The 54,650-nt window shown below is 66.9% G+C and carries 57 protein-coding genes (2 of these 57 only partly in view); 29 read left to right on the top strand and 28 right to left on the bottom strand.

Going from position 1 to position 54,650, the window contains the following annotated elements; genetic code table 11:
- The 3 genes from THPRO_RS12795 to THPRO_RS12785 all read right to left on the bottom strand — a co-directional run.
- Positions 1-1,292, bottom strand: the 5' portion of a protein-coding gene (locus THPRO_RS12795) for a PAS domain-containing sensor histidine kinase (protein ID WP_052064356.1). The gene continues 259 nt to the left of window position 1, outside the view; 1,292 of the gene's 1,551 nt are visible here — the first part of the coding sequence; the start codon lies at positions 1,290-1,292; the stop codon falls past the left edge of the window.
- Between the two features lie 151 nt (positions 1,293-1,443).
- Positions 1,444-2,229, bottom strand: a complete 786-nt coding sequence (locus THPRO_RS12790; protein WP_038090235.1) for an exodeoxyribonuclease III — start codon at positions 2,227-2,229, stop codon at positions 1,444-1,446.
- A 55-nt stretch (positions 2,230-2,284) separates the two neighbouring features.
- Positions 2,285-4,114, bottom strand: coding sequence for a cation:proton antiporter (locus tag THPRO_RS12785; RefSeq protein WP_038090231.1), 1,830 nt, complete (start codon positions 4,112-4,114; stop codon positions 2,285-2,287).
- A gap of 70 nt (positions 4,115-4,184) precedes the next feature.
- Here THPRO_RS12785 and pyrE point away from each other — a divergent pair, with 70 nt between their 5' ends.
- The gene (pyrE, locus tag THPRO_RS12780) at positions 4,185-4,829 is read left to right on the top strand and encodes an orotate phosphoribosyltransferase (RefSeq protein ID WP_065089719.1); all 645 of its coding nucleotides are present in this window, start codon (positions 4,185-4,187) and stop codon (positions 4,827-4,829) included.
- Between the two features lie 4 nt (positions 4,830-4,833).
- Entirely contained in the window at positions 4,834-5,421 is a 588-nt protein-coding gene (locus THPRO_RS12775) for a DUF4124 domain-containing protein (RefSeq protein WP_052064355.1), read from the top strand.
- Here the strand turns inward: THPRO_RS12775 and argB are convergent.
- Genes argB through THPRO_RS12750 form a run of 5 tightly spaced genes read right to left on the bottom strand, consistent with a single transcriptional unit; the run spans position 5,418 to position 9,816 of the window.
- Positions 5,418-6,287, bottom strand: a complete 870-nt coding sequence (argB, locus tag THPRO_RS12770; RefSeq protein ID WP_065089718.1) for an acetylglutamate kinase — start codon at positions 6,285-6,287, stop codon at positions 5,418-5,420. The genes THPRO_RS12775 and argB overlap by 4 nt on opposite strands.
- 28 nt (positions 6,288-6,315) lie before the next feature.
- Positions 6,316-7,695: a phosphomannomutase/phosphoglucomutase gene (locus THPRO_RS12765; RefSeq protein WP_065089717.1), complete on the bottom strand. Its 1,380-nt coding sequence runs from the start codon at positions 7,693-7,695 to the stop codon at positions 6,316-6,318.
- Positions 7,696-7,729: 34 nt separating this feature from the next.
- On the bottom strand, positions 7,730-8,185 hold the full coding sequence (dut, locus tag THPRO_RS12760) for a dUTP diphosphatase (protein WP_038090224.1): 456 nt from the start codon (positions 8,183-8,185) through the stop codon (positions 7,730-7,732).
- Entirely contained in the window at positions 8,172-9,404 is a 1,233-nt protein-coding gene (gene coaBC / locus THPRO_RS12755) for a bifunctional phosphopantothenoylcysteine decarboxylase/phosphopantothenate--cysteine ligase CoaBC (RefSeq protein WP_038090215.1), read from the bottom strand. The genes dut and coaBC overlap by 14 nt, the downstream gene beginning before the upstream one ends.
- A gap of 55 nt (positions 9,405-9,459) precedes the next feature.
- Positions 9,460-9,816, bottom strand: a complete 357-nt coding sequence (locus tag THPRO_RS12750; protein ID WP_065089871.1) for a hypothetical protein — start codon at positions 9,814-9,816, stop codon at positions 9,460-9,462.
- Between the two features lie 96 nt (positions 9,817-9,912).
- On the opposite strand from THPRO_RS12750, the gene THPRO_RS12745 reads away from it, so the two are divergent.
- Together THPRO_RS12745 and radC are read left to right on the top strand one after the other, a co-directional pair.
- On the top strand, positions 9,913-10,404 hold the full coding sequence (locus THPRO_RS12745; RefSeq protein WP_145930859.1) for a Crp/Fnr family transcriptional regulator: 492 nt from the start codon (positions 9,913-9,915) through the stop codon (positions 10,402-10,404).
- Positions 10,405-10,490: 86 nt separating this feature from the next.
- Complete coding sequence (gene radC / locus THPRO_RS12740; RefSeq protein ID WP_065089716.1) at positions 10,491-11,162, top strand: RadC family protein; 672 nt, start codon at positions 10,491-10,493, stop codon at positions 11,160-11,162.
- A 12-nt stretch (positions 11,163-11,174) separates the two neighbouring features.
- Here the strand turns inward: radC and bioF are convergent, their stop codons facing one another.
- Genes bioF through THPRO_RS12725 form a run of 3 tightly spaced genes read right to left on the bottom strand, consistent with a single transcriptional unit; the run spans position 11,175 to position 13,746 of the window.
- Positions 11,175-12,347 (bottom strand): 8-amino-7-oxononanoate synthase, encoded by a 1,173-nt coding sequence (gene bioF / locus THPRO_RS12735; RefSeq protein WP_065089715.1) that lies wholly within the window; start codon positions 12,345-12,347, stop codon positions 11,175-11,177.
- A 3-nt stretch (positions 12,348-12,350) separates the two neighbouring features.
- Positions 12,351-13,346 (bottom strand): biotin synthase BioB, encoded by a 996-nt coding sequence (gene bioB / locus THPRO_RS12730; RefSeq protein WP_038090206.1) that lies wholly within the window; start codon positions 13,344-13,346, stop codon positions 12,351-12,353.
- A 1-nt stretch (position 13,347) separates the two neighbouring features.
- Positions 13,348-13,746 (bottom strand): hypothetical protein, encoded by a 399-nt coding sequence (locus THPRO_RS12725; RefSeq protein WP_038090203.1) that lies wholly within the window; start codon positions 13,744-13,746, stop codon positions 13,348-13,350.
- Positions 13,747-13,821: 75 nt separating this feature from the next.
- Here THPRO_RS12725 and THPRO_RS12720 point away from each other — a divergent pair, with 75 nt between their 5' ends.
- Positions 13,822-14,553: a ComF family protein gene (locus THPRO_RS12720; protein ID WP_065089714.1), complete on the top strand. Its 732-nt coding sequence runs from the start codon at positions 13,822-13,824 to the stop codon at positions 14,551-14,553.
- On the opposite strand, the gene ubiA is transcribed toward THPRO_RS12720, so the two are convergent.
- A complete protein-coding gene (gene ubiA, locus THPRO_RS12715; RefSeq protein WP_065089713.1) occupies positions 14,535-15,446 on the bottom strand; it encodes a 4-hydroxybenzoate octaprenyltransferase in 912 nt (303 codons plus the stop codon). The genes THPRO_RS12720 and ubiA overlap by 19 nt on opposite strands.
- A gap of 105 nt (positions 15,447-15,551) precedes the next feature.
- On the opposite strand from ubiA, the gene gorA reads away from it, so the two are divergent.
- Positions 15,552-16,910 (top strand): glutathione-disulfide reductase, encoded by a 1,359-nt coding sequence (gene gorA / locus THPRO_RS12710; protein ID WP_038090334.1) that lies wholly within the window; start codon positions 15,552-15,554, stop codon positions 16,908-16,910.
- Positions 16,911-16,956: 46 nt separating this feature from the next.
- Here the strand turns inward: gorA and THPRO_RS17440 are convergent, their stop codons facing one another.
- Genes THPRO_RS17440 through THPRO_RS12665 form a run of 9 tightly spaced genes read right to left on the bottom strand, consistent with a single transcriptional unit; the run spans position 16,957 to position 26,192 of the window.
- Positions 16,957-17,625, bottom strand: a complete 669-nt coding sequence (locus THPRO_RS17440) for an OmpA family protein (protein WP_082954644.1) — start codon at positions 17,623-17,625, stop codon at positions 16,957-16,959.
- A 50-nt stretch (positions 17,626-17,675) separates the two neighbouring features.
- Positions 17,676-18,524 carry a shikimate dehydrogenase gene (gene aroE / locus THPRO_RS12700; RefSeq protein ID WP_038090201.1) on the bottom strand — a complete coding sequence of 283 codons (849 nt, stop codon included), beginning with the start codon at positions 18,522-18,524 and terminating at the stop codon, positions 17,676-17,678.
- A 10-nt stretch (positions 18,525-18,534) separates the two neighbouring features.
- The gene (gene hemB / locus THPRO_RS12695; protein ID WP_038090199.1) at positions 18,535-19,542 is read right to left on the bottom strand and encodes a porphobilinogen synthase; all 1,008 of its coding nucleotides are present in this window, start codon (positions 19,540-19,542) and stop codon (positions 18,535-18,537) included.
- 21 nt (positions 19,543-19,563) lie between these two features.
- Positions 19,564-20,493, bottom strand: a complete 930-nt coding sequence (gene hemF, locus THPRO_RS12690; RefSeq protein WP_038090197.1) for an oxygen-dependent coproporphyrinogen oxidase — start codon at positions 20,491-20,493, stop codon at positions 19,564-19,566.
- Between the two features lie 11 nt (positions 20,494-20,504).
- Positions 20,505-21,080, bottom strand: a complete 576-nt coding sequence (locus THPRO_RS12685) for an L-threonylcarbamoyladenylate synthase (RefSeq protein ID WP_038090196.1) — start codon at positions 21,078-21,080, stop codon at positions 20,505-20,507.
- A gap of 3 nt (positions 21,081-21,083) precedes the next feature.
- Positions 21,084-23,540: a DNA topoisomerase I gene (locus THPRO_RS12680; protein ID WP_065089712.1), complete on the bottom strand. Its 2,457-nt coding sequence runs from the start codon at positions 23,538-23,540 to the stop codon at positions 21,084-21,086.
- Positions 23,541-23,563: 23 nt separating this feature from the next.
- Complete coding sequence (locus THPRO_RS12675; RefSeq protein ID WP_038090185.1) at positions 23,564-24,040, bottom strand: DUF494 family protein; 477 nt, start codon at positions 24,038-24,040, stop codon at positions 23,564-23,566.
- Positions 24,037-25,152, bottom strand: a complete 1,116-nt coding sequence (gene dprA / locus THPRO_RS12670; RefSeq protein WP_038090180.1) for a DNA-processing protein DprA — start codon at positions 25,150-25,152, stop codon at positions 24,037-24,039. The genes THPRO_RS12675 and dprA overlap by 4 nt, the downstream gene beginning before the upstream one ends.
- Before the next feature lie 5 nt (positions 25,153-25,157).
- Positions 25,158-26,192, bottom strand: coding sequence for a LysM peptidoglycan-binding domain-containing protein (locus THPRO_RS12665; protein ID WP_052064354.1), 1,035 nt, complete (start codon positions 26,190-26,192; stop codon positions 25,158-25,160).
- Between the two features lie 293 nt (positions 26,193-26,485).
- On the opposite strand from THPRO_RS12665, the gene def reads away from it, so the two are divergent.
- The 11 genes from def to THPRO_RS12610 all read left to right on the top strand — a co-directional run bounded on the left by def (position 26,486) and on the right by THPRO_RS12610 (position 38,860).
- Entirely contained in the window at positions 26,486-27,019 is a 534-nt protein-coding gene (gene def / locus THPRO_RS12660) for a peptide deformylase (RefSeq protein ID WP_038090176.1), read from the top strand.
- Positions 27,020-27,181: 162 nt separating this feature from the next.
- The gene (gene fmt / locus THPRO_RS12655) at positions 27,182-28,120 is read left to right on the top strand and encodes a methionyl-tRNA formyltransferase (protein ID WP_065089710.1); all 939 of its coding nucleotides are present in this window, start codon (positions 27,182-27,184) and stop codon (positions 28,118-28,120) included.
- Positions 28,098-29,429, top strand: a complete 1,332-nt coding sequence (gene rsmB, locus THPRO_RS12650; RefSeq protein WP_082954643.1) for a 16S rRNA (cytosine(967)-C(5))-methyltransferase RsmB — start codon at positions 28,098-28,100, stop codon at positions 29,427-29,429. The genes fmt and rsmB overlap by 23 nt, the downstream gene beginning before the upstream one ends.
- Positions 29,426-30,016, top strand: a complete 591-nt coding sequence (locus tag THPRO_RS12645) for a DUF4390 domain-containing protein (RefSeq protein ID WP_052064353.1) — start codon at positions 29,426-29,428, stop codon at positions 30,014-30,016. Before rsmB ends, THPRO_RS12645 begins: the two co-directional genes overlap by 4 nt.
- Positions 30,001-32,205, top strand: a complete 2,205-nt coding sequence (locus THPRO_RS12640; RefSeq protein WP_038090174.1) for a sensor histidine kinase — start codon at positions 30,001-30,003, stop codon at positions 32,203-32,205. The genes THPRO_RS12645 and THPRO_RS12640 overlap by 16 nt, the downstream gene beginning before the upstream one ends.
- Positions 32,202-33,569 (top strand): sigma-54-dependent transcriptional regulator, encoded by a 1,368-nt coding sequence (locus THPRO_RS12635; protein ID WP_038090318.1) that lies wholly within the window; start codon positions 32,202-32,204, stop codon positions 33,567-33,569. The genes THPRO_RS12640 and THPRO_RS12635 overlap by 4 nt, the downstream gene beginning before the upstream one ends.
- A 16-nt stretch (positions 33,570-33,585) precedes the next feature.
- A complete protein-coding gene (trkA, locus tag THPRO_RS12630) occupies positions 33,586-34,959 on the top strand; it encodes a Trk system potassium transporter TrkA (protein WP_038090172.1) in 1,374 nt (457 codons plus the stop codon).
- 48 nt (positions 34,960-35,007) lie between these two features.
- Positions 35,008-36,459, top strand: coding sequence for a TrkH family potassium uptake protein (locus THPRO_RS12625; protein ID WP_038090171.1), 1,452 nt, complete (start codon positions 35,008-35,010; stop codon positions 36,457-36,459).
- 5 nt (positions 36,460-36,464) lie between these two features.
- On the top strand, positions 36,465-37,910 hold the full coding sequence (locus THPRO_RS12620; RefSeq protein ID WP_038090168.1) for a TrkH family potassium uptake protein: 1,446 nt from the start codon (positions 36,465-36,467) through the stop codon (positions 37,908-37,910).
- A 6-nt stretch (positions 37,911-37,916) separates the two neighbouring features.
- A complete protein-coding gene (locus THPRO_RS12615) occupies positions 37,917-38,504 on the top strand; it encodes a class I SAM-dependent methyltransferase (RefSeq protein WP_065089709.1) in 588 nt (195 codons plus the stop codon).
- 26 nt (positions 38,505-38,530) lie between these two features.
- The gene (locus tag THPRO_RS12610) at positions 38,531-38,860 is read left to right on the top strand and encodes a hypothetical protein (RefSeq protein ID WP_038090163.1); all 330 of its coding nucleotides are present in this window, start codon (positions 38,531-38,533) and stop codon (positions 38,858-38,860) included.
- A gap of 59 nt (positions 38,861-38,919) precedes the next feature.
- Here the strand turns inward: THPRO_RS12610 and THPRO_RS12605 are convergent, their stop codons facing one another.
- The 3 genes from THPRO_RS12605 to THPRO_RS12595 all read right to left on the bottom strand — a co-directional run bounded on the left by THPRO_RS12605 (position 38,920) and on the right by THPRO_RS12595 (position 41,664).
- On the bottom strand, positions 38,920-39,894 hold the full coding sequence (locus THPRO_RS12605; RefSeq protein ID WP_052064351.1) for a molybdate ABC transporter substrate-binding protein: 975 nt from the start codon (positions 39,892-39,894) through the stop codon (positions 38,920-38,922).
- Positions 39,895-39,985: 91 nt separating this feature from the next.
- Positions 39,986-40,876, bottom strand: coding sequence for a lysophospholipid acyltransferase family protein (locus THPRO_RS12600; RefSeq protein ID WP_052064350.1), 891 nt, complete (start codon positions 40,874-40,876; stop codon positions 39,986-39,988).
- Between the two features lie 5 nt (positions 40,877-40,881).
- A complete protein-coding gene (locus tag THPRO_RS12595) occupies positions 40,882-41,664 on the bottom strand; it encodes a tRNA 2-thiocytidine biosynthesis TtcA family protein (RefSeq protein WP_236717316.1) in 783 nt (260 codons plus the stop codon).
- Between the two features lie 97 nt (positions 41,665-41,761).
- Between THPRO_RS12595 and pip the strand changes: the two genes are divergently transcribed.
- A complete protein-coding gene (pip, locus tag THPRO_RS12590) occupies positions 41,762-42,718 on the top strand; it encodes a prolyl aminopeptidase (protein WP_038090160.1) in 957 nt (318 codons plus the stop codon).
- On the top strand, positions 42,715-43,161 hold the full coding sequence (gene dtd / locus THPRO_RS12585; protein WP_038090158.1) for a D-aminoacyl-tRNA deacylase: 447 nt from the start codon (positions 42,715-42,717) through the stop codon (positions 43,159-43,161). The genes pip and dtd overlap by 4 nt, the downstream gene beginning before the upstream one ends.
- Before the next feature lie 20 nt (positions 43,162-43,181).
- Here the strand turns inward: dtd and fnr are convergent, their stop codons facing one another.
- The gene (fnr, locus tag THPRO_RS12580) at positions 43,182-43,940 is read right to left on the bottom strand and encodes a fumarate/nitrate reduction transcriptional regulator Fnr (protein ID WP_052064349.1); all 759 of its coding nucleotides are present in this window, start codon (positions 43,938-43,940) and stop codon (positions 43,182-43,184) included.
- Between the two features lie 147 nt (positions 43,941-44,087).
- On the opposite strand from fnr, the gene hisB reads away from it, so the two are divergent.
- The 10 genes from hisB (at position 44,088) to gpmI (ending at position 51,230) form a co-directional block, all read left to right on the top strand.
- Positions 44,088-44,681: an imidazoleglycerol-phosphate dehydratase HisB gene (hisB, locus tag THPRO_RS12575; protein ID WP_038090307.1), complete on the top strand. Its 594-nt coding sequence runs from the start codon at positions 44,088-44,090 to the stop codon at positions 44,679-44,681.
- A 35-nt stretch (positions 44,682-44,716) separates the two neighbouring features.
- Complete coding sequence (gene hisH, locus THPRO_RS12570; protein WP_038090155.1) at positions 44,717-45,370, top strand: imidazole glycerol phosphate synthase subunit HisH; 654 nt, start codon at positions 44,717-44,719, stop codon at positions 45,368-45,370.
- Positions 45,371-45,416: 46 nt separating this feature from the next.
- Positions 45,417-46,160 (top strand): 1-(5-phosphoribosyl)-5-[(5-phosphoribosylamino)methylideneamino]imidazole-4-carboxamide isomerase, encoded by a 744-nt coding sequence (gene hisA, locus THPRO_RS12565; protein ID WP_038090153.1) that lies wholly within the window; start codon positions 45,417-45,419, stop codon positions 46,158-46,160.
- Positions 46,161-46,164: 4 nt separating this feature from the next.
- The gene (gene hisF / locus THPRO_RS12560; RefSeq protein ID WP_065089708.1) at positions 46,165-46,938 is read left to right on the top strand and encodes an imidazole glycerol phosphate synthase subunit HisF; all 774 of its coding nucleotides are present in this window, start codon (positions 46,165-46,167) and stop codon (positions 46,936-46,938) included.
- 47 nt (positions 46,939-46,985) lie between these two features.
- The gene (gene hisI / locus THPRO_RS12555) at positions 46,986-47,390 is read left to right on the top strand and encodes a phosphoribosyl-AMP cyclohydrolase (protein WP_038090150.1); all 405 of its coding nucleotides are present in this window, start codon (positions 46,986-46,988) and stop codon (positions 47,388-47,390) included.
- Complete coding sequence (locus tag THPRO_RS12550; protein ID WP_038090147.1) at positions 47,387-47,707, top strand: phosphoribosyl-ATP diphosphatase; 321 nt, start codon at positions 47,387-47,389, stop codon at positions 47,705-47,707. The genes hisI and THPRO_RS12550 overlap by 4 nt, the downstream gene beginning before the upstream one ends.
- 113 nt (positions 47,708-47,820) lie before the next feature.
- Complete coding sequence (tatA, locus tag THPRO_RS12545; protein WP_038090143.1) at positions 47,821-48,078, top strand: twin-arginine translocase TatA/TatE family subunit; 258 nt, start codon at positions 47,821-47,823, stop codon at positions 48,076-48,078.
- A 45-nt stretch (positions 48,079-48,123) separates the two neighbouring features.
- Complete coding sequence (gene tatB / locus THPRO_RS12540) at positions 48,124-48,615, top strand: Sec-independent protein translocase protein TatB (protein WP_052064348.1); 492 nt, start codon at positions 48,124-48,126, stop codon at positions 48,613-48,615.
- Positions 48,616-48,697: 82 nt separating this feature from the next.
- A complete protein-coding gene (gene tatC, locus THPRO_RS12535; protein WP_052064359.1) occupies positions 48,698-49,600 on the top strand; it encodes a twin-arginine translocase subunit TatC in 903 nt (300 codons plus the stop codon).
- A gap of 79 nt (positions 49,601-49,679) precedes the next feature.
- Positions 49,680-51,230, top strand: a complete 1,551-nt coding sequence (gpmI, locus tag THPRO_RS12530) for a 2,3-bisphosphoglycerate-independent phosphoglycerate mutase (protein WP_038090140.1) — start codon at positions 49,680-49,682, stop codon at positions 51,228-51,230.
- On the opposite strand, the gene fdhD is transcribed toward gpmI, so the two are convergent.
- The 3 genes in view from fdhD to fdhF are tightly spaced (at most 3 nt apart) and all read right to left on the bottom strand, a layout consistent with a single transcriptional unit that may run on beyond the window.
- On the bottom strand, positions 51,227-52,045 hold the full coding sequence (gene fdhD, locus THPRO_RS12525) for a formate dehydrogenase accessory sulfurtransferase FdhD (RefSeq protein ID WP_082954641.1): 819 nt from the start codon (positions 52,043-52,045) through the stop codon (positions 51,227-51,229). The two genes, gpmI and fdhD, sit on opposite strands and share 4 nt — an antisense overlap.
- Entirely contained in the window at positions 52,042-52,473 is a 432-nt protein-coding gene (locus THPRO_RS12520) for a DUF1641 domain-containing protein (RefSeq protein WP_038090135.1), read from the bottom strand. Before THPRO_RS12520 ends, fdhD begins: the two co-directional genes overlap by 4 nt.
- Positions 52,474-52,476: 3 nt before the next feature.
- Positions 52,477-54,650, bottom strand: partial view of a formate dehydrogenase subunit alpha gene (fdhF, locus tag THPRO_RS12515; protein WP_038090133.1) — the 3' portion only. It continues 787 nt past the right edge of the window; only the last 2,174 of its 2,961 coding nucleotides appear in the window; its start codon lies off the right edge, out of view; it ends in the stop codon at positions 52,477-52,479.

The following is a 54,650-nucleotide window of genomic DNA, read 5'->3' as shown; positions in this document are numbered from 1 at the left end:
TCGTCCTGATAGACGAAGATGATCGTGTCCGACTCGCGTCGCAGTTGTAGCGTGATGTGCCCGGGTTGATGCTCGATGAAGCCGTGGGTCAGCGAGTTCTGTACCAGATTGATCAGGATTTGCGCCCAGGCATCCGGATAGTCGGTCAGCGTGACGGGATCGGCGCAGTCCAGCGTCATCGCGACCGGCCGGTGCCGCGTCAGCGGCCTGAGCGTGTCGAGTACCTCTTCAAGGTAGCCGCACAGCTCGATGCGGCGGGGCTCCGCCGCGCGCTGATCGGCGGCGACCTGCTTGAATTCGCGGACGAGGCGCGCCGAGCGCTGGAGGTTGTCGGCGATGAGTTTCGCGGCCTGTTCGGCCTCGTTCATATATTTTTCGAGTTCGCTGCGCGTCAGGGTGCCGGCGATCCAGGCCTCGCGCGTGCGTTGCGTGGCGTCCTCGAGGTGGCTTGCGGTGGTGTTGGCGATGCCGATGGGGTTGTTGACCTCGTGCGCCACGCCGGCAACCAGCCCGCCCAATGCCGTCAATCGCTCGCTGGCCTGGATTTCCATCATGCGCTGCGCGGTCACGTCCAGGGCGAGTATCAGCACGCCACGGACTTCGCCGTCGGGCGCACGGTCGGGCGTGTAGCGGATTTCGAAGCGCCGGATTTCGCCGTCCGGCTCCGGCAGATCGGCCTCATAGGCCTGCTCTTCGCCTTGCAGCGCCTTCCTGAAATAGGGCTCGACCACGGCGTAACGTGCTTCGCCGAGAATTTCGCGGACCTGGTGGCCGGGCACCTGGTCGGCGGGGAGGGACGAAAAGATCGAGTAGGTGGCGCTGGCCAGCCGATAGCGCTCGTCGGGCGTGACATAGGCGACCAGGGCCGGCACGCGGTTGATGACCAGGTTCAACATGTCGTGCTGGGTCTGGAGCTGCTGGCGATGCTGGTATTCCGACGTGAGATCCTGGATGAGGGCGATGAAACGCCAGCCGTCGGATTTGCCGGCGCCCATGTCGCCGAGCGCCAGGCGTACGGGGAAGGTGCTGCCGTCGCGCCGCATGGCCTCGGTCTCGCGGCCTTTTCCGATCAGGCGGGCCTCGCCGGTGGCCAGATAGCGGTTCAGGTAGCCGTCGTGCGCATCGCGATGTGGTGCTGGCGCCAGTTCGCGGACATTGCGTCCCTGCCAGTCGTCGTCACGATAGCCGAATAGGCGCGATGCCGCGGGATTGGCGTACAGGATGTCGCCTCGCGTATCGGCCGCGATGATGGCGTCGGGGATGACCGGTGCAACCAACCGCAACGTTTCCATTCGGGCCTGCGCTCCGGGAGGGATTGCCCATGAACCGTGTCCGACACGCCGTATGTCAGGGGGTAAGCCGTTCTTATGGCGTGTCCGGTTAAGCCTAGTCCGTATGAGCGTAACGTCAAACAGGACAAAGACTTGAGCGCCGTCCGTCGCGTCAGGTCAGCTCTCGGTCGTAGTCGATGGTCAGCGGGGCGTGGTCGGAGAAGCGTTGCTCGCGGTAGATCGCGGTGGCGCGGACCTTGTCGGCCAGCGAGGGGCTGACCACCTGATAGTCGATGCGCCAGCCGACGTTCTTGGCCCAGGCCTGGCCGCGGTTGGACCACCATGTGTACTGCTCGGGCGCTTGCTCGATCCGGCGGAACGCATCGACATAGCCGAGTTCACCGAACAGGCGGTCCAGCCAGGCGCGTTCCTCGGGCAGGCAGCCCGAGTTCTTCTGGTTGCCGCGCCAGTTCTTGATGTCGGCGGCGGTGTGCACGATGTTCCAGTCGGCGCAGATCACGTACTCGCGGTCGCTGCCGCGCAGCGCGTCGAGGTGTCGGTACAGGCAGTCCATCAGGCGGTATTTGATCTGCTGGCGTACATCGCCGGAGGAACCCGACGGCATGTACAGGGAGATCACGCTCAGGTTGCCGAAGCGGGCTTCCAGCCAGCGGCCCTCGGCCTCGAACTCCGGGCATTCGGGGCAGCCAAGCACGGCTTCCACCGCATCGGGCTTGCGCCGCGCGTACAGCGCGACCCCGCTGTAGCCCTTCTTTTCGGCATCGGAGTAGTAGCAGTCCCAGCCTTCCGGCCAGAACGCCGCATCGGTGAGCTGCGCGGCCTGGGCCTTGGTTTCCTGGATGCAGACCACGTCCGCATGCTGCTGCGGCAGCCAGTCGAAAAAACCCTTGCGGGCGGCGGAGCGGATGCCGTTGGCGTTGAAGGTGATGATGCGCATGCAGGTAGAAGGTTGTGGCTTGGCGAAAGTCGGCGAGTCTAGCATCCGTTCTGCGTTACGGGGGGGCGGCCGCTTCCTGTTCGCCGCCTTTGTCGGGCAGCGTGAGGGCCAGCAGTGTCCAGTCGCTGCCCGGCCGCGTCTCGCTGTCCGCGGTGAAGATGCGCAGCGCGCCCTTGGGCGTGATGGCGAACAGCGGCAACGCGCGGGCGCCGTGCTGTTTGCGCCAGTCTTCCAGCCCGAAGCTGTCGGTCAGGGTGGTGGTGCGGATTTCCGCGCCCTGGCTCAGCAGGCTCTGCAGCTTGCGGTAGGACACGTCGGCACCGAACAGCGGTCGGCCGCGGAACTCGGCGGCGACCGTGTGCTTGTGCCGACGCTGTTCGCTGTCCGAACTCGTGGGCAGCGTGTAGACGCTCTGTTGGCCCAGCTCGCGGCGATAGTACTGGGCGGCGAGCACGTTGAGATCGCCCTGCGGCGAGAGTCCGAGCAGGCGGCCGATGCCGATCAGGTCGAGATGGCGGTCGGCGTGCTCGGATACCGGATTGCCGTAATAGGTGCTCAGGCCGTCCATGCGCGCGGCCTTGACGTGTTCCCAGTAGCTGTCGGCCAGAATGACCTGAAAGCCGCGCTTCTGCAGGGCGCGTCCGACCATGCGTGCGACTGGGTTGGCGCCGACCAGCAGCAGGCCGCGCGGCTCCGGCTCCGCGATGCCGAGAAAGCGCGCGAAGGGCCGTGCGGTCAGGCTCTGCAGCACCACCGTGCCGATGATGACGAGGAAGGTCAGCGGTACCAGCCGGTTGGCGTCGGCGTAACCCAGCTCGGTAAGCCTCAGCGCGAACAGCGCAGAGACCGCCGCGGCGATGATGCCGCGCGGGCCGATCCAGGCCAGCAGCACGCGTTCGCGTCCGGTCAGAGGCGAGCCGAGCGTGGATAGCCAGACCTTGAGCGGGCGCGAGACGAGCTGCAGAACCGCGAGCACCCCGAGCGCGCCCCAGCCGATGCGCAGCATCTGGCCGAGGTCCAGGCGCGCGGCGAGGATGATGAACAGGCCGGAAATGAAGAACACGCTCAGGCTTTCCTTGAAATCGAGGATGGCCTCGACCGGAATGCGCTTCATGTTGGCCAGCCACATACCCATCACCGTCACCGCAAGCAGCCCCGACTCGGGTGCCAGGTGATCGGCCGCGGCGAACACCGCGAACACGGTGGAAAGCGTGGCGACGTTGTGCAGGTATTCTGGGATCAGGTAATGCCGCAGCAGCAAGCCGAGCAAATGTCCGGCGAGCATGCCGAGACCGCCGCCGATCAGCAGGATCAGCGCGAAGGTGGCGAGCAGGTGGCCGACGGCGCCAGTGCCCTGGCTGGAGATGATGAACTCGTAGATGACGACCGCCAGCAGCGCGCCGAGCGGGTCGATGACGATGCCTTCCCAGCGCAGCGCCTTGGCCACCGCGGCATTCGGGCGCACGGTGCGCAGCATGGGGATGATCACTGTGGGGCCGGTGACGGTCATCATTGCGCCGAACAGCGCGGCGAGCTGCCAGTCCAGGCCGACCAGCCAGTGCGCCGCCAGCGCGGTGACCGTGCCGCTGATCACCAGCCCGAAGCTGACCAGATTGCGCACCACGCGTTCAAGGCCACGGATTTCGTCCAGGCGCAGGGTCAGGCTGCCTTCGAACAGGATCACGGCGACCGCCAGCGAAACCAGCGGAAACAGCAAATCGCCGAACAGACTGTCCGGGTCGAGCCATCCGGTCACCGGGCCGAGCAGGATGCCGGCGAGCAGCAGGAACAAAATGGCGGGCAGCTTGACCCGCCAGGCGACCCACTGACAGGCGACGCCGAGCAGTCCGATGGCGGCAATCGCGAACAGGGCGGATTCGTTCATGGGCGCGCGGTGGTTGTCAGGGAAGCTGGGGCTACTCTAGCATGTGGAGGTGTCCTCCTATGGAAATGAAATGAGTACCCACGACCAGCAAGGTTTCCTGGATTTCGCCATCGAGCGCGGCGTGCTGCGTTTCGGTGAGTTCACGCTCAAGTCGGGGCGCATCAGCCCCTATTTCTTCAACGCGGGGTTGTTCAACAGCGGCGCCGCGCTGGCGCGGCTCGGGCGTTATTACGCGCAGGCCATCGCCGACTCCGGCGTGGCCTTCGACATGCTGTTCGGCCCCGCTTACAAGGGCATTCCGCTGGTGTCCGCAACCGCCGTGGCGCTGGCGGAGCACCACGGGCGCGACCTGCCGTGGTGCTTCAACCGCAAGGAGGCCAAGGACCACGGCGAGGGTGGCTCGCTGGTCGGCGCGCCGTTGTCCGGGCGCGTGCTGGTGGTGGACGACGTGATCACGGCGGGCACCGCGATCCGCGAGTCCGTGGACATCATCCAGGCCGCTGGCGCCACGCTGGCCGGTGTCGCCATCTCGCTCAACCGGGAGGAACGCGGTCGCGGCGCACGTTCGGCCATACAGGAGGTGGAGGAATCGCTCGGCGTGCCAGTGATCAGCATCGCCACGCTCGGCGACCTGGTGGCGCATCTGGCGCACGATCCCGCGCAGACCGAGACGCTCAAGCGCGTGGAAGCCTACCGCGCGGAATACGGGATATAGTCCGGTGAGCGTCCGGCCGGCGGTCGATCATGGTTTCGTTCGCCGCCGCCGGCTGATCCTGCTGGTTACGCTGCTGGCGCTCGTGGTCTGGCAGGCTTTTTCGGTATTGTCCGCGCAGGCGGCCATCTACCGCTGGCGCGACGCGAAGGGCACGGTGCATTACGACCAGTCGCTGCCGGACGCCGCGGTCGCACGCGGTTACGAGGTGCTGGATGCCGGCGGGGAGGTGATCCGCCGCGTGCCGCCGCCGCCGACGGCCGAGCAACGTGCGCATGACGAGGCCGAGGCCAGGGCGGCGGCGCAGGCCGAGGCCAAGGAAGAGGCGAGAGAGCGGCATGACCAGATGCTGCTGCAGACCTTCAGCAGTGTCGGCGATATCCGGCACATGCGCGACGAGCGGCTGCGCGCGCTCGATGTGCAGATCCAGCTGGCACGCGATCGCGTGGCGCAACAGGCGGGCGGGGATGCTGCGGCGCGCGCCGCAGCACGATCGACCCTGCAGGATCTGTTGCACCAGCGCGAGCAGATCAAGCTCGAATTCGAGGCGGATGTCAGGCGCTTCCGCCAGCTCAAGAGGCTGCCTTCGCCCTAGCCGCGGATCTGGGTGCCGACGCCCTGGTCGGTGAACAGCTCCATCAGCACCGCATGTTCGACCCGTCCGTCCATGATGGTCGCGGTCTTGACACCCGAATTGACGGCGTCGAGGGCGCATTCGATCTTGGGCAGCATGCCGCCGTGGATGGTGCCGTCGGCCACCATCGCCGCCACTTCGCGCGCGCTGACCGAGGTGAGCAACTCTCCCTGGCCGCCGAGTACGCCGCGCGTGTTGGTCAACAGAATCAGCTTGTCGGCGCCGAGAATGGCGGCGATCTTGCCGGCCACGAGATCGGCGTTGATGTTGTAGGCGGCGCCGTCCTCGCCGACGCCGATGGGCGCGATCACCGGGATGAAATCGCCGCTGTCGAGCATATGCACTACCGCAGGGTCGATGGACGAGACTTCGCCGACCTGGCCGAGATCGCCTTCGCCGGCCGATGCCCGGGTTTGCAGTTTGCGTGCGCGGATCAGGCCACCATCCTTTCCGGTCAGGCCTACCGCGCGCCCGCCCTGCTGATTGATCAGGTTGACGATCTCCTTGTTCACCAGACCGCCTAGCACCATTTCGACCACGTCCATGGTTTCGTTGTCGGTCACGCGCATGCCGCCGATGAAGCGCGATTCCTTGCCCAGGCGTTCCAGCAGCCGGCCGATCTGCGGGCCGCCGCCGTGCACCACCACCGGATTGATGCCGACGTGTTTCATCAACACGATGTCGCGCGCGAAGCTGCGCTTGAGATGGTCGTCGATCATGGCGTTGCCGCCATACTTGATGACGACGGTCTTGCCTGTAAAGCGTTGGATGTAGGGCAGCGCCTCGATCAGAACGTCGGCGGCGTGCGTGGCGGCGGTATGGTCCATGGCGTATCTTCCGTGTCCGATGGAGCGCTCAGAAGGGGAGCGCGAGCGAGGGATCCGCGGCCAGCATCTGCGTGCGGAACACGCCCTGGATGCGGGCCAGCGCGGCCGCGTCATCGGCCTCGAAGCGGACGACGAGGCTCGGCGTGGTGTTGGACGGGCGCACCAGCCCCCAGCCGTCGGCATAGTCGGCGCGCAGGCCGTCGATGGTGGTGAGCGTGGCGCCGGCGAAGTCGGCTTGTTCGCTCAGCTTGAGCATGAAGGCGAAATGCGCGCCCTCTTCGGCAAAGTGCACGTTGAGTTCCGGGGTATTGAGGCTGTCGGGCAGGGCGGCGAACACCTCGGTCGGCGTGCGCGCGTCGTGGCTGAGGATCTCGAGCAGGCGTGCGGCGGTGTAGAGCGCGTCGTCGAAACCGTACCAGCGCTCCTTGAAGAAGATGTGCCCGCTCATCTCGCCGCCGAGCTGGGCGGAGGTCTCGCGCATCTTGGCCTTGACCAGAGAATGGCCGGTCTTCCACATCAGCGGCTCGCCGCCGTGCGCGGCGATCTGGTCGCCCAGGTGTTTCGAGCACTTGACGTCGTAGAGGATGATCGCGCCGGGATTGCGCGAGAGCACGTCGGCGGCGTAGAGCATCATCTGGCGGTCGGCCCACACCACGCGCCCTTCGGCGTCGACCACGCCGAGGCGGTCGCCGTCGCCGTCGAAGGCGAGGCCCAGGTCGAGCCCGTGGTTGCGTACTCGTTCGATCAGATCGGCGAGGTTCTCGGGCTCCGACGGATTCGGGTGATGGTTGGGGAAATGCCCGTCGATTTCGCAGTAGAGCCGCTCGACGCGGCAGCCCAGCCGTTCGATCAGGCGCGGGGCGAGTTCGCCGGCGACGCCGTTGCCGCAGTCGACGGCCAGGCGCAGCGGACGCGCGAGCTTCACGTCGCCGGCGATGCGCGCGAGATAGCGTTCGGCGACGTCTTCCTCGCGGCGCGTCCCGGTGCCGTGGGCGAAGTCGTCGTTCTCGATGCGCGTGCGCAGATTCTGAATGGTATCGCCGTAGAGGGTCTCGCCGCCGATGACCATCTTCAGGCCGTTGTAGTCGGGCGGGTTGTGGCTGCCGGTGACGGCGACGCAGGTACGGGTGCCGAGGGCCTCGGCGGCGTAGTAGACCACCGGCGTCGGCACACAGCCGACATCGATCACGTCGATGCCGCTGGCCAGCAGCCCCTCGGCGAGCGCGGCGATCAGCCGCGGGCCGCTGAGACGCCCGTCACGCCCGATCGCGACGGCCTGCTGGCCGCGTGCCAGCGCGGCACTGCCGAAGGCCTGGCCGATGAGCCGGGCGGCGGATTCGGTGAGGTCGCGGTCGACCACGCCGCGGATGTCGTAGGCGCGGAACAGGGTGGGACTGATCTGGCTCATCGGGCTTCCTTGTGTCGCTCGGTTGTCGCGGGGATCAGTGGCGGCCGGTGTGGCCGAAGCCGCCGGCGCCGCGAGTGCTGGCGTCGAACTCGTCGACGATGTCGAACTCGGCCTGCACCACGGGCACGAACACCAGCTGGGCGATGCGTTCGCCGGGCTGCACGGTGAAGCTGTCCTGGCCGCGGTTCCAGCACGAGACCATCAGCTCGCCCTGGTAGTCGGAGTCGATCAGCCCGACCAGATTGCCGAGCACGATGCCGTGCTTATGGCCGAGGCCGGAGCGCGGCAGGATGGTGGCGGCCAGACCCGGATCGCCGATGTGGATGGCGATGCCGGTGCGGATCAGCGCGGTGTCGCCCGGCGCGAGGTCGAGCGGCGCGTCCAGGCAGGCGCGCAGGTCCATGCCGGCGGCGCCGTCGGTGGCGTGCGCGGGCAGCGGGAAGTCGCGGCCGACCCGCGGGTCGAGAATCTTGAGTTCAATCTTGCGCATGGCGTGCGGGATCTTCCTTGAGCGGATGGATAAGGCGGTAGCGCTCGGCGACGAGCGCGACGAGTTCGCGGGCGAGGTCTTCCTTGGAAGCGCGCGGCAGACTGCGGGCGCCCTCGTCCCACAATACCTCCAGCGCATTGTCGCTCTGCTCGATGCCGAGACCATCGCCGACGCGGTTCGCGGCGATCATGTCCAGCCGCTTGGCGGCGAGCTTGGCGCGGGCATTGGCGAGCAGGTCGTCGGTCTCGGCGGCGAACCCCACGCAGAAGGGCCGCGGCCGGTGCGCGGAAACCTCGGCGAGGATGTCCGGCGTGCGTTCGAGTGCGAGGGCGAGCGTGTCGGCAGTCTTCTTGAGCTTGTGCGCGCTGGCGGCGGCGGGCCGGTAGTCGGCCACCGCGGCGGCGGCGACGAAGAGATCGGTCGACGGCAGCGCGCTCAGCACCGCACGGTGCATGTCGGCGGCGGTCTCGACGTCGACGCGGGTCACGCCGCGCGGCGTTGCCAGGGCGACGGGACCGGCGATCAGCGTCACCCGCGCCCCGGCGGCGCGCGCTGCGGCAGCGATGGCGAAGCCCATGCGGCCCGAGCTGCGGTTGGCGATCACGCGCACCGGGTCGATGGGTTCCCGCGTCGGGCCGGCGGTGACGGTGACGCGCACGCCGCCGAGCGGGCCCTTGTGCTTGCCCAGTGCGGCGAGAATCCCGGCGGGTTCGAGCATGCGCCCGGCACCGACCTCGCCGCAGGCCTGATCGCCTTCGGCGGGGCCCAGCAGGGCGATGCCGCGGGATTCGAGCAGCGCGCGGTTCGCCTGCGTCGCTGGATTGGCCCACATCACGCGGTTCATCGCCGGGGCGAGATACAGCGGCGCCTCGGTGGCGAGGCACAGGGTGGCTAGCAGGTCGTCGGCCAGGCCATGCGCGAGGCGTGCCATGAAGTCGGCGCTGGCCGGGGCGACGAGCACGGCGTCGGCCCAGCGCGCCAGCTCGATGTGCCCCATGCCGGCCTCGGCACGTTCGTCCAGCAGCGTGGTGTGCACGGGATTGCCGGACAGCGCCTGGAAGGTCAGCGGGGTGACGAACTCGCAGGCCGCCGCGGTCATCGCCACGCGGACCTCGCAGCCGGCCTTGACCAGCAGGCGCGTCAGTTCGCAGGCCTTGTAGGCGGCGATGCCGCCGGTGACCCCCAGCAGGATTCGGGAATGCGCGAGTGGTGTCGACATGAGAATGGCCCGGCATGGTACGCGCGCAGTGTAACAAATGCGCGTGCGTCGCCGTTCAGCGGTGCCAATGTCCCCGGTGATAGAACCAGCGGTCCTCGCCATGGCGTTCCCAGCGCCCGGGCGCCCAGCGGGCATGCGGGTACGGCGGTCTGGCCCAGTAGCCACCTCGCCACTGCCAGCGGCCGCTCCAGATCCAGCGTCCCGGTATCCAGACCGCGCCGGCATAGGGACGCGGCAATACCACTTCGTAAGGTGGCGGTGGCGGACCGATGCGGACATAGACGGCTGCCCGACCGGGGCCGACCGGAGCCAGCGGTACGCAGCCCGCCAGCAGCAAGATCGTCAGCGCGCCGGTTGCCAGAGTGGGCAGAACGGGATGCACGAGGGAAAACAAACGTGGCGGGTAGCGCATGTTGAACGCCTGCACTGGTTGTGTGGTCTATCTGCGGTTACAGTGGGATTGGGTGATGGCAAACCCCCATAACCACCTATAAGGAGTAGTGTAATCGTGGTCCCCGAAAATATGCATTTGCTCGATTTCATCAAGGACTCGCCATTGGCGCAGGATTTGACCGCTGGCGATTGCGAAGTGCTCGAAAACATCATGGGTCTGCGGCGGCTTGAAGCGGGTGGCGTGTTGATCCGCGAGGGCGAAACCGATCAGACCGTGTATCTGGTGGCCCAGGGCCGGGTCAAGGTCGTCCAGGAGGCCGCCATGGGCGAGCCACTGCTGCTGCACGTGATGGGTCCGGGCGGCCTGTGCGGCGAAATGGGGTTTGTCGATGGCGCGCCCCACTCGGCGACGCTGATCGCGGAACAGGATACCGTGCTGCTGTCGCTGGAACGGGCGCCCTTCGAATCGCTCATCGAAACGCATCCGCATGTGGTCTATCACGTCATGCGTGCGATCGTCCGGCTGGGACATGCGGTGCTCAAGCGCATGAACCAGCAACACCTCGAAATGAACAACTACATCACCCAGACCCACGGGCGCTACTGACGCACGGCCGCCTGTGGCCTTCGCGGCCGTGTCGCGGCCGTGCCTCGTCTAGACTTCTTGCGTGACAGGGCGAGGATGGGGGCAGCATGGGCATCAAGGACTGGCCGGCGGGCGAGCGTCCGCGGGAAAAACTGCTCGCGCGCGGCGCCGGGACGCTCGGCGATGCCGAGCTGCTGGCGATCTTCCTGCGTACCGGCGTGGCGGGCAAGAGTGCGGTGGATCTGGCTCGCGAGCTGCTGGCCGAATTCGGCGGTTTGAGACCGCTGTTGGCGGCGCCGCGTGAGGTGTTCTGCCGCGGCAACGGCCTGGGCGAGGCCAAATACGCGCAGTTGCAGGCCGTGCTGGAAATGGGCCGCCGACATCTGTGGGAGGAGCTGGCGCGGGGTGAGGCGATCGAGAGTCCAGAATCGGCAGGCCGATACCTGGCTGCGCGGCTGCGCGACCGTCCCAGCGAGGTTTTCGCCTGCGTCTTTCTCGACGGCCGCCACCGAGTGGTGGCCTACGAGGAGCTGTTCCAGGGCACCATCGACGGCGCCAGCGTGCACCCGCGCGAGGTGGTCCGGCGCGCATTGCACCATAACGCCGCCGCGTTGATCCTCGCGCACAATCACCCCTCCGGGGTGGCCGAGCCGAGTGCCGCCGATGAGGCCATCACCCGCCGTCTTCGAGACGCGCTCGCGCTGGTCGACGTGCGCGTGCTCGACCATCTGGTGGTCGGCGACGCGGTGGTGTCGCTCGCCCAGCGTGGCGTCCTATAAGGCGCCGCGCCTTCAGGCCGGCGTCTGTGCCGCGAGGACCGCCTGTGTCGCGGCCAGAGCCTCCAGCAGGCGATCGACATGTGCCGATTCGTGCGCGGCACTCAGTGTGATGCGCAGCCTCGCCTGGCCTTCAGCCACCGTCGGCGGCCGGATGGCGGGCACCAGGACGCCATGTTCCCAGAGCGCGTCCGCGGCCGCCAGGGCCTGTGCGCTGTCGCCGATCAGCAAGGGCTGGATCGGCGTCTGCGAGGGCATCAGTGCCAGGCCGAGCGCCTCGGCGCCGTTGCGCAGGCGGGCAATGAGCGCTTGCAGGTGTTCGCGTCGCCAGTCTTCGCGCGAGGCCAGCGAAAGCGCCGTGCGCGTTGCCTCGGCGATGGCGGCGGGCATCGCGGTGGTGAACAGATAGGTGCGTGCCGCGCCGATCAGGTATTCGATCAGATCCTCGTCACCGGCGACGAAGGCGCCCGCGGTGCCGATCGCCTTGCCGAGCGTGCCCATCAGCACCGGTGCGTCGTTGAGTCCGAGTCCGAAGTGCGCCAGGCTGCCGCGCCCGCCGGGCCCGAGTACGCCGATGCCGTGGGCATCGTCGACCATGAGCCAGGCATCGTGGGCGCGGGCGGCCCGCGCGAGCGCAGGCAACGGCGCGATGTCGCCGTCCATGCTGAATACCCCATCGGTGACGAGCAGGGTCTCGCCGCTCGCGCGGGCGAGCTGGCGGGTGGCGGCTTCGACATCGGCATGCGCGTAACGCAGGCGCTTGGCGCCGGACAGGGTGCCGGCGTCGATTAGCGAGGCGTGGTTGAGGCGGTCCTCGATCAGGCAGTCGCCACGACCCAGTAGTGCGCCCACGGTACCGAGATTGGCCATGTAACCGGTCGAAAACAGCAGCGCGCGGGGACGGCCGGTGAACTCGGCCAGCGCCTCCTCGAGTGCATGGTGGGCGTGGGTGTGGCCATTGATCAGGTGTGCGGAGCCGCTGCCGCTGCCGTAGCGGTGCGTGGCCTCGCGCAGCGAGGCGGCAACCTCGGGATGATTGGCAAGGCCAAGGTAGTCGTTGCTGCAGAAGGCGAGGATTTCGCGCCCGTCGATTTTCTGCAGCGGACCCGCCGGACTTTCGACCAGGCGCCGGAAGCGCTGTCGGCCGGCCGCCCGGCGGGCGGCAAGTCGTTCACCGAGATTGATCACGCGTCAGGTGTGGCGGGCGGGGGCGTTGCCGGTTTCGCCCTGCGCGCTATGGGGCTGCGCGGCATGGATGCCGAGGCGGCGAAACAGGGCCTGATCGCGCTGCGATTCCGGGTTGTCGGTGGTCAGCAGCTTTTCCCCGTAGAAAATCGAGTTGGCGCCGGCGAGGAAGCACAGAGCCTGCAGCTCGTCGCTCATGTCCAGGCGTCCGGCCGACAGGCGCACGTGGCTTGTCGGCATGGTCAGTCTGGCGACGGCGATCATGCGCACGAATTCGAGCGGATCGAGTGCCTCGACGCCATGCAGCGGCGTGCCTTCCACCTGCACCAGGTTGTTGATCGGCACCGATTCGGGGTGTTGCGGCAGATTGGCGAGCTGCTGTAGCAGGCGGGCGCGGTCGCGGCGCGATTCGCCCATGCCGACGATGCCGCCGGTGCACACGTTGATACCCGCCTCGCGCACGCGTGCCAGGGTGTCCAGGCGGTCCTGATAGACGCGGGTGGTGATGATCTTGCCGTAGAATTCCGGCGAGGTGTCGAGGTTGTGGTTGTAGTAGTCGAGGCCGGCGTTCTTGAGCCGTTCGGCCTGACGGGCCTCGAGCATGCCGAGGGTGACGCAGGTTTCCAGTCCTTCCGCGCGCACGGCCTCGACCATCTCGGCCACGCGGTCGAGGTTGCGGTCGGTGGGATTGCGCCAGGCCGCGCCCATGCAGAAGCGGGTCGCGCCATTGGCCTTGGCGGCGCGGGCCTCGGCGACGACTTCGTCAAGCGGCAGCAGACGTTCGCGTTCGAGCTCGGTGTGGTGGTGGGCGCTCTGCGGGCAGTAGGCGCAATCCTCGGGGCAGGCCCCGGTCTTGATCGACAGCAGGCTGCTGATCTGCACTGCATTGGGGTCGAAGTGCGCGCGATGGGTCTGCTGGGCGGCGAACAGGAGGTCGTTGAAGGGGCGGTCGAACTGGGCTTCGATTTCTTCGATCGTCCAGTCGTGGCGGATTGCGCTCATGTCATTCGGGCCTGGATGTGGCGGGCGTGCGCGGAATGTCCTCCCAGCGCTCCCGGTGGATACGGATGAGGTCGATGATCGACCAGGGAATCATGATAGCCGCGGACACACCCCAGTAGATCAGGAAGTGCATCAATTTGGGCGGGAAATAGGTGCCGGCGACGATCAGGAATCCGGTCATGGCATAGAAGCGGTAGGCGGCGATCTGGGTGTAGTGGCCGACCCGCGGGTTGGGATGCTGGCGGTTCATGGCATAGATGAACATCGAGGCGCCGAACCAGAAGATCACCAGCGGAAACGGCAGCAGAAAGGCCACGATGTTGCCATAGTTGAACAGGGTCGCCGCGTTGCGCGCGGAGCGTCCCGTGATCGGTTTCGGCGTGGCGGGAGCCTCGGTCATGGCGGATGCTACCTGCTGCGGCGGCTGACGGGCCAGTCTACCGGGCGGCGAGGGCATGTCAACTTGGGGAGCGGCATGAATAGGGTGATGGAGCGTCGCTTCGTGCGCTGGCTGGCGGCATTGTATCCACCCGTCTGCGCGCTATGCGGCGATGCCGGCGCCGACGGTCTGGATCTGTGCGCGGGCTGCCGCGCCGACCTGCCGCGTTTGCAGCGGGGCTGCCCAGGTTGCGGCCGCCCCCTGCCCGAGAGGGCAGCCGGCGGGCTTTGCGGGCGTTGCCTGCGCCGGCGGCCGGCCTATGCCACGGTGTACGCGCCCTACCGCTACGCGCCACCGGTCGATCGGCTGATCGCCGAATTCAAGTTTCGCGGGCGGCTCGCGAATGCGCGTCTGCTCGGTGAATTGCTGGTACGCGCGGCGCGGGCAGATGGACGGGCGCCGCCGCCGGTTCTGATACCGGTGCCGCTGCATCCCCGGCGCCTGCGTGGGCGCGGGTACAATCAGTCGGTCGAGCTGGCCCGTCCGTTGGCGCGTGCCTTCGGCTCGCGGCTCGAGGTCGATTGCGTACGGCGGCTGCGGGCGACCGCGCCGCAGATGTCGTTGCCGGCCAAGCGGCGGCGGGCAAACGTGCGCGGCGTATTCGCCATGCGCGGAGGCTGCCGTCTGAGCGGCGCGGTCGCCGTTGTCGACGACGTGATGACCACCGGGGCCACGGTCGACGAACTGGCGAGGGTGTTACTGCGGGCGGGCGCGGCTTCGGTGGAGGTATGGAGCATTGCGCGCGCCGGTCAGGCGCGCAGCAGATAGGACAGGGCGACGCCGGCGAATACGGCGAAGCCGAAGCCGTTGTTGTTCATGAAGGCACGCAAGCAGAACTCGGGCACGCGGTAGGCGATCAGCAGCTGTTGATAGACGAACATGCCCGCGGCGACGACCAATGACAGGTCGTATGGCCAACCGAGATGCGCATCGCGGCCGATCAGGAATAGCGTGGCCATCATCATCACCTGCAACACGCCGATGATCAGACGGTCGGCGTCGCCGAACAGAATGGCCGTCGACTTGAGTCCGATCTTGAGATCGTCCTCGCGGTCGGCCATGGCGTACAGGGTGTCGTAGATGGTCGCCCACAGTACCGCGGCGATGAAGATCAGCCAGGCGAGCGGGCCGGGCCATGCGCCGGTCTGCGCGGTCCAGACCATGGGCACCGCCCAGCCGAAGGCCGCGCCGAGATGCACCTGGGGCAGGTGGTGAAAGCGCTTCATGAAGGGATAGCTCGCCGCCAGCGCGACCCCGGCGAAGGAGAGGTAGACCGTCTCCCTGTTCATGCTCAGTACCAGCAGGAAGGCGGTCAGGCTGAGTGCCAGGAACACGCCGATCGCCTCGATGGGGCGGATGTGGCCGGCGGCCAGCGGGCGCTGGCGGGTACGGGCGACATGACCGTCGAAGTCGCGGTCGGCGTAGTCGTTGATCGCGCAGCCGGCGGAGCGCATCACCCAGGTGCCGGCCAGGAACACGACGAGCACCCAGGGATCTGGGCGGCCTTCGGCGGCGATCCAAAGCGCCCACAGCATCGGCCAGACGAGCAGCAGCGCGCCGATCGGGCGATTGGCCCGCACCAGCAGTGCGTACTGCCACAGACGTTCGCGCAGGGGGTGTCCCGGTCTGAGCGCGGCGAGGAGTGGGTTGGTGTCGGCCATGGCGCATGACTTTCGCACCGTCGAACCCCCAAAATCAAGCGCCGCACTTCACCGGCCGGCGGATCGGCGTAAAGTGCGCGCATTCACACCCGGATGGAGGCAAAGATGAGTAACGAACCGCGGCATTTCGATCTGATCGCCATCGGTGGCGGCAGCGGCGGGCTGTCGGTAGCCGAGCGTGCGGCCCGCTACGGGGCGCGCTGCGCGGTGGTCGAATCGCGCCGCCTGGGCGGCACCTGTGTCAACGTCGGCTGCGTGCCCAAGAAGGTGATGTGGTACGGCGCCAGCCTCGCGCATGCGCTCAAGGACGCGCCCGGCTATGGTTTTTCGGTCGGCGAAACGACCTTCGACTGGGCCGAACTCAAGGCCAAGCGAGATGCCTATATCAGCGGTATCAACGGTTGGTACGTCACCTACCTGGACGATTCCGACGTTGCGCTCATACGCGGTCACGCGCGTCTGGTCGATGCGCGCACGGTCGAGGTGGACGGCATCCGCTATACCGCCGACCACGTCGTGTTGGCCACCGGCGGAGAGCCGGTGATGCCGGAAATCGAAGGCGCGGATCTCGGTATCACCTCGGACGGTTTCTTCGAACTCGACCACCTGCCCGGCCGCGTGGCCGTGGTCGGCTCCGGCTATATCGCCGTCGAACTGGCCGGTCTGCTCAATGCCCTGGGCACGGATGTTTCGCTGTATCTTCGCGGCGAACATCTGTTGCGCCGCTTCGACAACCTGCTGCGCGAACATCTGACCGAGGCGATGCTGGAGGCCGGCGTTTCCGTGTTTCCGCGTGCACGCATCGAGTCGCTGCGGCGCGACGACGACGGACGGCTGTCGCTGCATTGCGCCGACGGCCGCATATCGGGCGGTTTCGAGTCCGTGCTGTGGGCGATCGGGCGCCGCCCGGCGGTGACCGAGCTGGGCCTTGAGGCGATCGGCGTGATTCAGGACGAGCACGGTCACGTGGCGGTGGATGCCTACCAGAACACCAACGTGGCGGGTATCTACGCGATCGGCGACATCACCGGGCGCGTGGAGTTGACCCCGGTCGCCATTGCGGCCGGGCGGCGGCTCGCCGACCGGCTGTTCGGCGGACAGAAGGCGCGCCGGCTCGACTACGAGAACATCGCCACGGTGGTGTTCACCCACCCGCCGATCGGCACCGTAGGGCTCACCGAGGACGAGGCGCGCGAGCTGCACGGCGAGGCGGTCAAGATCTACCAGACCAGCTTCACCTCGATGTACCACGCGATGACCGATCATCCGGTGAAGACCGCGATGAAGCTCGTCACCGTGGGTGCGCGCGAGAAGGTGGTCGGTTGCCACATCATCGGCCCGGGCGCGGACGAGATGCTGCAGGGTTTCGCGGTCGCGATCCGCATGGGCGCGACCAAGCAGGATCTGGACGACACCGTCGCGATCCACCCGACCAGTGCCGAAGAGCTGGTCACGATGCGCTAGCACATCGACGGCGCGGCGGCCGATGCCGCCGCGCCGTGCGCGCTTCTCAGCCCTGCGGAGGCTGGGTGATTGGCACCAGGGTGATGGTGACGCGGCGGTTCATTGCCCGGCCCTGTGCGGTGGCATTGGAGGCGATCGGGTTGGCCTCGCCGTAGCCGACGGCCTGCAGACGCTGAGCCTGCACGCCCTGGGCGACCAGGTAGTCGGCCACCGACTGCGCACGCTTGACCGAGAGCTGCTGGTTGTAGGCGGCGGTGCCGGTGCTGTCGGTATAGCCGGCAACGTCGACGGCCGTTTTCGGATAATGCAGTAACACCTTGACCACGGAATTGAGCACCGGGTAGAAATGCGAGGCGATCTGGTATTGGTTGGTGGCGAAGGTGATGTCGCCCGGCATGTTCAGGATGATGTTGTTGCCGCTGCGCGTCACGCTGACGCCGGTGCCCTGCAATTGCTGGCGCAGCTCCGCCTGCTGGCGGTCCATGTAGTAGCCCACCGAGCCGCCGGCGATGGCGCCGAGCGTCGCGGCGAGTGCGGTGTTGCGGCCCGGTTTGCCGAGGTTGTTGCCGAGGATGGCGCCGGCCACGGCACCGATGCCCGCACCGATGGCGGTCCGGCTCGCTTCCTGCTGTCCGGTGTAGGGGTTGGTCGTGCAGCCCGCAAGACCGAGCGTGAACATCACGGCCGTTACGGGAACCAGTCTACGCAGCGTCATGGGTCGTTCTCCAGAGGAATCGGGTCTGTATCGCGGAAAGCTCCGTCGCCTCAAGCATAGGCGCCGCCAAGAAAGGCGCGCAAGTCGGCGATGACGGGTGGCGTCTGCGGGCGGACGCCGCGCCAGATGCGGAAGGATTCCGCCGCCTGCTCGACCAGCATGCCGAGTCCGTCCACCGCGTGCAGGGCGCCGCGTGAGGTGGCCCACCGCATGAACGGGGTGGCTGCCGCGGCATAGACCATGTCGTAGGCCACGGTGCTCTCGCCGATCAACCCTTCGGGCAGATCGATCGCGCTGCCGCTCAGGCTGGCCGCCGTGGCGTTGACGATGAGGTCGAAGGCGGTTTCGCCGGCCAGTGCGTCGAGGGCCGCGCCCCGGATCGGGCCTCGGGCGGAAAAGTCGGCGGCCAGCCGCGTCGCGCGTTCGGCACCGCGATTGGCGACCAGCAGCAGCTCGGGGGCCTGGTCGAGCAGGGGGCCGGCGACGCCTCTGGCTGCCCCGCCTGCGCCCAGCAGCAGGATGCGGCGGCCGGTGAGCGCAAGCCCCAGGTTGGCCGCGAGGTCCGTGAGCAGACCGACGCCGTCGGTGTTGTCGCCGCGGATGCCCTCGGCGGCGTCCAGCGTGAGGGTGTTGGCCGCACCGGCGGCCCGCGCGGCCTCGCCGAGCGCGTCGGCCAGGCGCCAGGCCTCCTCCTTGAACGGGACTGTCACGTTGAGGCCGCGTCCGCCGGCCTCGCGAAAGCGCGCGACCGCAGCGGCGAAGCCGTCCAGCGGTGCCTCGATGGCGGTGTATTCGAGCGCCTGCCCGGTCTGCGCCGCGAACGCGCGGTGGATGCGCGGCGACAGGCTGTGCGCGACGGGGTGCCCCATCACCGCGTACTGATCGGTTGCTCCGGTCATGCGCGCGTTGTCAGCGGGCTTCCCTGAGCCAGCGGGCCGCGTCCATGGCGTAGTAGGTGAGGATGCCGTCGGCGCCGGCACGCTTCATCGACAGCAGGGTCTCCAGCACGCAGGCGCGTTCGTCCAGCCAGCCGTTCTGGGCCGCGGCCTTGAGCATCGCGTACTCGCCGCTGACGTGGTAGACGAAGGTCGGCATAGCGAAGGTTTCCTTCACGCGGCGGACGACGTCGAGGTACGGCAGGCCCGGCTTGACCATGACCATGTCGGCGCCCTCGGCGATGTCGAGTGCGGTCTCGCGCAGGGCCTCGTCGCCGTTGCCCGGGTCCATCTGGTAGGTCGACTTGCTGCCCTTGCCGAGATTGGCGGCCGAGCCCACGGCGTCGCGAAACGGGCCGTAGAAGGCGGAGGCGTACTTGGCCGAGTAGGCGAGGATGCGGGTGTGGACATGGCCGGCGGCCTCGAGTGCCTCGCGGATGCGGCCGATGCGGCCGTCCATCATGTCGGAGGGGGCGACGACCTCGGCGCCCGCTTCGGCGTGGGACAGCGCCTGGCGTACGAGCACTTCCACCGTTTCGTCGTTGAGCACGTAACCCGAATCGTCGAGCAGGCCGTCCTGACCGTGGCTGGTGAAGGGGTCGAGCGCCACGTCGGTGACGATGCCGAGCTCCGGCACGGCCGACTTGAGCGCGCGCACGGCGCGCTGGGCGAGGCCCTTGGGATTGTAGGCCTCGGCGGCGTCCAGGCTCTTGTGCTCCGGCGGGGTGACCGGGAACAGCGCGAGCGCCGGGATGCCGAGTTCAGCGGCCTCGGCAGCGCGTTCGACCAGCAGGTCGACGGACAGACGCTCGACCCCGGGCATCGAGGCGACCGCCTCGCGGCGGCCGCGGCCCTCGAGCACGAATACCGGGTAGATGAGATCGTCGGCCGCCAGGCGGTTTTCGCGCATCATGCGGCGGGAGAAGTCGTCGCGGCGCATGCGGCGCGGGCGGGTCAGCGGATAGCGGGCGGGTTCGCTCATGTCAGGTTTCCTGTGCGTGCTTCAGGGCTTTTCGGTCAACCAGTCGCGCGGGTGGAGGTAGCGCTCGTACAGGCGGGCTTCGGGGCTGCCGGGCTCGGGCGTCCAGGCATAGCGCCAGCGCACTTCGGGCGGCAGCGACATCAGGATCGATTCGGTGCGGCCGCCCGACTGCAGGCCGAACAGGGTACCTCGGTCGTAGACCAGATTGAACTCCACATAGCGGCCGCGGCGGTAGAGCTGGAAGTCGCGCTCGCGTTCGCCGTAGGGCGTGTCCTTGCGGCGTTGCACGATCGGCAGATAGGCCTGCAGGTAATGGTCGCCGACGCTGCGCATGAAGGCGAAATCGCGCTCGGCGTTGCCGCTGTTGAGGTCGTCGTAGAACAGCCCGCCGATACCGCGAGGCTCGTCGCGGTGGCGCAGGTAAAAGTACTCGTCGCACCAGGCCTTGTAACGGGGATAGATGTCCTCGCCGAACGGCGCGCAGGCCGCCTGCGCGGTGCGGTGCCAGTGCAGGCAGTCCTCGTCGAAGCCATAGTAGGGCGTCAGGTCGAAACCGCCGCCGAACCACCAGATCGGGTTCTCGCCTTCGCGCTCGGCGACGAAGCAGCGCACGTTGGCGTGGGAAGTGGGGACATAGGGATTGTGTGGGTGGATGACCAGAGAGAGGCCGAGCGCCTGGAAGCAGCGTCCGGCCAGCTCGGGGCGGTGCGCACTGGCCGAGGGCGGCAGGCGGTCGCCCTGCACGTGCGAGAAGTTCACGCCAGCCTGTTCGAACAGCCCATCTCCGGCGAGGACGCGGGTCCGTCCGCCGCCGCCGCTTGGACGGGTCCAGTCGTCCGTGGCGAAGCGCGAGATGCCATCTTCCCGTTCGAGCGCGCCGCAGATGGTGTCCTGCAGGGTGAGCAGGTAATCGCGGATGGCCGCGATATCGGGTGCGATGGATGATGGCATGTGACGGCTCCTCAGTGCCGGAGGATCGCGCCGGTGAGCGCATCGCGGATTTGGCTGGGGCGATCGCGACCTCCAAGCGGGCCGTCCAGATAATAATCGATACCTGTTCCGAACTGGGCGCGCAGGGTGGCCAGGTCGCGCGCCGGCGGTTCGCCGCTGGTGTTCGCGCTGGTGGAAACGACCGGGCCGCCGAAAGCGCGACAGAGCGCGGCCGCCAGCGGATGGTCGGTTACCCGCACTGCGACGCCGTCGTGATCGCCCCGCAGCAGGGGAGTGACCGCCGGCCCCGGCGGCACGATCCAGGTCACCGGGCCGGGCCAGCTTTTGAGCATGCGCTCGCGGACGTCGGTTGGCAGTTCGCCCATCCACGTACCCAGCTGGCCGACATCGGCCGCTATCAGGATCAGCCCTTTGCCGGCTGGGCGCCGTTTCAGGGCGAGAAGGCGTGCCAGGGACGTGTCGTCGGCGGGGTCGCAGCCGATGCCATACACCGCTTCCGTAGGGTAGGCCACGAGGCCGCCGGTATGGAGGGTTCGTACGGCCTCGGCCAGCGCCTCGGAACCGCAGGGCGACTTCGATTCGCTCATGATCTAGCGTTGGCGGGCCGCGGTTCCGGTCTTGGCTTTGTCCGCCGTCGTCGATTTGCGCTTGGCGGTAGCCTTGGGCGTGGCGGCTTTCTTGGTGCTCGCGGCCTTCTTTTTCGGCGCCGCCTTTTTGGGTGCCGCGGCCTTGGTCTTGGCGGTGCCACGCCGTGATTTCTTGGGCGGGGCCGCTGCGAGCAAGGCTTCGCAGGTCGCGAGGTCGAGCTGTTCGGGCTCGACATCCTTGGGGATGCGCGCGTTGCGCTCGCCGTCAGTGATATAAGGGCCGTATCGACCGCGCAGGACCTCGATGGTCGCGGCCTCTTCGCGCTCGAATCGATGAATGACGCGTTCCGCCTCCAGGCGCTCCTTCTCGGCAATCAGCTCCAGCGCACGCTCCAGGTTGACGGTGTAGGGATCGTCGTCGCCCTTGAGCGAACAGTACTTGCTGCCGTACTTCACGTACGGGCCGAAACGGCCGATGTTGGCACTGACCGCGAGCCCGTCGGCGGTTTCGCCGAGCTGGCGTGGTAGCTCGAAAAGCTTGAGCGCCTCTTCGAGCGTGACGGTGTCCATTTTCTGCCCCGGGCGCAGCCCGGCAAAGCGAGGCTTGTCTTCATCCTCGCGGCTGCCGATCTGGGCGAAGGGCCCGTAGCGTCCCATGCGCACGCTGACGGGTTTGCCGCTGGCCGGGTCGATACCGAGATCCCGGGCCTGCAGGGCCTCGTCGCGGGTGACGGTTTGCGCGCGATCCTCGACCAGGGCGTGGAAGTTGTCCCAGAAGTCCCGCAGTACCGGCACCCAGTGCTTCTCCCCGCGGGAGATCTCGTCGAGCGAATCCTCCATGCGCGCGGTGAAATCGTAGTCGACGTACTGCGTGAAGTGCTGGGTCAGGAAACGGTTGACCACGCGACCAACGTCGGTCGGCGTGAAGCGACGGCTTTCCAGTTCGACGTATTCACGGCTGAGCAGGGTGGAAATGATGGCGGCGTAGGTCGACGGGCGGCCAATGCCGTGCTCTTCCAGCGCCTTCACCAGACTCGCCTCGCTGTAGCGCGGCGGCGGTTCGGTGAAATGTTGCTCGGTGGCGATGTCCTTGAGGGTCAGGGTTTCGCCTTCGGCCATCGGTGGCAGCAGGCGGTTGTCGTTCTCTTGCTCGGCGTCGTCCAGTCCTTCGCGGTAGACGGCCATGAAGCCCGGGTCGCGCAGGGCCGATCCGGTGGCGCGATAGACATTGCCTCGGCCGCCTTCGAGATCGGCGCTGACCGTGTCCAGCGTGGCATGAATCATCTGGCTGGCCACGGTGCGCTTCCAGATCAGCTCATACAGGCGGAACTGATCCTGGGTGAGCCGGGATTTCAGTTCCTCGGGCAGGCGCGCGGCCGAGGTCGGGCGCACGGCCTCGTGGGCCTCCTGCGCATTCTTGGATTTGGTGCGATAGCGGTTCGGCGTGGCGGGAAGCGCGGCCTGGCCATAGCGCTCGCCGATCAGGGCGCGAATCTCGGTCACGGCCTCGTCGGCAAGGTTCACCGAGTCGGTACGCATGTAGGTGATCAGGCCGATGGGGCCCGTACCCAGGTCGATGCCTTCGTACAGGTTTTGCGCCACCTGCATGGTTCTGCGCGTGCTGAAACCCAACTTTCGCGCAGCTTCCTGTTGCAGCGTCGAGGTGGTGAACGGCGGTGCGGGATTGCGTTTGCGTTGCTTCTTCTCCAGCTTGGCGACGGTCAGGCTTCCCGCCGCGGCGGCAAGCAGGGATTCGCGGGTTTGTGCGGCATTGTCGGCATCGCCGATATCGAACTGGCCGAGCTTGCGGCCCTGTACGTGGGTCAGGCGAGCGCTGAACGGCGTTTCCTCGCGCGACACATGGGCGTCCACGGTCCAATATTCCTGGCGCACGAAGCGTTCTATCTCTTCCTCGCGCTCCACGATCATGCGCAAGGCGGGGCTTTGCACGCGTCCGGCTGACAGGCCACGGCGGATCTTGCGCCACAGCAGCGGTGAGAGATTGAAGCCGACCAGGTAATCCAATGCGCGCCGGGCCTGCTGGGCGTCGATCAGGTCCGCGGACAGGGCGCGTGGGTTGCTGATGGCGTCGTTGACCGCCTGACGGGTGATTTCGTAGAAAGCCACGCGATGCACGGCCTTGTCCTTGAGCTGCCCGCGCTCGCGCAGGATCTCGTAGAGATGCCAGGAGATCGCCTCGCCCTCGCGATCGGGGTCGGTGGCGAGAAACAGGTCGTCGGCCTGCTTGAGCGCCTTGCTGATGGCGTCGACATGTTTGAGATTACGCGGAATGATCTCATAGCGCATCGAGAAATCGTGCTCGGGGTCGACCGCGCCTTCCTTGGGGATCAGGTCGCGGACATGGCCGTACGAGGCCAGGACTTCGAAGTCCTTGCCCAGGTATTTCTTGATGGTTTTGGCCTTGGCGGGCGATTCTACGATGACCAGGTGCTTGCCCATAAAATCCTTGCTTGCGGTTAGGCTCAGTGCAGGTAGGAGGGCGTTTCTTCGAACACCAGATCCTCGAGTTCGTTGTATGCCAGCTCGCGGTCAGGCTGGTTGAACAGGACCATGAGCACGATCCATTTAAGTTGTTCGAGGTCGATTTCGTCCTCGTCCAGCGCCATGACGCGGTCCAGTACCAGCTCGCGTGTGGAGGGCGTGAGTATTTCGCTCTGCTCCAGAAATAGCAGAAATCCGCGCATTTCGCTGTCGAGGCGCGCCTGTTCCGCGTCGGTATAGAGCCGCAGCGACGGCCGCACGGTGTGAGCCAGCGGCGCATCGCGCTGCTCGGCCAGGCCATCGAGCCATTCGAATGCCCGGTCGATCTCGCTGGCCGGGAATCCGGCGTCGATCAGGCGCGATTCGAGCTGTTCACGATCCGCTTCGTGGTCTTCCATATCTTCGTCGACATACTGCTCGAAGAGATACATGAGGACATCCAGTACGGATTCTTTCATTCGCTGTCTCGGTCGCCTTGCGGGGTGCGGACGTAGCGGCCGCCGTCGACGGTGGCCACGTGGCCCTGCAGTTCCAGTATGAGCAGCATGGAGGAAACGGCTTCCGGGGTCAATCCGCTGCGCCCGACCAGGCGGTCGACACTGACGGGGTCGTACCCCATGGCGGCCAGCAGCGCGGTATGGGCGTCGTCCGGGGTGTGCGGCGCTGTCGCCGCGGCCGCACGCGCGGGGGCGGCGCGCCACTGCTGCCCCAATTCCTCCAGGATGTCGGCGGCAGTCTCCACCAGTTTGGCGCCCTCGCGGATCAGGCGATGGCAGCCGCGGGACAAGGGGTTGTGGATCGAGCCGGGAATGGCGAACACTTCCCGGCCCTGCTCGCCGGCAAGGCGGGCGGTGACCAGCGACCCACTTTGCCGGGCGGCCTCGACGACGAGCACGCCGAGGCTGATGCCGCTGATGATGCGGTTGCGCCGAGGAAAGGCGCCGCGCGTGACGCGCGTGCCCAGCGGCGCCTCGGAAATCAGCACGCCCGACTGCGCGATGCGGCGGGCGAGGTCGCGGTGCGCGGCAGGATAAACCCGGTCCAGCCCGGTGGCGGCCACCGCCACCGTGACGCCTTCGGAAGCCAAGGCTCCTTCGTGCGCGGCGCCGTCGATGCCGAGCGCGAGTCCCGAAGCAATGCCCAGCCCGGTCGAGGCCAGATGGCGCGCGAATTCGAACGCCATTTCGCGTCCATTCGGGGTGGGGTGCCGGCTGCCGACGATAGCCAGCTGCGGATACTGCAACAGCTCGCAGTCGCCGATGGCATGGAGCAATAGCGGCGGGTCGTGGATCTCGCGCAGTGCAGGCGGGTAACGAGTGCCGCCCACCGGAATCAGGTGGTGGTCCGGCTGCCGTGCCCATGCCAGGTCTTCATCGACGTCGAGCGTGGCGGCAGTGTCGAGGGCGCGGCGGTGGCTTGCCGGGAGTCCGGCGCGTTCCAGGGTGGCGGCGTTCGCATCGAGCGCGGCTTGCGGATGCCCTGTGACCCCGAGCAGTTGCGCCGCGCCGCGGGCGCCGAGCCCGGCCGTGCGGTGCAGGCGCAACCACGCGGCGAGCTCGGCTTCCGTCATGCCCGTCAGGGATTGTGCGCCAGGTTGCCCACCGTGATGGGTTTGGTGGCGGACATGACCAACGCGTAGCTGATGCGCTTAAAGGTGCGGAACACCATCACGAGGCCGATGTGTTCGTTCGGCAGCGTGACCTGGCGCGACTCTTGCCGAGTGGCGTAGGGGTCGTTGATGGTGCGGCCATGCTGGTCGATCGCGAGCACGTCGCCGCGCTCCAGGCCGTCTCGCGTGCCGCTATCGATGACCACGACCTGATACTGCCCCACCATGCTGATGGAGTTGAATAGGGCGATGATCTGCGCATGGATCTGCGTTTTCGGCGCGCGCGGCATGAAGGTGTAGTCATAATGCTTGCGCGCCAGCGGCAACAGCCGGTCGCCGGCGCTCACTTCCTCGCGCGTATGTTCCAGCACGCCAGTGGCGATCTTGCCGCGGTGGATGATGTGGATGTCGCCCAGATAGACGACCTCGTGCCCGATGATGTCGCCATTCTTGGGGTCCTTGAGCGGCGGCCCAGGGCGGTAGACGCTATACCAGCTTTGCTTGGCGTCGGCCGGCAGGCCGCGCACGTAGACGCGGTTGTCGCTGCTGTACAGAATGCGGCGGTCGGCCGCGGCGACGATATGCGGAGCCTTGTCGAACAGCTCCACGGGCACCACGCGCGGGTGCACCAGGAACGGGGTGATGGTCTGGATCGGGATCGGATGCTCGGTCCTGGGCAGGGCCTGATATTCGACCGAAGGCTTCAGTATCACGGTCGGCAGGCCGCTGACGCGTGGGCCGCCGGTGATGCTGATGCGCGGCTTACCGTTGACATAATAAAGCGTGAGCACGTCGCCGGGATAGATCCAGTGGGGATTCTTGATGTGCGGGTTGTCGTACCAGATTTCCGGCCAGTTCCATGGCGAATGCAGGAAGTGCTCGGCGATATCCCAGAGGGTGTCGCCTTTCTTGACCACATAGCGCTTCGGTGCCGTTGGCTTGATCTTGACGGGTGTCGCCGCGGGCGGTTTTTCGGGCGGCAGGGGCGTGGCCGCCGGCATGGGCTGCGCGGGCGCGGGCGGTGCTGCCGGCGCGGATGCCTGTTGCGGCGTGCTGGCGCATCCCGCCGTGAGAAGCGTTACAATCAGAACCGACGCCGATGCTTTGGCTGTCAGGCTAAATCGCAGGGCCGGCATTCGGGTCCCCCTTATGGCATTCTGTTTATGTCAGGGCACGGTGCTTACGCGCTAGGATAGTGACTTGCCATGGCGTGCGGTCAGCCTATACCGTAAGCTGATCATTACTTTAGCAGAGATTCATGCAAGGCTGCACGAATTAACTTTGGTACGGTTTCATGGCCATTCTCGACATTCTGCATTTCCCCGATACCCGCTTGCGCACGAAGGCCAAACCGGTTGCGCAGGTTGACGACGAGGTGCGCCGGATCGTCGGGGACATGTTCGAGACGATGTATTCGGCGCCAGGCATCGGGCTTGCGGCCACGCAGGTCAATATCCATCGCCGGATCATCGTGATCGACGTGTCCTCGGAACGGGACGAGCCGCTGTGCCTGATCAATCCGGAGCTGATCGCGTGCGATGGCGAGGAAGAAATGGAGGAGGGCTGCCTGTCGGTGCCGGGATACTACGAAACGGTGCGTCGCGCCGAGCGGATCAGGGTCCGCGCGCTGGATCAGACCGGCAAGTCCTTCACTCTCGAGGCCGACGGCCTGCTGGCCGTGTGCATACAGCATGAGATCGATCACCTCGACGGCAAGTTGTTCGTGGACTACTTGTCGCCGCTCAAGCGCAACCGGATTCGCAGCAAGCTGGAAAAACAGTCCCGTCTCGAGGCGAACAGCGCCCGCGAAAGCTCGCCGGCCATCTGATCCACTCCTCCCGACCGCCTCGGACAGGTCCGGCAAGCCGGCACATACAGCGAGAATCATGATTTCTGACATATCCTGTCACGGGTCCGGAACGCCGCCGGCAGACTGTACGCGACCGGACGCATCCGGCATGCGCCGCGACGGTGTCGGGGGGGCGTTCGGATGCCGCCGCTGAACGTGATCTATGCGGGTACGCCGGAATTCGCCGTGCCCGCGCTACAGGCGCTGGTGGCGGCCGGCCACAGGGTCCGTGCCGTGTACACGCAACCCGACCGACCGGCCGGCCGGGGGCGTCAACTGCGTCCCAGTCCGGTCAAGGTGGCCGCGCAAGCACTGGATATCCCGGTGGAGCAGCCACAGACGTTGCGCGATGCGGCGGTACTGGGTCAATTGTCGCAATATGCCCCGGACGTGATGGTCGTGGCGGCCTATGGACTGATGTTGCCGCAGGCCGTGCTCGACTTGCCCCGCATGGGCTGCCTCAACATCCATGCCTCGTTGTTGCCGCGTTGGCGCGGAGCCGCGCCGATCCAGCGGGCGATCGAGGCCGGAGACGCCGAAACCGGCGTCACCATTATGCAGATGGAGGCCGGGCTGGATACAGGCCCGATGCTGCTGCGACGCGGCACACCGATCCATCCGGAAGACAGTGCAGGAAGCTTGCACGAGCGGCTCGCGGCGCTGGGCGCCGCAGCGCTGATCGAGACGCTGGACCGGCTGACGGCGGGTGGCTTGCAGGCCCAGTCACAGAATCCCGACCAGGCCAGCTACGCGCGCAAGCTGTCCAAGGCCGAGGCCGCCGTCGACTGGTATAAGCCGGCTGTGGAGATCGTCCGCAAGATACAGGCCTTCAATCCCTGGCCGGTGGCGGAAACGCGCTATGGCGGGCAACCGCTCAAGCTGCTCGAGGCGCGCCTGCTGGTTTGCCCCGGGCTTGCGCCGCCTGGCACGATTTTCGCCGAGTCGCGCGACGGTGTGGACGTGGCCGCAGGCGAAGGATGCGTGCGCCTGTTGCGGCTGCAACTCCCCGGTCGACGCGTTCAGACGGCCGCCGAATTCATCAACGGAAGAAGTCTGATTGGCCAAGCGCTCGACAGCTAGGCCACCCGATCCTCGCGCGCTGGCGGTGGAGGTGGTCGACTCGGTGCGTCGCCAGGGGCGCTCGCTGAGCCAGGCGTTGCCGCGCGCCGAGCGGCAGCTGGCGGCGGGTCCGCCGCGCGCACTGCTGCGCGAGCGCGCCTACGGCCTGCTCCGCTATGCGCCGCGGCTGGATGCCTGGCTGGATGCGCTGGTCACCCAGCCGCTGCGGGCGCGCGACGCACCGGTGGCGCGTCTGATCCAGCTCGGGCTATACGAACTCTTTTTCCTGCGCACGCCGGATTACGCGGCCGTCAACGAGGCCGTCGCGCTGGCGGGGCGTCTCGGGCGGCCGTGGGCGGCACGGCTGGTCAATGGCGTGCTGCGCAACGCGCAACGGCGGGAGGCCGAGCTGACAGCGCTCACGGCGCGCGTGGACAGCGCGCGACTGGCCCACCCCGACTGGCTGATCGAGCGCATTCGTGGCGACTGGGGAGACGCCGCCGAAGCGGTGTTCGCGGCCAACAACGCGCGCGCGCCGATGACCTTGCGCATCAATCGCGCGAAAACGGATATCGAGACGTATGCGGCGATGCTGCGGACGGAAGGTATCGGCGCCAAAGCGGGCCGGCATGCGCCGGACAGCCTGGTGCTGGCGCAGCCCGTCGATGTCGAGGCGTTGCCGGGTTTTCGTGCGGGATGGGTGTCCGTGCAGGACGAGGCCGCACAGTTGGCGGCAGGGCTTGTGGCGGCGTCGCCGGCGCATCGTGTGCTCGATGCGTGCGCTGCGCCAGGCGGCAAAACCGCTCATCTGATCGAGCGGGCGGGCGGCACGCTCGATATCACCGCCGTCGAGATCGAGCCGGATCGGCTAGCGCGCGTCGACGACACCCTGCGTCGCCTCGACCTGTCGGCACATCTGCTCGCCGCCGATGCCGGAATGCCGCGCGACTGGTGGGACGGGCGCGCCTACGATCGCATCCTGCTCGATGCGCCCTGTTCGGCAACGGGCGTGATCCGTCGTCACCCAGATATCAAGCTGTTGCGTCGGGCTTCCGATATTGCGGGGTTGGCAGAGCGTCAGCAGGCATTGCTCGAAGCCCTCTGGCCACTGCTCGCACAGGGCGGTAGGCTTGTCTACGCGACGTGCTCCATCGTGCCCGACGAAAATCAGCGCGTGATCGAGCATTTCATGCGCAATCACGCCGACGCGACGGAGTGGCCGATAGTCGCCGACTGGGGCAGAGCGATGACGCACGGCCGACAGATCCTTCCTGGGGAAGACGGCATGGACGGCTTTTATTACGCCTGTTTGCTCAAGGCGCCGACGTGAGTGGTCTGTCCGTCCGCGCATATCTGCGCGGGATGGCCATGGCACTCGGGCTGGCGTGCACCGCGTGGCTGTTGGGCGCGCCGCCGGCACACGCGGAAAGCGACAGGTTCTCGATCGTGCGCGCGCATGCCTATCAGATCTATTCGGTCTACTACCTGGATGCAACGGCACGCATTCCCCTGGACGCCACGCTGCGCGGCGCCCTGACCAATGGCGTCAGCGTGGTCATCGCCTATGACATCCGGGTGGTACACACGCGCGGCTGGTGGTTCGACGACACCGTCGCCACGCTGACCCAGCGTTACCGGCTGCGCTATCACGCCCTGTCGCGGCGTTATCTTGTCGATAACCTCAATACCGGTATCTCGCACAGCTTCTCCCGTCTGAGCGAGGCGCTGGATGACATCGCGAACCTTCGGCGCCTGCCCTTGTTGGACCAGACCCTGCTGACCAAGGGACGTCATTACCAGGTGGATCTCAAGGTGCGCGTGGATGCCGGCGACTACCCGTTGCCGTTACGCGTGCGCGCCTTCCTGGAGGGTGCCTGGCGTCCGTCGAGCGACTGGTATCGATGCCCGTTGAACTGAAGCGGCTGACCAACCGCGCCTGGCCGGCGGTGCTGCTGATCGTCCTGACACTGCTGTCGGTGCTGGCCATGTCCGGTGCGGTGGAGAACTCCGCGCGTTTCAGCCGCCATTACATCTGGCTGCTGGTGTTCAATACGGTGGTGCTGTTGGCGCTGTCGCTGCTGATCGCGGCCAACCTCTACTGGGCCGTGCGCCAGGCGAAGCGTCAGGAACCGGGAGCGCGCCTGACCCTACACCTGGTGCTGTTGTTCATATTGATCGCGCTGGTGCCGGTTTCGGTCGTGTACTTTTTCTCGATCCGTTTTCTCGACCAGGGCATCGACAGCTGGTTCGACGTGCGCATCGAACGCGCCCTCAGCGATGCGCTGGATCTGGGTCGCGGTGCGCTGACCGAGCGCATGCACGATCTGCAGCGACAGACACGCGATGCCGCTGAAGGTCTGTCGGGCGTTTCGGATCTCCGCCTGCCGGTGGCGCTGGTGACATTGCGCGCCCGCCTGCAGGCCAGCGAGGTCGCGGTATTCGGTGCCGACGACCATATCATCGCCGCGAGCACGGACCCGCCAGGGCGGGTGGTGCCCAATCTGCCGCCCGCGGACGCCTTGCGCCATTACCGGCGTGATCACGGTTATGCCGGGCTCGAACCCGAAGGCGGCCACCGCCTGCAGATCCGCATACTGATGCCGATTCCGGCACCGCCAGGCTCCGTGGAAGCCCTGCAGCCGCCGCGCATGCTGCAGGCCGTGTTCCAGGTGCCGGGGCGTGCCAGCGAACTGGCCTCCCAGGTGCAGGACACCTTCGACCACTATCAGGAACTGACATTTCTGCGCACGCCGCTCAAGCAGAGCTTCGTGCTGACGCTGTCGCTGGTGCTGCTGCTCTCCGTGCTGGCGGCGGTGTGGGCGGCGCTCTACTCGGCGCGCCGCGTGGTGCAGCCGATCCGCCGTCTGATCGACGCGATCCGGCGCGTGGCCGGCGGCGACCTGCAGGCCAAGTTGCCGCTGACAAGGGGAGACGAACTGGGGCTCGTGGCCCGCTCGTTCAACGAGATGACCGCGCGCCTGCTGAGCGGCTACGAGGAAACCGAGCGGGGGCGTCGTCAGCTGGAGCGGCAGCGCCGCTACCTGCAGACGGTGCTCGAACATCTGACCTCGGGCGTGTTGACCATCGACCGCAACGGAGTACTGCGTACGGCCAATGCCGCTGCCGAGCATATCCTCGAAACCACGCTGGACCCGTTTTACGGGCGCCGGCTAGCGGATCTCGGCAGCCACACCCAGCTCATCCACGGCCTGTACCAGGCGATCGCCGCGCGGCTCATCGAGCCCGCCGATTCCTGGGAGCAGGAGGTCGAGCTGTTCGGTGAGAACGGCCGCAAGATACTGATCTGCCGCGGGGCGCGTCTGCCCGAGCAGCCGGGCGAGGGCAGCATCGGCGGCGGCAGCGTGATCGTATTCGACGATATTACCGCGCTGATCCGTGCCCAGCGCGATGCGGCCTGGGGAGAGGTGGCGCGCCGACTGGCGCACGAAGTGCGCAATCCGCTGACGCCGATCCAGCTATCGGCCGAACGGCTGCGACGCAAGCTGTTGCCGCATGTGAGCGCGGCCGATGCGCGTATTCTGGAGCGGTCGACCGATACGATCGTGCAGCAGGTGGAGAGCATGAAACAGCTGGTGAACGCCTTCAGCGAATATGCGCGTGCGCCGGTCATGCAGCTCAGCGAAGTCGATTTCAATGCCGCCGTGGCCGAAGTGATCGAGCTGTACGGCGCGCATCCGGGCGTTTCGCTGACGTTTGCGCCGACCGAAGCGGTCGGTCTGCTTTATGCTGATCCGGGGCGTCTGAGGCAGTTGCTGCACAATCTGCTCAAGAACGCGGTGGAGGCGGTACGCGACAAGCCACTCGGCGAAGTGCACGTCGAGACCTGCGTGACCCAGCGGGCAGACCAGCCCTTCGTGGAGTTACGGATCAGCGACAATGGCGAGGGTATCCCCGACACGCTGCGCGGCCAGATCTTCGAGCCTTACGTGAGCGGCAAGACCGGCGGCAGCGGCTTGGGCTTGGCCGTGGTGAAAAAGATCGTCGAGGAACACAACGGTTTGGTCTGGGCCGAGCCGCGCAGGGAAGGCGGGACGTGTTTGGTGGTCAGATTGCCGCGCTGGCGCGCGGCGGTGGGGGACGCATGAGCGGAGAACGCATCCTGGTGGTCGACGACGAGCCGGAAATCAGGCGTTTGCTACAGGAAATACTGGAGGACGAGGGCTACGCGGTGGTGGTCGCGGCCAATGCCGCGCAGGCGCGCGCCGCGATCCGTCGGCAGACGCCGGATCTGGTGCTGCTCGATATCTGGATGCCGGAAGAGGACGGCGTCACCTTGCTCAAGTCCTGGAACGCGGAAAAACACCCACCCTTTGCGGTGATCATGATGTCCGGGCACGGCACGGTTGAAACCGCGGTCGAGGCAACCCGCCAGGGCGCGCTCGACTACATCGAGAAGCCGATCTCGCTGACGCGTCTGCTGTTGACGGTGCGCCGCGGGCTGGAGATGGGCCGTGCCGGCCGTCAGATGCCGCCGGCCGGTGCATCCCGGGAACGGGCGCCGCAGCTGGTGGGTTCGAGCGCGGTCATGAGGACGCTGCGCGCGCGGGTCGAACTGCTCGCGCCAAGACACGAGCCGGTGGTCGCGATGGGCGAGCCGGGCTCGGGGCGCACCACGTTGCTGCGCGTATTGCATGGCGCCGGGCCGCGTCCCGGAGGGCCGCTGGTCGATTTGGCGGAAGCGGCGCGCGCGGAGCAGTTCGACGCCAGCCTGGAAACCGATGGCGCGGATGCTTTTTTGGACATCCTGCATGGCGCAAGCGGCGGCAGCCTGTATCTCGGAGAACTGCTGAGGCTGACGCTGGATCAACAGGAACGCCTTTACGAACGGCTCGCACTGCCAGAGGTTGGGGCGCAGGACGTGCGTGTGCTGGCCACCTTGCTGGGGCCAGAGGGGCTGGACGATGCCGTGGCGCGGGGACGCCTGATCGGCGATCTGGCGGAGCTGTTCCGGGTCGGCCAGATCAGGGTCCCGCCGCTGCGGGAACATGTCGAGGACGTGCCGGAGCTGCTGCAGTATCATACCGACCGCCTGCACCAGGACGAGGGCCTGAACTATCGCCATTTCACCGTGGCTTCGCAGAATTTCCTACGCTATCACCACTGGCCGGGGAATATCGCGGAATTGCGGGCGCTGGTCAGGCTGGTGCTGACCAGTGGGCAGACCACGGAGATCGAGCCGGCCGAGGCCGAGGATGCGTTGCGTAGCCTGCGCCTGCAGGCCGACAGCGCCCTGAGCGAGGTACCGTCGGGGTACGGCGAGCTGTTCGAACTGTCGCTCAAGGATGCACGCGAGCGTTTCGAGCGGGCCTACCTGGTGCACTGGCTGGCCGAGATGGGCGGCAACATCTCGCGTCTTGCCGAGCATGCGGGCGTCGAGCGTACGCATCTTTATCGCAAGCTGAGGGCGCTGGGCATCGAGCCGCGCAAGGAACGGCGTAAACGCCCATGAGAAACGGAAGATCATCATGAAAATAATCGTGCTCGGCGCCGGTCAGGTAGGCGGTTCCCTGTCCCACCACCTGGCCAAGGAAGCGAACGACATCACGCTGGTCGACACCCGCGCCGACGTGCTGCACGAATTGCAGGACCGGCTGGATCTGCGTACGGTGGTCGGTCATGGTTCGCATCCCGACGTGCTGGAACAGGCGGGCGCGCGCGATGCCGACATGATCGTCGCGGTGACCAGCAGCGACGAAACCAATATGGTCGCCTGCCAGATCGCCTACACCCTGTTCCGCACGCCCACCAAGATCGCCCGTGTGCGGGCCAACGAATACCTCTCCTACACCAGCCTGTTCGCGCAGGAGGCCCTGCCCATCGACGTGCTGATCAGCCCCGAGGAGCTGGTCACCAACTACGTGCAGCGTCTGATCGAGCATCCCGGCGCACTGCAGGTGCTCGACTTCGCCGACGGAAAGGTGTCGCTGGTCGCGGTGCGCGCCTATTACGGCGGCCCTCTGGTCGGCAACGAGCTGCGCACGCTTGCCGAACACATGCCGGGCATCCAGACGCGGGTGGCGGCCATATTTCGTCGCGACAAGCCCATCCTGCCGCAGGGCGACACCATCATCGAGGCCGACGACGAGGTCTTCTTCATCGCCGCCAAGAAAAACATCCGCGCCATCACCAGCGAGCTGCGCAAGCTGGACAAATCCTACAAGCGGATCGTGCTCGCGGGCGGTGGCAACATCGGCAAGCGTGTCGCCGAGCGTCTGGAGGCGCGCTATCAGGTCAAGATCATCGAGCACAACGCGAATCGCGCGCGCTATCTTTCCGAGACTCTGGACAAGGCGATGGTGCTGCGCGGAGACGCGGCCGACGAGGAGCTGTTGCTGGAGGAGAACATCGAGGCCACCGACGTTTTCTGCTCGCTGACCAATGACGACGAGGCCAATATCCTCTCGGCCATGCTGGCCAAGCGCCTGGGCGCGCGCAAGGTGATGGCGCTGATCAACCGCACTGCCTACGTCGATCTGGTCGAGAGTGGCATCATCGACGTCGCAATCTCGCCGCAACAGGTCACGCTGGGCGCACTGCTCGCGCACGTGCGCCGCGGCGACGTGGTGGCCGTGCACTCCTTGCGGCGCGGCGCGGCCGAGGCGATCGAGGCCGTGGCCCATGGCGATCGCAGGACTTCGCGTGTGGTGGGGCGGCGCGTCGATGAGATCAAGCTGCCCAAGGGTACGACCATCGGTGCGGTGGTGCGCGGCGACGAGGTGCTGGTCGCCCACGGCGAAACGATCATCGAGGCGGAAGACCACGTGATCCTGTTCTTGGTGGACCGCTCCCGGATCGGCGATGTCGAACGTTTGTTCCAGGTCGATGTGACCTTCCTCTGATCTGCCTGCGGCGGCTCACCGCCGTGCCAAACGGAAACGGGAAGCTGCATGCAACCACGCGTCATCCAACGCATCCTCGGCCTGCTGTTGCTGGTGTTCAGCGGCACCATGCTGCCGCCGGCCGGAGTCGGTCTGCTCTATGGCGACGTCGGTATCCGCCCGTTTCTGGAGGCCTTTGCGATCACCGCCGCTACCGGCCTGGTGCTGTGGTGGCCGGTGCGCCGCGAGCGCCGCGACCTGCGTCTGCGCGACGGCTTCCTGGTCGCGGTCTCCTTCTGGCTGGTTCTGGGCCTGTTCGGTGCGATTCCGCTGGCGCTGGCCTCGGCGCCGCATCTGTCGGTGACCGACGCGGTGTTCGAATCCATGTCGGGCCTGACCACGACCGGTGCCACGGTGATCGTCGGCCTCGACGAGTTGCCCAAGTCCATCCTGTTCTATCGCCAGGAGCTGCAGTGGCTGGGCGGCATGGGCATCATCGTGCTCGCGGTCGCGGTCCTGCCGATGCTGGGCGTCGGCGGCATGCAACTGTACCGCGCCGAGACGCCAGGGCCGATCAAGGACGCCAAGCTGACCCCGCGCATCGCCGAAACGGCCAAGGCGCTGTGGTACATCTACCTGGGGCTGACCGTGGCCTGCGCAGCAGCCTATTGGCTGGCCGGCATGGATGTTTTCGATGCCATTGCGCAGAGCTTCTCGACGGTGTCGATCGGCGGCTTTTCGACCCACGATGCGAGTCTCGGCTATTTCCGCAGCCCAGAGATCGAGAGTGTCGCCATCGTTTTCATGCTGCTTGCGGGGGCCAATTTCGGCCTGCATTTCGTTGCGCTGCGTCGCATGAGTCTGCGCCCCTATTGGCAGGATGCCGAATTCCGGACCTATTTCGGCATCCTCGCGGCGCTGGCGGCGATCACGGTCGGCTATCTTTACGTCACCGCGCACTACACCCATTTCGCCACCGACCTGCGTCAGGGGCTGTTCCAGGCCGTATCCATCGGCACCACCACCGGTTTCACCACCGCGGCCTATCATCACTGGCCCGGCTTCCTGCCGGCGCTGCTGATCTTCGCCAGCTTCATCGGCGGTTGCGCCGGTTCGACCGGCGGTGGCATCAAGGTCGTGCGCTTCCTGCTGCTGTTCAAGCAGGGGGTGCGCGAACTGATGCGTCTCGTCCATCCCAGCGGTCAGTTCACCGTCAAGATCGGTCGCCGCCCTGTGGACGATCGCGTCATCGATGCGGTCTGGGGGTTCTTCGCGGCTTACGTGGCCACCTTCAGCATCTTCATGCTGCTGCTGATGGCCACCGGGCTGGATCAGGTCACCGCCTTTTCGGCGGTGGCCGCCTGCATGAACAACCTGGGGCCGGGGCTGGGTGCGGTCGGCGATAATTACGCACAGCTCAATCCCTACGCGAAGTGGGTGCTGAGCGTCGCCATGCTGTTTGGCCGGCTGGAAATCTTCACGCCGCTGGTGCTGTTCACGCCCGGCTTCTGGCGGCGCTGACCGCCATGCAAATCGCCGCCGTGCAACGGGTGCTGGGCGCCCTGATCGCCGCATACAGCGTGACCATGCTGGTGCCGGCCGTGGTGTCGATGATCTACGACGACGGTCAGGCCGGTTATTTCCTGGATTCGTTTCTGGTGACCTTCGCGCTGGGCTTCGTGGCCTGGTTCCCGGTACGCAATTCGCGCCAGGAATTGCGTCGCCGGGAAGGATTTCTCATCGTCGCGCTGTATTGGGCGATACTCTCGGCTGTCAGCACGCTGCCGTTTCATTTCAGTCCGCATCTGGATTTCACCGATGCCTTCTTCGAGTCGGTCTCGGGCTTCACTACCACCGGGGCGACCGTGATCGTCGGACTCGATCACCTGCCCAAATCCATCCTCTACTACCGTGCCCAGCTGAACTGGCTGGGCGGCATGGGCATCATCGTGCTCGCCATCGCCGTGCTGCCGATGCTGCGGGTCGGCGGCATGCAGCTGTTCCGCGCGGAGACGCCGGGGCCCATGAAGGACGAGAAACTCACGCCGCGGTTGGAACATACGGCGCGCGCGCTGTGGGGGATATACGTTGGGCTCACCGTGGCCTGCGTCATCGCCTACTGGGTGGCGGGCATGAGTTTCTTCGACGCCCTGTGCCAGGGGTTTGCGACCATCGCGACTGGCGGCTTCTCCACGCACGACGCCAGTTTCGCCTATTGGAACAGTCCGTGGATCGACGGCGTTGCCGACGTCTTCATGTTCCTTTCCGGCATGAATTTCGCCGTGCATTACCTAGCCCTGATGCGTGGCAGCGCGCGCCCGTACTTCATTGACCCCGAGGTGCGCGCCTATATCGGTTTCGTCGCCGCTAGCATCCTGGTGGTCAGCCTGACGCTGTGGTACACGAAGACCTATCCCACAATGCTGACCGATCTGCGCTACGGCGCCTTCCAGGTGCTGACCGTGCTCACCTGCTGCGGCTTCACCAGTGCTCCCTTCAATCACTGGCCGCTGTATCTGCCGGTGCTGCTGATGCTGATCCCCATCGTCGGCGGCTGTGCCGGCTCGACCGCCGGTGGTATGAAGGTGGTGCGCGTGCTGCTGGTCGTCAAGCAGGGATTCCGCGAGATGAAACGCCTCAATCACCCGCGTGCGGTGGTGCCGGTCAAGCTCGGTAGGACGGTGTTGCCCGAGCGCGTGATCAGTGCGATCTGGAGCTTCCTGGCCGCCTACGTACTGGTCTACCTGGTGCTCATGCTGGCGCTGATGGGCGCGGGCCTGGACTGGGTAACGGCCTTTTCGGCGGTCTCGGCCTGCATCAACAACATGGGTCCCGGGCTCGGCTCGGTATTCGCCAATTTCGCCGGCATCAGTGAGCCCGCCAAATGGATCTGCTCGCTGGCCATGCTTATCGGTCGCCTGGAGGTGTTCACGCTGCTGGTGCTGTTGACGCCGATGTACTGGCGGAGCTGAGCGGGCATGTCGTCGCGTGACTGGGAGGCGCATTATGCCGGCCGCGATCCGCTTGCGGCCGAGCCTGCACGGGTGCTGCTCGATCATGCACACCTCCTGCCCGCTGACGGGTACGCGCTCGATCTCGCCTGCGGTCTGGGCGCCAACGCTCTGTTCCTGGCGCGTCACGGGCTGCGGACCGCAGCCTGGGACGCCTCGCCCACGGCGATCGCCGCGCTTGCGCGTGCCGCCGACAGTGCAGGCCTGTCGCTGGATGCCGAGGTCCGGGACGTCATCGCCCTGCCGCCGCCGGTCGCCGCATTCGACGTGATCGTGGTCAGTCGCTTTCTGGCGCGCGCACTGTCGCCGGTTCTGGCCGCCGCGCTCAAACCGAACGGCCTGTTGTTCTATCAGACCTTCGGTCCTCCTTCGGTCGATCCCGGGCGCGGACCCCGCTGCGCGGATTTTAGGCTGGCCCAGGGTGAATTGCCGCGCCTGTTTCCGGCGCTAGAACTACGCGCCTACCGCGAGGAAGGCGCGTTTGGCGATACGAAGCGGGGGCTGCGCGACGAGGCCTACGCCGTGTTCAGCCGGCCCGGAGCGGGCTTGCCGTGAGGGCGCCCGAGGCATAGCCTCGCGGCATGGACATGATCGAACGTTTCGAAGCCATGTTGGCCACCGGGCAGGACAATGCCCTGCTGCGCTTCACGCTGGGCGGGGCCTACCTCAAGCAGGGGCGGGCGCGCGAGGCGGCCGGGCACCTGCGCGAGGCGGTGGCGCTCGACGGACGGTATTCGGCGGCCTGGAAGCTATTGGGACGCGCACTCGGGGAGTGCGAGGATGTGGAAGCCGCGATTGCGGCCTACGACCGTGGCATCGAAGTGGCCGAGGCGCGAGGCGACAAGCAGGCAGCCAAGGAGATGGCCGTGTTCCGCAAGCGCTTGGCGCGCCGCGGCGTAGAGAGAAAATAGACGGGGCCGGATGCTGCTGCAGCATTCGGCCCCGTTTCCGTTTCCGTGTCGGCGGGCGGTCAGAGCGCCTTGAGTTCCAGCTCCTTGGGTGTGGCGCGAATGAAGCCGTGTTTTTCGTAGATCGCCTGTGCCGCATCGGTGGCGAGGTATTCCAGGAAGCGCTGGGCCTGTGCCGGATTGCGGCCATTGGTCAGGCCGCCGATGGCATAGCCCACCTTGTCGGCCATATTGTCCTTGGGCGGCAGGGCGACACCCTCGACCGGGCGTCCCTCCGACTGCGCATAGACGACCTCGGTGGTCCAGACGATACCGGCGTCGGCCTTGCCGTGCTCGATCCGATAAGGCGTTTCGCGATGATGGCGCGCGGTGAACCAGGTTTTCTTGGGTACCGCCCAGCAGCGTTTGCAGCTGCGGTCGTCCGTCAGTTTTTCGTACAGCCCGTTTTGCTTGAGCATCGGCATGACGTAGAACTTGGCGATGCCCTCGGTGATCGGGTTGGGCAGCGACAGCACGACGTCGTCCCGCGCGAGATCCTCCACGCCCTTGATGTGCTTGGGATTGCCCTTGGCGACCATGATCTCCAGCTTGTTGTGGGTGTAGATCATGTACTCCTTCATCAGGCCCTTCTTGGCCAGCGTGCGCAGATGGTTGAGATTGACGCTGGCGTAGAGGTCGGGGTTCTTGGCGGTCTTCTGCTTGTTGATGCGGCCCTGCCTGAGGATCTGGCTCTTGAGGATCTGTCCGGGCGGGATGGTTTCGACGTAGATCGACTTGATGTCGGGATTGCGTTTCTGGAAGTCCTTGATCAGGTCGTCCATCACCATGAACTGGTTGCCGGCGAGGTACATGACCAGGTCGGCCTTGTAGGAATCGCCGATGCGTCCGTAGGCGACCTTGCCGCCGGTCTCGAAGGTGCGATAGTCGTGGTGCAGGCCGGCCGCATCCTTCTTGGCCGGCTTGCCCTCGTGATTGGCGGCGAGCGCCGCTGCCGGGAGCAGCGCGACCGCGGTCATGATCAGTAGATTGCGTAGCATGGAACCCCCCTTGTTGCTTGGTGTTGTTTTGGTGCCCGGGTTCAAAGCCCGGACAGGTGAAGAGTGTAGACGACGGGCGCGGGGGCGGCTGTCAGGCGTCGGGCGACGTTGGGTGGCTCTGGGCGGATGGCGGGCGGCGCGAGAAGCGCCGGTAGCTCCAGAGATACTGCGTGGGGCAGCGTCGGATCAGGGTTTCCACGCAGCGATTGAGCTCGGCGGCGGCCACCGTCGCGTCCGGGTCATGGATCGCCGCGCAGGCTGCAACGCAGTGCACGCGATAGCCCCGGCCGCGCGGCAGGCGCTCGCAGAAGGCGAGCACGACCGGCGTGTGCGCGCGTCGCGCCAGCTGCGACAGCAGACGCATGGTGTAGGCCGGCTGGCCGAAGAAGGGGGCGAATACGCCGCCGCTGCCCTTGGGGGTCTGATCGGGCAGCATGCCGACGACACCGCCGCCGTCCAGCCTGCGCCGCAGCGCGCGCAGGCCCGCCGGCGTCGTGGGGACAAGCTCGGAACCGGTGCGGCTGCGCGCTCCGCGGATGAAGCCGTCCAGGGTCTTCATGCGCGGAGGACGGTAGAGCGCGGTGGTCGGGCGCAGGGTGGCCAGGCACAGACCGGCGAATTCCCAACTGCCGAGATGGGGCGTCGCGATGATCGCCTCGCCGTGTGCGCCGGCGGTTTCGAGCAATTCGGCGTGTTCGCCGTAGCTCAGCAGGCTGCGCAGTTTGCGGGCGTCCTGACGCCACAGCCAGGGCGCCTCGGTGAGCGAACGGGTCGACTCGATGAGGCTACGGCGCCCGACGCGGAGATGCCAGGCCGCGTCGTGCTCGGGGAAGCAGCGGGCGAGGTTGTCCAGCGTCTGCCGGCGCAGCTTGGGCGATAGCCGCCAGGCCAGCGCGCCCAACGCGCCGCCGAGGGCCTGGTTGGCGCGCAGTGGCAGGTGGGCGAACAGCCCGAGCAGCCAGCGGACGAGGAGTTCGCGCACGGGGTTCAGGCGTCGTCCGGGAGCCCCGCGGACATCAGCGGCCTGAGGGTGGAAAGCAGATTGCGGAACAGCCGCGGTTGCTCGGCCTCCTGTTGCGCGAGCAGCTGCTTCATGTGCTCGCGCTGCGTCGGCATGGCGAAGCAGGCGGGGCAGTTTTCGCTGATCACCGGTAGATGCGCGCTTTCGGCAAAGGCGCGCGTCTGACGTTCGCGCGCGTAGACCAGCGGGCGTATCACGCGCAGGTCGCCGGCATCGATGCGATAGTGGGCCTTCATGGTACGCAGCTGGCCGCCATGGAAGGCCGACATCAGGAAGCTTTCCGCCAGATCGTCCAAGTGCTGCGCCAGGGCGATGACGTTGTAGCCCTCGCGCCGTGCCGCCGAGTACATCACGCCGCGTTTCATGCGTGCGCAGAAGGCGCAGAACGAGTCGTTGTCCATGTGCGACTCGGCCAGTTCGAGTATCCGTTCGCGCTCGTAGAGATACGGCACGCCGAGCGCGGCCAGATAGGGGATCAGCGGGCTGGGGTCGAAATCCGGCGACTGCGGGTCGACGGTGACCGCGCCGAGCTCGAAACGGATCGGCGCGCGCCGCTGAAAGTGCAGCAGCAGCATCAGCAGGCTGAGCGAATCCTTGCCGCCGGACAGCCCGAGTAGCACGCGGTCGCCCTCGCGGATCATGCGAAAATCAGCGATCGCGCGGCCTGCAAGACGCGCCAGGGATTTGGGAGGCGGTACCGGGAGCGGGTGCTGTGTGTTCATGCAGGCAAGATAGGGAGCCTGGCGCATGAAGGCAAGCGTGGTCGATGCGGGGTATCCTGATGCCGGCCCGAAGCGGTTGCCCAACGGCTCCGCGTGACCGCGTCCAACCGGAGAGTGATGCCCGATGAGTCGCCTGACACTGTTCCCGAGTATTCTGCCGTATCGCACTCATGCCCTGGCGATGGACGATCGGCATACCCTGTATGTAGAAGAGTGCGGACGTCCCGACGGGCTGCCGGTAGTGTTTCTGCACGGCGGGCCGGGTTCCGGTTGCGAGCCCTGGCATCGCCGTTTCTTCGATCCGGCCATCTACCGCGTGGTGCTGTTCGACCAACGCGGCAGCGGCCGTTCCACGCCGCATGCCGAGTTGCGCGACAACACCACGGCGGACCTGATCGCGGATATCGAACGCATCCGCGAATATCTGCAGATTGATCGCTGGGTGGTTTTCGGCGGTTCCTGGGGCGCGACGCTCGGGCTGGCCTATGCCGAGGCTTACCCTAAACGCGTGCTGGGTGCGATTCTGCGCGGCGTGTTTCTGTGCCGTCCCGAGGACATCGAGTGGTTCTATCAGCGAGGGGCTTCCAGGCTGTTCCCCGATTACTGGGCGGATTTCGTCGCGCCGATCCCTCCGGCCGAGCGCGACGATCTTGTCGCCGCCTACCGACGGCGGCTGACGGGCGAGGACGAGGTGGCGCGCATGGCCGCTGCGCGTGCCTGGTCGATCTGGGAAGGCCGCACGGCGACGCTGTACCCGAACACGGCGGTCGAGGATCATTTTTCCGATCCTTACGTTGCGCTTGCGCTGGCACGCATCGAAAACCACTACTTCGTGCACCGCGGCTTTCTCGAACCCGACCAGTTGTTGGCGCGGGCTGGCCGTCTCGCCGGCGTGCCGGGTGTGATCGTGCAGGGGCGCTACGATGCCATCTGCCCGCTGGATCAGGCCTGGTTGCTGCAGCAGGCCTGGCCCGACGCGCAGCTGCATATCGTGGCGGACGCGGGCCATTCGGCCGCCGAACCCGGGATCATCGATGCGCTGGTGCGTGCCACCAATGCCTGGGGCGCGCGACTGGCATGATCGCGTTGCTGCAGCGCGTGAGCCGCGCCAGCGTGAGCGTCGGCGGCGAAGTGATCGGCGAGATCGGCATGGGTTTGATGGTGCTGGTCGGCGTCGAGCGGGGTGACGACAGCGCGCAGGCCGAGCGCATGCTGGAGCGTTTGCTGGGTTATCGGGTGTTCGCGGATGCGCAGGGGCGCATGAGCCTCGGGCTCAAGGCGGTCGGCGGCGGGTTGCTGCTGGTGCCGCAGTTCACGCTGGCCGCCGATACGGACAAGGGCATGCGCCCCAGCTTTACCCCGGCCGCGGAACCTGCGGCGGCGCGCGCCTGCTTCGAACATCTGCTGCTGCGTGCGCGTGCGGCGCACGCGCCGGTAGGGGCGGGGTGTTTCGGAGCGGAGATGGCGGTCGCACTGGTCAACGAGGGCCCGGTGACCTTCCGGTTGCGGGTCGCGCCAGACTGACGTCCGGGCGAGGCGCCGGTTCAGACGCCGGCGGCCGATCCGCCGACGGTCGTGCCGAGATTGCACAGGCCGGACAGGCGTCCGCGGTCGAGCAGTGTGATGGCCTTGCGATTGACTTCGACCAGGCCTTCCTGCTGAAAGCGCGTGAACAGCCGGCTGACGGTTTCGACCGCCAGGCCGAGATAATTGCCGATGTCGCTACGCGACATGCTGAGATTGAAGGCCTGGCCCGAGTAGCCGCGCAGTTCGAAGCGTGAGGCGAGGTTGAGCAGGAAGCTGGCGAGCCGCTCGTCGGCACTCCGATTGGCGAGCAGGCGCATGAACTGTTCGTCGGAATTGAGTTCGCGGCTCATGATGCGCAGCAGCTGGCGCTGCAGGCCGTCGACCTCGTGGGCCAGATTGTGCAGTCGATCGAAAGGCAGTTCGCAGATGCTGGTGGTTTCCAGGGCTACGGCGGACTGCGGGTGGCTGCCGTTGCCGATGGCGTCGAGGCCCAGGATTTCGCCGGGCAGGTGGAAGGCGCTGATCTGTTCCTCGCCGCCGTTGGTGGTCGCATAGCTTTTGATCGAGCCGGAGCGTACCGCATACAGCGCCTGGAACCGGTCCCCCTGGCGAAACAGATTGGCTCCGCGCTGTAGGGGTTTGCGGCGGTTGACGATCTGATCGAGGCGCTCGATGTCGCCGCGGGAGAGTCCCAGGGGCAGACACAGATCCTGCAGTTGGCAGTCATTGCAGGCGCGGGACAGGCTGTGGATGTTGATGGTGGTCGGCGAGTCCACATAGCCTCCAAGGCTTGTCCGTGCGCTCGCTAGCTTAACAAAAAATCGGCGCTTCGCGAATCGAGCCGCCTTTGACGGCGATCGATTCGGCTTTGGGTTCGATATGGTATGCTTTCCAATCCGATTTATCGCCTTGCCGGCACGAGCATGGAACGACGCACAGCTGAGGTTCAACGCAAGACCCTGGAGACCCGGATCAGTGTCCGGATCGATCTCGATGGTACGGGCCAGACGCGGCTCGGAACCGGCGTGCCCTTTTTCGATCACATGCTCGACCAGGTCGGCCGGCATGGCTTGATCGATCTCGACGTGCAGGCCGAGGGCGATCTCGAGATCGACGCCCACCACACCGTCGAGGATGTCGGCATCACCCTGGGTCAGGCCTTCGCGCGGGCGCTGGGCGACAAGCGCGGCATCCGTCGCTACGGGCATGCCTATGTGCCGCTGGATGAAGCCCTCTCGCGCGTAGTGGTCGATTGTTCCGGGCGCCCGGGGCTGACGCACGAAGTCGATTACCGGCGCGCGCGCATCGGCGATTTCGATGTCGATCTGATCCATGAATTCCTGCAGGGCTTCGTCAATCATGCCGCGATCACGCTGCAGGTGGACAACCTGCGCGGGCGCAATGCGCACCATATCGCCGAAACCGTGTTCAAGGCCCTGGGTCGGGCCTTGCGCATGGCCGTCGAGCCGGATCCCCGCGCCGCAGGGACGCTGCCTTCGACCAAGGGCGCGCTCTAAGACATCCACGAACTCAAGACCGGTTCACAAAGCATATGGCCGTCCTGGCAGTGATCGATTACGGCATGGGTAACCTGCGCTCGGTTGCCAATGCGCTGCTGCGCGTGGTGCCGGCAGGCGACCGCGTGGTCGTCACCTCCTCGCCGGAGGCCGTGCGAGCAGCGGACCGCGTGGTGTTTCCCGGTCAGGGGGCAGCGCGGGACTGCATGCGCGAGATCGTCGGTCATGGTCTCGTCGACGCGGTGCTCGAGGCGGCCGCCAATCGTCCGTTCATCGGTATCTGCATGGGCATGCAGGTGCTGCTCGAAAACAGCGAGGAAAACGGCGGTATACCGCTGCTCGGGCTGTATCCCGGCACGGTGCGCTATTTCGGCGTCTCGCCGCGCGACCCCCACGGCGGCGAGCGCCTGAAGATTCCGCACATGGGCTGGAACGAGCTGCAACAGTCGCGTCCTCATCCGCTGTGGCAGGGCATTCCAGATCGCGCGCGCTTTTACTTCGTGCATAGCTATTATGCCGCGCCGGCGGATGCGCGCCTGGTAACGGGCACGGCCGGCTACGGCATCGATTTCTGTGCCGCGCTGGGCCGTGACAACGTCTTCGCCATCCAGTGCCACCCGGAGAAGAGCGACCGGGCGGGGCTGCAACTGCTGCACAATTTCGCGCGCTGGGACGGCGAGCCCGCCTAGGCGGTGCCGGCCGGCATATTGCAACGATGACGGGAGGTAGGGGTTCATGCTGTTGATACCGGCGATCGATCTCAAGGACGGCCAGTGCGTGCGCCTGCGTCAGGGACGCATGGACGATGCGACCGTCTTCTCGGAGGACCCCCTGGCGGTGGCCGAGCGTTGGGTGGCCGCCGGCGCGCGACGTCTGCATCTGGTCGACCTGGACGGCGCCTTTGCCGGCGGCCGGCGCAATGCGGCGATCGTCGAGCAGATCGCGCGTACCTTTCCAGACGTGCCGGTACAGGTCGGCGGCGGGGTTCGAGACGCGGACACGGTGCAGGCCTATCTCGATGCCGGCGTCAGCTACGTCATCATCGGTACCAAGGCGGTGAGCGCGCCGCATTTCGTCAACGACCTCTGCCTGGAGTTTCCGCAGCACATCATCGTCGGGCTGGACGCCAAGGATGGGCGCGTCGCGGTCGACGGCTGGTCGAAGCTGTCCAACCACGACGTCATCGACCTGGCCCAGCATTTCGAGCAGGACGGCGTGGCCGCCATCGTGTACACCGACATCAATCGCGACGGCATGCTCAGCGGTGTCAACGTCGAGGCGACCACGCGGCTGGCGCAGTCGGTGCACATCCCGGTGATCGCCTCCGGCGGCGTCAACAACATGGACGACATCGAGGCCCTGTGCGCGGTGGAGGACGAGGGCGTCAGCGGCGTGATCATCGGCCGTGCGCTGTACGAGGGCACGCTGGACTTCGCCGCGGCGCAGAAGCGCGCCGACGAACTCGCGTCCGCGGACTGAAGCCATGCCGCTCGCCAAGCGCATCATTCCCTGCCTCGACGTCGACAACGGCCGCGTGGTCAAGGGCGTGCGCTTCGTCGACATCCGCGACGCCGGCGACCCGGTGGAGGTTGCGCGCCGCTACGGCGAGCAGGGCGCCGACGAGATCACCTTCCTCGACATCACCGCCAGCAGCGACGAGCGCGAGACCATGGCCCACGTGGTCGAGGCCGTGGCCGCGCAGGTCTTTATTCCCCTGACCGTCGGCGGCGGTATCCGCACCCTGGAGGACATCCGTCGCATCCTCAATGCCGGGGCCGACAAGGTGGCGATCAACTCGGCCGCGGTGGCGCGGCCCGAATTCGTGCGCGAGGCCGCCGAGCGCTTCGGCAACCAGTGCATCGTGGTGGCCATCGATGCCAAGCGTGTCAGCGCGCCCGGCGAACCGCTGCGCTGGGAAATCTTCACCCACGGCGGGCGGCGGCCGACCGGCATCGACGCCATCGAATGGGCGGTGCGCATGGCCGAGTACGGGGCCGGCGAACTGCTGGTGACCAGCATGGATCGCGACGGCACCCGCGAGGGTTTCGACCTCGAACTGATGCGCACGGTCAGCGAGGCCGTGCCGGTGCCGCTGATCGCCTCCGGCGGCGTGGGCAACCTCGATCATCTGGCCGAGGGCATCACCCGGGGCCGCGCGGATGCGGTGCTCGCGGCGAGTATCTTCCACTTCGGCGAACATACGGTCGGCGAGGCCAAGGAGCGGCTGGCCGCCGAAGGCATCGAGGTCCGCTGGTGAATACTTTCCTGCGCGCTCGGGGCGCTTAAGCGGGTACAATTCCGGCCATGAATACGACGCAGGCGCCGTCACCTCAGTGGCTGGACGACATACGGTGGAATAGCGAAGGCCTGGTGCCCGTCATTGCCCAGGATGCGGGAAGCGGTCGGGTGCTCATGTTCGCGTGGATGAATCGCGAATCGCTGGCGCTAACGGCGGCAACCGGCGAGGCGGTTTACTGGTCGCGTTCGCGCGGCCGGCTGTGGCGCAAGGGCGAGTCCTCGGGGCATGTGCAGCGTGTGCGCGAGCTGCGTCTGGACTGCGACGGCGACGTGATCCTGCTGCAGGTCGAGCAACTGGGCGGCATCGCCTGCCATACCGGTCGCCAGAGCTGCTTCTACAGCGTGCTGCGAGACGGCCGCTGGGAGCCGGCGGACCCGGTGCTCAAGTCGCCGGAGGATATCTACGGATGAGCGAGGAGATACTGGGCGCGCTGGCGCGGATGCTGGAGGCGCGCAAGCAGGCCGAGCCGGACAGCTCCTACGTGGCGGGCTTGTATGCCAAGGGGCTGGACGCCATTCTCAAGAAGGTGGGCGAAGAGGCCACCGAAACCGTCATGGCGGCCAAGGACGGCGAGGCGGACAAGCTGGTTTACGAGGTGGCCGACCTGTGGTTTCACACGTTGGTGCTGCTGGCGCATCAGGGGCTCGGGCCCGACGACGTGCTGCGCGAACTGGCGCGCCGGATGGGAACCTCCGGCCTGGTTGAAAAGGCGCGGCGCGGGGCCTGAACGCCCACGCCGCGCTTCGTGTTAGTCTGCCGGACCGGCCTGCGGGCGATCCGGCCGGGAACGGACAAGGACACCGCGAACGCAACGCGGGTCCAATGAGCGGGAGAACCGATATGTTGATTCCGGGTGGTTATGAGTGGCTGGTGCTGCTGCTGGTGGTGGTGCTGGTGTTCGGGACCAAGAAGCTGCGCAATGTCGGCGGCGATCTGGGTTCCGCGGTGAAGAACTTCAAGAAATCCATGCAGGAAGGCGAGGCCGAGGGCGACAAGCCGGCCGAACCCGCCGCGCGCATCAAGCAGGACGAAGAGTCCGGCCGCGTGTTCGACGCCAAGAGCGAGCAGCATGCCGAGAAGGACAAGGACAAGGTCTGATCCCGGTCGCGCCGCGATCGCCGGCCTGAGACCCACGGAGGCTTGATGTTCGACTCGGGATTCTCCGAGCTGATGCTCATCATGATCGTGGCCCTCGTTGTGGTGGGGCCCGAGCGTCTGCCCGGGCTGGTGCGCAAGATCGGCTACTGGGTCGGACGTTTTCGACGCTATGCGACCACCGTGCGTGCCGAGATCGAGCGAGAGCTCAATGCCGACGAGCTGCGCAGCATGCTGAGCCGCCAGGAAGACGAGATCCGCGAACTGCGCGACATGCTGCAGGACACCCGCGAGCAGATGCGCGGCGAAGTGGACGATATCGCCGAGAACGTGCGTCAGGCCGGCGCTTTGCCAGCGGAACCGACGCGTGCGGACGGCGAGGGCGCCCCCGCGAAGACGCCGGACGATCACCCGCATGGCGCATCGCGGCCCGAGCCCGTCGCCTCAGCGCCCGTGGAACCGGGTACGCAACCGAACCCGGCGGCCCACCCCGAACCCGCGCCCGCGGACAAGACGACGCATGGCAGAAAATCGGAATAAGGAAGCGCCGGAGTCCCCGGAAGAGCCCCCCATCGACGGCGCAGCCCAGGAGGGCGCGGAGGCCAGCGGGCTGAGCAGCCTGATGTCGCATCTGATCGAGCTGCGCACGCGGCTGCTGCGCTCGATCATCGCCGTCCTCGCCCTGTTCATCGGGCTGAGTCCCTTTTCAGACCAGATCTACAGCTGGCTGGCGGTGCCGCTGGTGGCTCAGCTGCCCAAGGGCAGCAGCATGATCGCGATCGACGTGGCCGCGCCCTTCATCGTGCCTTTCAAGCTGACCCTGCTGGTGGCGGTGGTGATCGCCATTCCTTTCCTGTTGTACCAGATCTGGGCCTTCGTGGCGCCCGGGCTGTACCGCCACGAAAAACGCATGGCGGTACCGCTGCTCGTGTCGAGCACGCTGCTGTTCTATACGGGAATGGCTTTCGCATATTTCATCGTGTTTCCGATGATGTTCCATTTCTTCGCCAAGACCACGCCGGCCGACGTGAAGATGATGACCGACATCGGTGCGTATCTGGGCTTCGTGTCCAACATGTTCCTCGCGTTCGGCGCTGCCTTCGAGGTGCCCGTCGCCATTGTATTGCTGACCGCGATGGGCGTGGTCACGCCGGAAAAGCTGGCCGGCGCGCGTCCCTACATCATCGTCGCGGCCTTCGTCATCGGCATGCTGTTGACCCCGCCGGATGTGATGTCGCAGGTGTCGCTGGCCATTCCGCTGCTGCTGCTGTTCGAGGTCGGGCTGTTGGTTTCGCGTCTGGTGGTGCGGCGCAAGGCGGCGCGCGAAGCCGCCGGGGCCGATGAATACGAGGCAGACGAGGACGAGACCACCGCCTATCCGGCACCCATGGATGCCGAGGCCATGGATCGCGCGCTGGACGAGGCGGAAGCGGACGAACGCACCCATCAGCAGGCCGGAAAAGACCATGCCGGCGACGAGTCTAAGGATGCATCCGGTGCGCCTGACGATGAGCGCCGGCCCTGAGTCGCCCCGCTCCCGCGGGGACGCGCTCGGCCGATCCTGATAAAATCGCCGGCCCTACCGCCATAGTCCAGAGACGATCATGACGCAAACGCGCACAGTGCCGCGCCGACGGGCGCTCCTGGTGATTCTCGACGGTTTCGGCCTCAATCCTTCCAAGGAAAACAACGCCGTCTGCGAGGCGCATACGCCGCGCCTCGATGCCTATTTCTCGCATTACCCGCACACGGCATTGGAGGCCTCCGGGCGAGCGGTGGGCTTGCCGGACGGACAGATGGGCAATTCCGAGGTGGGCCATCTGGCGCTGGGCTCGGGCATGATCGTGCGCCAGGATCTCGTGCGCATCGACGACGCCATCGCCGACGGCCAGTTCCAGGCCAACCCGGCCCTGAGACAGGCCGTGGAGGCTGCGCGCAAGGCCGATCGGCCGCTACACCTGCTGGGCCTGGTATCCGATGGCGGCGTGCATAGCCATGTCAGGCATCTGGAAGCGCTGATCGGCCTGTGCGGTGAAGCCGGCGTTGTGCCGGTGGTGCATATGGTCACCGACGGCCGCGACACGCCGCCCAAATCCTCGCTTGGCTTCCTGCCCGCGCTGGAGCAAAAGCTCGCGACGGCTAACGGCCGCATCGCCACGGTCATCGGCCGCTATTTCGCCATGGACCGCGACCATCGCTGGGACCGCACGGAACTCGCCTGGCGCGCGCTGGTGCACGCGGAAGGCGTGGCCTGCGAGGATGCCGGGAGCGGTATCGCGGCGGCCCACGCGGACGGCCAGACCGACGAATTCATCAAGCCTCGCATCGTCGCCGGCGGCGAACCCATCCGCGGCGGCGATCAGGTGGTGTTCTTCAACTTCCGCAACGACCGTCCACGCCAACTTGCAGCCGCCCTCGCGCTGGACGATTTCGATGGTTTCGCACGCGGCGACTTCAGCCCGGTGACGGTAACCACGTTGACCGAATACGACCCGCGTTACGGTTTTCCGGTGGCCTTTGCCCCTGAACGTCCCACCACCTGCCTCGCCAAGGTGCTGAGCGAGGGCGGTTACCGCCAGTTCCATTGCGCCGAGACCGAAAAGTACGCGCACGTGACCTTCTTCTTCAACGGCGGCGGCGAGACGCCCTTCCCGGGCGAGGATCGCGTGGTGGTGCCTTCGCCGAAGGTGGCGACCTACGACCTGCAGCCGGAAATGAGCGCAGCGGCGGTCGCCGACGAGGTGGTCAAGGCGCTGGAGAGCAGCCAGTACGACTTCATCGTGGTGAATTTCGCCAACGGCGACATGGTGGGGCATACCGCCGTGCGCGAGGCGGTGATCCGCGCGGTGGAAACGCTGGACCGCGAGGTCGGTCGGGTGCTCGACGCGGCGGTCGAGCAGGGCTATTCGGTGCTGCTGACCGCCGATCACGGCAACTGCGACGAGATGGTCGATCCGGTCACCGGCGAGCCGCACACGCAGCACACCACCTATCCGGTGCCGCTGCTGCTGATCGACGAAGGCGCCTGGCGTCTCGCCACCGGCGGCGGCCTGAGCGGCATTGCGCCGACCCTGCTGCAGCTGATGGGCCTCGACCAGCCGGCCGAGATGACCGGCCACAGCCTGCTGCTCGAGGGCGGCGCGGCCTCGGCCTAGCCGCGCAGGCGCGCCTCGCCCGCGTAGACGTTGAAGCGCGGCGGGCGCAGGAAGCCGATCAGCGTCATTCCCGACGCGTCCGCCAGTTCCACCGCGAGGCTGCTCGGCGCCGAAACGGCGGCGAGCAGGGGCAGGCGCGCGCGGATGCACTTCTTCACGATCTCGTAGCTGGTGCGTCCGCTGACCATCAGCAGCTGTCGTTGCAGCGGCAGGCGCCGCTCCAGGCAGGCCCAGCCGATCACCTTGTCGACCGCATTGTGCCGGCCGACATCCTCCTCCAGTCGTAACAGCCGACCGTCGAGCGTGAACAGCGCGGCCGCGTGCAGCCCGCCCGAGCGCGAGAACATCGCCTGGGCGGCGCGCAGGCGCTCGGGCAGCTCCAGGATGCGCGCGACCGGCACCTCGGGACCCTCGTCGAGCGGCGGGCAGGCGAGCAGTCGGTCGAGTTCGAGCCGCGAATCCCCGCACACGCCGCAGGCGCTGGTCACTGCGGTCTTGCGCACGGGCGGTGGCGCTCTGTGCGTGCGCAGACGCACGCGGATGCGGTTGGCGCCCTCCTGGCGCACCGCCAGCAGGTCGTCCGGCCCGTCCAGCAGCCCCATGTCGAGCAGCAGTCCGACTGCGAGCAGCGTATCGGCGCCGGGGGTGCGCATGGTGACCACGCGCTCGCTTTCGGCGTCGCCGTAGCGGATCTCCAGCGGTGACTCCTCGGCCAGCGTGTCGAGGTCGGATGCCAGCCCCTCGCCGCTGCGGTGACGCCAGATGGCGGCCACCGGGGAGGGCGTGGCGACGGCGCCGCGGGTAGGCGCGTTCATTCGCCCAGGCCTCGGTTGAAGGCCTTGAGGAAGGCCACGATGCCGCCGATCGCCTGCCACAGTTCGCGGTCGCGCAGCAGCGCCAGCGCGCCGGCGATGCCGGACGGGTGTGCGGCTTCGTCCGCGGCGGTCGCTTCGAGCGCGGCGAGTCCGCTTTCGAGGGCGGGGATCAGCCGTTCGATGCGTGCCATGTCGAGTTCGCCGAACAGGGCGACCAGACGGGCGAGGTTGTAGCTCAGCCGCCGGCTGCCATCGCGGTCGAGCAGTTCGGCGATCAGGGTGGTCAGCTCCGGCGCCGCACCGAGGGCGTTGTTGGCCAGGCGCAGGACATCGCGCTCGTGCAGCAGCTGGACGAGGCGCTCGAGTTCGGCGTGGGCGTCGTCGGGTTGCGTACGCGGCGGGGGCGTGTAGGCAAGCGGTGCGGCCATGGCTCAGAGTCCTCCGTGTTCGGGCAGTTTGTGCGGCGGGCGCTGGTAGTCCGCGCGACGCCACTTCTCGCGCAGCTCGGGGCCATCCTTGGGCGTGGGGTGGCCGTAGCGCGAGTTGTGCGGCGGCAGCGGGGTGGGGCCGTCCGCCTCGATCACCTCCAGCGACACGGACAGCTCCTTGTATGCCGGGGTGTGCGTGACGCGGTCGGTGTGGCTGCCGGTGAGCACGTTGATCGGCTCCTCGACCGAGTTCATCGGCATGTACAGCTCGTCGCCCTGGACGCGGTCGGTGACCAGCACCCGCGCCTCGATGCTGCCGCGCCGCGAGGTCAGGCGTACGCGGCTGCCGTCGCGCACCCCGCGTCGCTGCGCCAGCTCGGGCGACAGCTCCACGAAGGTGTCGGGCACCTTGCTGTGGATGCCGCGGGAGCGGTTGGTCATGTTGCCCTCGTGGAACTGCTCGAGCAGGCGGCCGTTGTTGAGATGCAGGTCGTAGCTGAGGTCCGGCAGCTCGGCCGGCTCGATCCATTCCACCGGGTGCAGCCGCGCGCGGCCGTCCGGGAACGGGAAGCGTTCGGTGAACAGGATCGGGGTGTCGGTGCCGTCGGCGGTCACCGGCCACTGCAGCGAGGCGAAACCTTCCAGGCGTGAGTAGTCCACGCCGGCGAACAGCGGCGTGAGGCTGGCCGCCTCGGCCATGATCTCGCTCGGGTGGGTGTAGCCCCAGGGCCGGCCGAGGCGCTCGGCGAGCCCGGTGAGGATGCGCCAGTCCGGGCGCGAGTCGCCGAGCGGCGGCATGACCTCGTAGAGGCGTTGGATGCGGCGCTCGGTGTTGGAGAAGGTACCCTCCTTCTCGACGCTGGGCGCGGCCGGGAGCACCACGTCGGCGAACTGGGCGGTGCGCGAGAGGAAGATGTCCTGCACCACGAAGAAGTCGAGCTTCTCGAACGCCGACTGCACATACAGCGCGTTGGAGTCGACCAGCGCCATGTCCTCGCCGATCACGTACATCGACTTGAGTTCGCCGGCATGCACGGCATCGACCATCTCGTGGTTGTCGAGCCCGGGCTTCTCCGGCAGCGTGACGCCCCAGCCCTGGCCGAAGCGGGCGCGGGCGGTTTCGTCGCTGACCGGCGAGTAGCCCGGCAGGAAGGCGGTGATCGCGCCGAAGTCGCTGGCGCCCTGCACGTTGTTGTGCCCGCGCAGCGGGTAGGCGCCGGTGCCGGGGCGGCCGTAGTTGCCGGTGATCAGCAGCAGGTTGGAAATCGCGGTGCTGGTGTCGGAGCCGCCGCAGTGCTGGGTGACGCCCATTGCCCACAGCACGCACACGCCGCTGCTGCCTGCCACGCGCTCGGCGAGATCGCGCAGGGTATTTGCCGGGATGCCGGACACGGATTCGGCGTATTCCAGGGTGAAGGGTGCGAGCGAGGTGCGCAGCTCGTCCAGGCCGTTCACGCGCTCGGCGAGGAAGGCCTTGTCCTCCAGGCCCTGGTCGAGGATGTAGCGGATGAGCGCCGACAGCCAGACGAGATCGGTGCCCGGACGCGGGCGGATGAATACGTCCGCACGCTCGGCCATTTCGTGCTTGCGCAGGTCGGCGACGACCAGTTGCTGGCCGCGCAGCTTGTGTGCGCGCTTGACCCGGGTGGCGAGCACGGGGTGGCTCTCGGCGGTATTGGAGCCGACGATGAGCACGAGGTCGGCCTGCTCGATGGAGGCGATGCCGCCCGAGTCGCCGCCGTAGGAAACGGTGCGGAACAGGCCCGTAGTGGCCGGGTTCTGGCAGTAGCGCGAGCAGTTGTCGATGTTGTTGGTGCCGATTACGCCGCGTGCGAATTTCTGCATCAGATAGGCCTCCTCGTTGGTGCACTTGGAGGAGGCGATGAAGCCCAGGGCGTCGGGTCCGTGGGCGTCGCGGATCTCGGCGAAGCGGCGCGCGACGAGGCCGAGGGCCTCGTCCCAGCTCGCTTCGCGGAAACGGCCGTTCTCGCGGATCAGCGGGGTGGTCAGGCGATCCTCGTGATTGACGAAATCCCAGCCGAACTTGCCCTTCACACAGGTGGACACGCCGTTGGCCGGGCCTTCGCTCGGCTCGACCTTGAGGATGTCGCGGCCGCGCGTCCACATCTCGAAGCTGCAGCCGACGCCGCAGTAGGTGCACACCGTCTTGGTGCGGC

Origin of the sequence: Acidihalobacter prosperus, assembly GCF_000754095.2 — a bacterium.
Taxonomy (GTDB): Bacteria; Pseudomonadota; Gammaproteobacteria; order DSM-5130; family Acidihalobacteraceae; genus Acidihalobacter; species Acidihalobacter prosperus.
Note: the sequence above shows the minus strand (reverse complement) of the source record. Positions and strands in the feature narration are given on the sequence as shown.

Bases quoted from the DNA above. Each gene is read 5' to 3' on its own strand.
- THPRO_RS12790 (WP_038090235.1), bottom strand. From the start codon at position 2,229: ATGCGCATCATCACCTTCAACGCCAACGGCATCCGCTCCGCCGCCCGC.
- THPRO_RS12785 (WP_038090231.1), bottom strand. From the start codon at position 4,114: ATGAACGAATCCGCCCTGTTCGCGATTGCCGCCATCGGACTGCTCGGC.
- pyrE (WP_065089719.1), top strand. From the start codon at position 4,185: ATGAGTACCCACGACCAGCAAGGTTTCCTGGATTTCGCCATCGAGCGC.
- argB (WP_065089718.1), bottom strand. From the start codon at position 6,287: ATGGACCATACCGCCGCCACGCACGCCGCCGACGTTCTGATCGAGGCG.
- THPRO_RS12765 (WP_065089717.1), bottom strand. From the start codon at position 7,695: ATGAGCCAGATCAGTCCCACCCTGTTCCGCGCCTACGACATCCGCGGC.
- dut (WP_038090224.1), bottom strand. From the start codon at position 8,185: ATGCGCAAGATTGAACTCAAGATTCTCGACCCGCGGGTCGGCCGCGAC.
- coaBC (WP_038090215.1), bottom strand. From the start codon at position 9,404: ATGTCGACACCACTCGCGCATTCCCGAATCCTGCTGGGGGTCACCGGC.
- THPRO_RS12750 (WP_065089871.1), bottom strand. From the start codon at position 9,816: ATGCGCTACCCGCCACGTTTGTTTTCCCTCGTGCATCCCGTTCTGCCC.
- radC (WP_065089716.1), top strand. From the start codon at position 10,491: ATGGGCATCAAGGACTGGCCGGCGGGCGAGCGTCCGCGGGAAAAACTG.
- bioB (WP_038090206.1), bottom strand. From the start codon at position 13,346: ATGAGCGCAATCCGCCACGACTGGACGATCGAAGAAATCGAAGCCCAG.
- THPRO_RS12725 (WP_038090203.1), bottom strand. From the start codon at position 13,746: ATGACCGAGGCTCCCGCCACGCCGAAACCGATCACGGGACGCTCCGCG.
- THPRO_RS12720 (WP_065089714.1), top strand. From the start codon at position 13,822: ATGAATAGGGTGATGGAGCGTCGCTTCGTGCGCTGGCTGGCGGCATTG.
- ubiA (WP_065089713.1), bottom strand. From the start codon at position 15,446: ATGGCCGACACCAACCCACTCCTCGCCGCGCTCAGACCGGGACACCCC.
- gorA (WP_038090334.1), top strand. From the start codon at position 15,552: ATGAGTAACGAACCGCGGCATTTCGATCTGATCGCCATCGGTGGCGGC.
- THPRO_RS17440 (WP_082954644.1), bottom strand. From the start codon at position 17,625: ATGACGCTGCGTAGACTGGTTCCCGTAACGGCCGTGATGTTCACGCTC.
- aroE (WP_038090201.1), bottom strand. From the start codon at position 18,524: ATGACCGGAGCAACCGATCAGTACGCGGTGATGGGGCACCCCGTCGCG.
- hemB (WP_038090199.1), bottom strand. From the start codon at position 19,542: ATGAGCGAACCCGCCCGCTATCCGCTGACCCGCCCGCGCCGCATGCGC.
- hemF (WP_038090197.1), bottom strand. From the start codon at position 20,493: ATGCCATCATCCATCGCACCCGATATCGCGGCCATCCGCGATTACCTG.
- THPRO_RS12685 (WP_038090196.1), bottom strand. From the start codon at position 21,080: ATGAGCGAATCGAAGTCGCCCTGCGGTTCCGAGGCGCTGGCCGAGGCC.
- THPRO_RS12680 (WP_065089712.1), bottom strand. From the start codon at position 23,540: ATGGGCAAGCACCTGGTCATCGTAGAATCGCCCGCCAAGGCCAAAACC.
- THPRO_RS12675 (WP_038090185.1), bottom strand. From the start codon at position 24,040: ATGAAAGAATCCGTACTGGATGTCCTCATGTATCTCTTCGAGCAGTAT.
- dprA (WP_038090180.1), bottom strand. From the start codon at position 25,152: ATGACGGAAGCCGAGCTCGCCGCGTGGTTGCGCCTGCACCGCACGGCC.
- THPRO_RS12665 (WP_052064354.1), bottom strand. From the start codon at position 26,192: ATGCCGGCGGCCACGCCCCTGCCGCCCGAAAAACCGCCCGCGGCGACA.
- def (WP_038090176.1), top strand. From the start codon at position 26,486: ATGGCCATTCTCGACATTCTGCATTTCCCCGATACCCGCTTGCGCACG.
- fmt (WP_065089710.1), top strand. From the start codon at position 27,182: ATGCCGCCGCTGAACGTGATCTATGCGGGTACGCCGGAATTCGCCGTG.
- THPRO_RS12640 (WP_038090174.1), top strand. From the start codon at position 30,001: ATGCCCGTTGAACTGAAGCGGCTGACCAACCGCGCCTGGCCGGCGGTG.
- THPRO_RS12635 (WP_038090318.1), top strand. From the start codon at position 32,202: ATGAGCGGAGAACGCATCCTGGTGGTCGACGACGAGCCGGAAATCAGG.
- trkA (WP_038090172.1), top strand. From the start codon at position 33,586: ATGAAAATAATCGTGCTCGGCGCCGGTCAGGTAGGCGGTTCCCTGTCC.
- THPRO_RS12625 (WP_038090171.1), top strand. From the start codon at position 35,008: ATGCAACCACGCGTCATCCAACGCATCCTCGGCCTGCTGTTGCTGGTG.
- THPRO_RS12620 (WP_038090168.1), top strand. From the start codon at position 36,465: ATGCAAATCGCCGCCGTGCAACGGGTGCTGGGCGCCCTGATCGCCGCA.
- THPRO_RS12615 (WP_065089709.1), top strand. From the start codon at position 37,917: ATGTCGTCGCGTGACTGGGAGGCGCATTATGCCGGCCGCGATCCGCTT.
- THPRO_RS12610 (WP_038090163.1), top strand. From the start codon at position 38,531: ATGGACATGATCGAACGTTTCGAAGCCATGTTGGCCACCGGGCAGGAC.
- THPRO_RS12605 (WP_052064351.1), bottom strand. From the start codon at position 39,894: ATGCTACGCAATCTACTGATCATGACCGCGGTCGCGCTGCTCCCGGCA.
- THPRO_RS12595 (WP_236717316.1), bottom strand. From the start codon at position 41,664: ATGCGCCAGGCTCCCTATCTTGCCTGCATGAACACACAGCACCCGCTC.
- pip (WP_038090160.1), top strand. From the start codon at position 41,762: ATGAGTCGCCTGACACTGTTCCCGAGTATTCTGCCGTATCGCACTCAT.
- dtd (WP_038090158.1), top strand. From the start codon at position 42,715: ATGATCGCGTTGCTGCAGCGCGTGAGCCGCGCCAGCGTGAGCGTCGGC.
- hisB (WP_038090307.1), top strand. From the start codon at position 44,088: ATGGAACGACGCACAGCTGAGGTTCAACGCAAGACCCTGGAGACCCGG.
- hisH (WP_038090155.1), top strand. From the start codon at position 44,717: ATGGCCGTCCTGGCAGTGATCGATTACGGCATGGGTAACCTGCGCTCG.
- hisA (WP_038090153.1), top strand. From the start codon at position 45,417: ATGCTGTTGATACCGGCGATCGATCTCAAGGACGGCCAGTGCGTGCGC.
- hisF (WP_065089708.1), top strand. From the start codon at position 46,165: ATGCCGCTCGCCAAGCGCATCATTCCCTGCCTCGACGTCGACAACGGC.
- hisI (WP_038090150.1), top strand. From the start codon at position 46,986: ATGAATACGACGCAGGCGCCGTCACCTCAGTGGCTGGACGACATACGG.
- THPRO_RS12550 (WP_038090147.1), top strand. From the start codon at position 47,387: ATGAGCGAGGAGATACTGGGCGCGCTGGCGCGGATGCTGGAGGCGCGC.
- tatA (WP_038090143.1), top strand. From the start codon at position 47,821: ATGTTGATTCCGGGTGGTTATGAGTGGCTGGTGCTGCTGCTGGTGGTG.
- tatB (WP_052064348.1), top strand. From the start codon at position 48,124: ATGTTCGACTCGGGATTCTCCGAGCTGATGCTCATCATGATCGTGGCC.
- tatC (WP_052064359.1), top strand. From the start codon at position 48,698: ATGTCGCATCTGATCGAGCTGCGCACGCGGCTGCTGCGCTCGATCATC.
- gpmI (WP_038090140.1), top strand. From the start codon at position 49,680: ATGACGCAAACGCGCACAGTGCCGCGCCGACGGGCGCTCCTGGTGATT.
- fdhD (WP_082954641.1), bottom strand. From the start codon at position 52,045: ATGAACGCGCCTACCCGCGGCGCCGTCGCCACGCCCTCCCCGGTGGCC.
- THPRO_RS12520 (WP_038090135.1), bottom strand. From the start codon at position 52,473: ATGGCCGCACCGCTTGCCTACACGCCCCCGCCGCGTACGCAACCCGAC.